The 57,373-nt window shown below is 71.3% G+C and carries 45 protein-coding genes, 4 tRNA genes and 1 riboswitch (1 of these 50 running past the window's edge); of the genes, 25 read left to right on the top strand and 24 right to left on the bottom strand.

All coding sequences use genetic code 11. From position 1 onward, the window contains the following. The 3 genes in view from MYF83_RS26630 to MYF83_RS26620 are tightly spaced (at most 27 nt apart) and all read right to left on the bottom strand, a layout consistent with a single transcriptional unit that may run on beyond the window. Nucleotides 1-669, bottom strand: partial view of a carbohydrate ABC transporter permease gene (locus MYF83_RS26630; RefSeq protein ID WP_248963446.1) — the 5' portion only. It extends 168 nt beyond the left edge of the window; the window shows 669 of its 837 coding nt (coding positions 1-669); its start codon is at nucleotides 667-669; the stop codon falls past the left edge of the window. Beyond that, nucleotides 663-1,550: a carbohydrate ABC transporter permease gene (locus tag MYF83_RS26625; RefSeq protein ID WP_248963445.1), complete on the bottom strand. Its 888-nt coding sequence runs from the start codon at nucleotides 1,548-1,550 to the stop codon at nucleotides 663-665. The genes MYF83_RS26630 and MYF83_RS26625 overlap by 7 nt, the downstream gene beginning before the upstream one ends. A gap of 27 nt (nucleotides 1,551-1,577) precedes the next feature. Beyond that, a complete protein-coding gene (locus tag MYF83_RS26620) occupies nucleotides 1,578-2,903 on the bottom strand; it encodes an ABC transporter substrate-binding protein (protein WP_248963444.1) in 1,326 nt (441 codons plus the stop codon). Nucleotides 2,904-3,228: 325 nt separating this feature from the next. Here MYF83_RS26620 and MYF83_RS26615 point away from each other — a divergent pair, with 325 nt between their 5' ends. The 3 genes from MYF83_RS26615 (at nucleotide 3,229) to MYF83_RS26605 (ending at nucleotide 6,360) form a co-directional block, all read left to right on the top strand. Continuing rightward, entirely contained in the window at nucleotides 3,229-4,230 is a 1,002-nt protein-coding gene (locus MYF83_RS26615; protein WP_248963443.1) for an SIS domain-containing protein, read from the top strand. 111 nt (nucleotides 4,231-4,341) lie between these two features. Next, complete coding sequence (locus MYF83_RS26610) at nucleotides 4,342-5,253, top strand: PfkB family carbohydrate kinase (protein WP_248963442.1); 912 nt, start codon at nucleotides 4,342-4,344, stop codon at nucleotides 5,251-5,253. Nucleotides 5,254-5,265: 12 nt separating this feature from the next. After that, entirely contained in the window at nucleotides 5,266-6,360 is a 1,095-nt protein-coding gene (locus tag MYF83_RS26605; protein ID WP_248963441.1) for a LacI family DNA-binding transcriptional regulator, read from the top strand. Nucleotides 6,361-6,370: 10 nt separating this feature from the next. On the opposite strand, the gene MYF83_RS26600 is transcribed toward MYF83_RS26605, so the two are convergent. Next, entirely contained in the window at nucleotides 6,371-7,939 is a 1,569-nt protein-coding gene (locus MYF83_RS26600) for an aromatic amino acid ammonia-lyase (RefSeq protein ID WP_248963440.1), read from the bottom strand. Nucleotides 7,940-8,100: 161 nt separating this feature from the next. Here MYF83_RS26600 and MYF83_RS26595 point away from each other — a divergent pair, with 161 nt between their 5' ends. The 5 genes from MYF83_RS26595 to hutI all read left to right on the top strand — a co-directional run bounded on the left by MYF83_RS26595 (nucleotide 8,101) and on the right by hutI (nucleotide 14,931). Further along, a complete protein-coding gene (locus MYF83_RS26595; RefSeq protein ID WP_248963439.1) occupies nucleotides 8,101-8,988 on the top strand; it encodes a MurR/RpiR family transcriptional regulator in 888 nt (295 codons plus the stop codon). 84 nt (nucleotides 8,989-9,072) lie between these two features. Beyond that, nucleotides 9,073-10,743, top strand: a complete 1,671-nt coding sequence (gene hutU, locus MYF83_RS26590; RefSeq protein WP_248963438.1) for a urocanate hydratase — start codon at nucleotides 9,073-9,075, stop codon at nucleotides 10,741-10,743. A gap of 179 nt (nucleotides 10,744-10,922) precedes the next feature. Then, on the top strand, nucleotides 10,923-12,092 hold the full coding sequence (locus tag MYF83_RS26585) for an allantoate amidohydrolase (RefSeq protein WP_248963467.1): 1,170 nt from the start codon (nucleotides 10,923-10,925) through the stop codon (nucleotides 12,090-12,092). 172 nt (nucleotides 12,093-12,264) lie between these two features. Beyond that, on the top strand, nucleotides 12,265-13,596 hold the full coding sequence (locus MYF83_RS26580; RefSeq protein ID WP_248963437.1) for a formimidoylglutamate deiminase: 1,332 nt from the start codon (nucleotides 12,265-12,267) through the stop codon (nucleotides 13,594-13,596). Nucleotides 13,597-13,746: 150 nt separating this feature from the next. After that, the gene (gene hutI / locus MYF83_RS26575) at nucleotides 13,747-14,931 is read left to right on the top strand and encodes an imidazolonepropionase (RefSeq protein ID WP_248963436.1); all 1,185 of its coding nucleotides are present in this window, start codon (nucleotides 13,747-13,749) and stop codon (nucleotides 14,929-14,931) included. Nucleotides 14,932-14,977: 46 nt separating this feature from the next. Here the strand turns inward: hutI and MYF83_RS26570 are convergent, their stop codons facing one another. The 6 genes from MYF83_RS26570 to MYF83_RS26545 form a co-directional block, all read right to left on the bottom strand. Further along, nucleotides 14,978-15,997 (bottom strand): 3-oxoacyl-ACP synthase, encoded by a 1,020-nt coding sequence (locus tag MYF83_RS26570; RefSeq protein ID WP_248963435.1) that lies wholly within the window; start codon nucleotides 15,995-15,997, stop codon nucleotides 14,978-14,980. Beyond that, a complete protein-coding gene (locus MYF83_RS26565; protein ID WP_248963466.1) occupies nucleotides 15,994-17,523 on the bottom strand; it encodes an AMP-binding protein in 1,530 nt (509 codons plus the stop codon). Before MYF83_RS26565 ends, MYF83_RS26570 begins: the two co-directional genes overlap by 4 nt. A 2-nt stretch (nucleotides 17,524-17,525) precedes the next feature. Further along, entirely contained in the window at nucleotides 17,526-18,248 is a 723-nt protein-coding gene (locus MYF83_RS26560) for a TetR/AcrR family transcriptional regulator (protein ID WP_248963434.1), read from the bottom strand. 22 nt (nucleotides 18,249-18,270) lie between these two features. Beyond that, on the bottom strand, nucleotides 18,271-19,299 hold the full coding sequence (locus MYF83_RS26555; RefSeq protein ID WP_248963433.1) for an alpha/beta fold hydrolase: 1,029 nt from the start codon (nucleotides 19,297-19,299) through the stop codon (nucleotides 18,271-18,273). Nucleotides 19,300-19,754: 455 nt separating this feature from the next. Next, a tRNA-Val gene (locus MYF83_RS26550) sits at nucleotides 19,755-19,829 on the bottom strand. Between the two features lie 41 nt (nucleotides 19,830-19,870). Continuing rightward, nucleotides 19,871-19,943: transfer RNA gene (locus MYF83_RS26545), tRNA-Gly, on the bottom strand. 282 nt (nucleotides 19,944-20,225) lie between these two features. Between MYF83_RS26545 and MYF83_RS26540 the strand changes: the two genes are divergently transcribed. Beyond that, the gene (locus MYF83_RS26540; RefSeq protein WP_248963432.1) at nucleotides 20,226-21,326 is read left to right on the top strand and encodes a class I adenylate-forming enzyme family protein; all 1,101 of its coding nucleotides are present in this window, start codon (nucleotides 20,226-20,228) and stop codon (nucleotides 21,324-21,326) included. Beyond that, a complete protein-coding gene (locus tag MYF83_RS26535) occupies nucleotides 21,326-22,777 on the top strand; it encodes an aldehyde dehydrogenase family protein (RefSeq protein ID WP_248963431.1) in 1,452 nt (483 codons plus the stop codon). The genes MYF83_RS26540 and MYF83_RS26535 overlap by 1 nt, the downstream gene beginning before the upstream one ends. A 112-nt stretch (nucleotides 22,778-22,889) precedes the next feature. Here MYF83_RS26535 and MYF83_RS26530 read toward each other — a convergent pair. Both MYF83_RS26530 and MYF83_RS26525 read right to left on the bottom strand, forming a co-directional pair. Then, a tRNA-Cys gene (locus MYF83_RS26530) sits at nucleotides 22,890-22,960 on the bottom strand. 13 nt (nucleotides 22,961-22,973) lie between these two features. After that, nucleotides 22,974-23,046, bottom strand: a tRNA-Gly gene (locus tag MYF83_RS26525). 230 nt (nucleotides 23,047-23,276) lie between these two features. Here MYF83_RS26525 and MYF83_RS26520 point away from each other — a divergent pair. From MYF83_RS26520 to MYF83_RS26510, 3 genes are all read left to right on the top strand, one after another. Then, nucleotides 23,277-23,555, top strand: a complete 279-nt coding sequence (locus tag MYF83_RS26520; protein ID WP_248963430.1) for a hypothetical protein — start codon at nucleotides 23,277-23,279, stop codon at nucleotides 23,553-23,555. Nucleotides 23,556-23,572: 17 nt separating this feature from the next. Next, nucleotides 23,573-25,393, top strand: a complete 1,821-nt coding sequence (gene glmS / locus MYF83_RS26515; RefSeq protein ID WP_248963429.1) for a glutamine--fructose-6-phosphate transaminase (isomerizing) — start codon at nucleotides 23,573-23,575, stop codon at nucleotides 25,391-25,393. A 185-nt stretch (nucleotides 25,394-25,578) separates the two neighbouring features. Beyond that, nucleotides 25,579-26,535, top strand: coding sequence for a pirin family protein (locus MYF83_RS26510; RefSeq protein ID WP_248963428.1), 957 nt, complete (start codon nucleotides 25,579-25,581; stop codon nucleotides 26,533-26,535). Between the two features lie 153 nt (nucleotides 26,536-26,688). Here MYF83_RS26510 and MYF83_RS26505 read toward each other — a convergent pair whose 3' ends face one another. Continuing rightward, nucleotides 26,689-27,183, bottom strand: a complete 495-nt coding sequence (locus tag MYF83_RS26505) for a TetR-like C-terminal domain-containing protein (protein ID WP_248963427.1) — start codon at nucleotides 27,181-27,183, stop codon at nucleotides 26,689-26,691. Between the two features lie 178 nt (nucleotides 27,184-27,361). On the opposite strand from MYF83_RS26505, the gene MYF83_RS26500 reads away from it, so the two are divergent. Next, nucleotides 27,362-28,708 carry a sensor histidine kinase gene (locus MYF83_RS26500; protein ID WP_248963426.1) on the top strand — a complete coding sequence of 449 codons (1,347 nt, stop codon included), beginning with the start codon at nucleotides 27,362-27,364 and terminating at the stop codon, nucleotides 28,706-28,708. Next, complete coding sequence (locus MYF83_RS26495; RefSeq protein WP_248963425.1) at nucleotides 28,705-29,370, top strand: response regulator transcription factor; 666 nt, start codon at nucleotides 28,705-28,707, stop codon at nucleotides 29,368-29,370. The genes MYF83_RS26500 and MYF83_RS26495 overlap by 4 nt, the downstream gene beginning before the upstream one ends. A gap of 182 nt (nucleotides 29,371-29,552) precedes the next feature. On the opposite strand, the gene MYF83_RS26490 is transcribed toward MYF83_RS26495, so the two are convergent. Both MYF83_RS26490 and MYF83_RS26485 read right to left on the bottom strand, forming a co-directional pair. Next, nucleotides 29,553-30,728 carry a polyprenyl synthetase family protein gene (locus tag MYF83_RS26490; RefSeq protein ID WP_248963424.1) on the bottom strand — a complete coding sequence of 392 codons (1,176 nt, stop codon included), beginning with the start codon at nucleotides 30,726-30,728 and terminating at the stop codon, nucleotides 29,553-29,555. Nucleotides 30,729-30,735: 7 nt separating this feature from the next. Beyond that, nucleotides 30,736-31,977, bottom strand: a complete 1,242-nt coding sequence (locus tag MYF83_RS26485; RefSeq protein WP_248963423.1) for a hypothetical protein — start codon at nucleotides 31,975-31,977, stop codon at nucleotides 30,736-30,738. A 472-nt stretch (nucleotides 31,978-32,449) separates the two neighbouring features. Here MYF83_RS26485 and MYF83_RS26480 point away from each other — a divergent pair, with 472 nt between their 5' ends. Next, nucleotides 32,450-33,676 carry an MFS transporter gene (locus tag MYF83_RS26480; protein ID WP_248963422.1) on the top strand — a complete coding sequence of 409 codons (1,227 nt, stop codon included), beginning with the start codon at nucleotides 32,450-32,452 and terminating at the stop codon, nucleotides 33,674-33,676. Here the strand turns inward: MYF83_RS26480 and MYF83_RS26475 are convergent. The 3 genes from MYF83_RS26475 to MYF83_RS26465 form a co-directional block, all read right to left on the bottom strand. After that, nucleotides 33,657-35,666, bottom strand: coding sequence for a tetratricopeptide repeat protein (locus tag MYF83_RS26475; RefSeq protein WP_248963421.1), 2,010 nt, complete (start codon nucleotides 35,664-35,666; stop codon nucleotides 33,657-33,659). The genes MYF83_RS26480 and MYF83_RS26475 overlap by 20 nt on opposite strands. Further along, nucleotides 35,663-36,553, bottom strand: coding sequence for an SIR2 family NAD-dependent protein deacylase (locus tag MYF83_RS26470; RefSeq protein ID WP_248963420.1), 891 nt, complete (start codon nucleotides 36,551-36,553; stop codon nucleotides 35,663-35,665). Before MYF83_RS26470 ends, MYF83_RS26475 begins: the two co-directional genes overlap by 4 nt. A gap of 144 nt (nucleotides 36,554-36,697) precedes the next feature. Further along, nucleotides 36,698-36,862, bottom strand: a complete 165-nt coding sequence (locus MYF83_RS26465) for an FxSxx-COOH-like cyclophane-containing RiPP peptide (RefSeq protein ID WP_248963419.1) — start codon at nucleotides 36,860-36,862, stop codon at nucleotides 36,698-36,700. A gap of 231 nt (nucleotides 36,863-37,093) precedes the next feature. Between MYF83_RS26465 and fxsT the strand changes: the two genes are divergently transcribed. Beyond that, entirely contained in the window at nucleotides 37,094-39,625 is a 2,532-nt protein-coding gene (fxsT, locus tag MYF83_RS26460) for an FxSxx-COOH system tetratricopeptide repeat protein (protein WP_248963418.1), read from the top strand. Here the strand turns inward: fxsT and MYF83_RS26455 are convergent. After that, on the bottom strand, nucleotides 39,622-40,935 hold the full coding sequence (locus tag MYF83_RS26455) for an HEXXH motif domain-containing protein (protein ID WP_248963417.1): 1,314 nt from the start codon (nucleotides 40,933-40,935) through the stop codon (nucleotides 39,622-39,624). The genes fxsT and MYF83_RS26455 overlap by 4 nt on opposite strands. Beyond that, nucleotides 40,932-42,155 (bottom strand): FxsB family cyclophane-forming radical SAM/SPASM peptide maturase, encoded by a 1,224-nt coding sequence (locus MYF83_RS26450; RefSeq protein ID WP_248963416.1) that lies wholly within the window; start codon nucleotides 42,153-42,155, stop codon nucleotides 40,932-40,934. Before MYF83_RS26450 ends, MYF83_RS26455 begins: the two co-directional genes overlap by 4 nt. A gap of 343 nt (nucleotides 42,156-42,498) precedes the next feature. Here MYF83_RS26450 and MYF83_RS26445 point away from each other — a divergent pair, with 343 nt between their 5' ends. The 4 genes from MYF83_RS26445 to MYF83_RS26430 all read left to right on the top strand — a co-directional run bounded on the left by MYF83_RS26445 (nucleotide 42,499) and on the right by MYF83_RS26430 (nucleotide 48,572). After that, nucleotides 42,499-43,461 (top strand): tripartite tricarboxylate transporter substrate-binding protein, encoded by a 963-nt coding sequence (locus MYF83_RS26445; RefSeq protein WP_248963415.1) that lies wholly within the window; start codon nucleotides 42,499-42,501, stop codon nucleotides 43,459-43,461. Nucleotides 43,462-43,540: 79 nt separating this feature from the next. Further along, a riboswitch (cobalamin riboswitch) is annotated at nucleotides 43,541-43,739 on the top strand. Between the two features lie 122 nt (nucleotides 43,740-43,861). Next, a complete protein-coding gene (locus MYF83_RS26440; protein ID WP_248963414.1) occupies nucleotides 43,862-46,240 on the top strand; it encodes a ribonucleoside-diphosphate reductase subunit alpha in 2,379 nt (792 codons plus the stop codon). After that, nucleotides 46,240-47,235, top strand: coding sequence for a ribonucleotide-diphosphate reductase subunit beta (locus MYF83_RS26435; RefSeq protein WP_248963413.1), 996 nt, complete (start codon nucleotides 46,240-46,242; stop codon nucleotides 47,233-47,235). Before MYF83_RS26440 ends, MYF83_RS26435 begins: the two co-directional genes overlap by 1 nt. A 128-nt stretch (nucleotides 47,236-47,363) precedes the next feature. Next, nucleotides 47,364-48,572: a mechanosensitive ion channel family protein gene (locus MYF83_RS26430; RefSeq protein ID WP_248963412.1), complete on the top strand. Its 1,209-nt coding sequence runs from the start codon at nucleotides 47,364-47,366 to the stop codon at nucleotides 48,570-48,572. On the opposite strand, the gene MYF83_RS26425 is transcribed toward MYF83_RS26430, so the two are convergent. Next, on the bottom strand, nucleotides 48,504-50,072 hold the full coding sequence (locus tag MYF83_RS26425; RefSeq protein WP_248963411.1) for a hypothetical protein: 1,569 nt from the start codon (nucleotides 50,070-50,072) through the stop codon (nucleotides 48,504-48,506). The two genes, MYF83_RS26430 and MYF83_RS26425, sit on opposite strands and share 69 nt — an antisense overlap. 261 nt (nucleotides 50,073-50,333) lie before the next feature. Here MYF83_RS26425 and MYF83_RS26420 point away from each other — a divergent pair, with 261 nt between their 5' ends. Beyond that, nucleotides 50,334-50,483: a multicopper oxidase domain-containing protein gene (locus MYF83_RS26420; RefSeq protein ID WP_308201507.1), complete on the top strand. Its 150-nt coding sequence runs from the start codon at nucleotides 50,334-50,336 to the stop codon at nucleotides 50,481-50,483. Nucleotides 50,484-50,540: 57 nt separating this feature from the next. On the opposite strand, the gene MYF83_RS26415 is transcribed toward MYF83_RS26420, so the two are convergent. Next, nucleotides 50,541-50,855 carry a DUF5709 domain-containing protein gene (locus MYF83_RS26415; protein ID WP_248963410.1) on the bottom strand — a complete coding sequence of 105 codons (315 nt, stop codon included), beginning with the start codon at nucleotides 50,853-50,855 and terminating at the stop codon, nucleotides 50,541-50,543. A gap of 129 nt (nucleotides 50,856-50,984) precedes the next feature. Then, complete coding sequence (gene glgC, locus MYF83_RS26410) at nucleotides 50,985-52,220, bottom strand: glucose-1-phosphate adenylyltransferase (protein ID WP_248963409.1); 1,236 nt, start codon at nucleotides 52,218-52,220, stop codon at nucleotides 50,985-50,987. A 67-nt stretch (nucleotides 52,221-52,287) separates the two neighbouring features. Between glgC and glgA the strand changes: the two genes are divergently transcribed. Next, the gene (gene glgA, locus MYF83_RS26405; protein WP_248963408.1) at nucleotides 52,288-53,463 is read left to right on the top strand and encodes a glycogen synthase; all 1,176 of its coding nucleotides are present in this window, start codon (nucleotides 52,288-52,290) and stop codon (nucleotides 53,461-53,463) included. Between the two features lie 89 nt (nucleotides 53,464-53,552). Here the strand turns inward: glgA and MYF83_RS26400 are convergent, their stop codons facing one another. After that, the gene (locus MYF83_RS26400; RefSeq protein ID WP_248963407.1) at nucleotides 53,553-54,359 is read right to left on the bottom strand and encodes a hypothetical protein; all 807 of its coding nucleotides are present in this window, start codon (nucleotides 54,357-54,359) and stop codon (nucleotides 53,553-53,555) included. A gap of 310 nt (nucleotides 54,360-54,669) precedes the next feature. Between MYF83_RS26400 and MYF83_RS26395 the strand changes: the two genes are divergently transcribed. Together MYF83_RS26395 and MYF83_RS26390 are read left to right on the top strand one after the other, a co-directional pair. Next, nucleotides 54,670-56,400 (top strand): AbeC-like domain-containing protein, encoded by a 1,731-nt coding sequence (locus MYF83_RS26395; protein WP_248963406.1) that lies wholly within the window; start codon nucleotides 54,670-54,672, stop codon nucleotides 56,398-56,400. Nucleotides 56,401-56,623: 223 nt separating this feature from the next. Further along, a complete protein-coding gene (locus tag MYF83_RS26390; RefSeq protein WP_248963405.1) occupies nucleotides 56,624-57,130 on the top strand; it encodes a DUF4232 domain-containing protein in 507 nt (168 codons plus the stop codon). The last annotated feature ends 243 nt before the right edge of the window (nucleotides 57,131-57,373 follow it).

Below are 57,373 nucleotides of genomic sequence, written 5' to 3'. Positions count from 1 at the left end.
GCTGCCGCTGGTGAAGACCATCGCGAAGAGGTACTCGTTCCAGGCGAACAGGATGTGCAGCAGGACCGTCGAGGTGATGATCGGCTTGCACATCGGCAGGATGATCTGCCAGAACGCCGTCCAGCGGCCGCAGCCGTCCACCTCGGCGGCCTCGTCGACCTCACGCGGCAGGTCGAGCATGTAGGCGCGGATGAGGAAGGTGGTGAAGGGGACGCGGAAGGCGGTGTACAGGATGAGCAGCGCCCAGAAGCTGTTGTACAGGCCCATCGCCTGGAACATCTTCACCAGGGGTACGAGTGCCACGGTGGGGGCGAGCATGAGCCCGCCGAGGATGGTCCCGGTGATCAGCTTGTTGAACGGGATGTCGACGCGGGTGAGGCCGTAGGCGGCCCAGGCGCTGACGAACACGGTGGCGATCGTCGAGGTCACCGTGACCAGCACGCTGGTGGTGAGGTAGTTGCTCACCCCGCGGTTCCACGCCTTCTGGTAGTTCTCGAAGCTCCAGTCGACGGGCAAGGCGAACGGGTCGCCGAAGAGCTGGGCGTTGGTCTTGAACCCGTTGAGCACCATCCACAGCAGCGGGTAGAGCACGACCACCGCGAGGCCGAGGAGGAAGACCCACACGAACACCCGTGCGATCACGCCGAGGAAGCCGAGGCGGCTCACCATTCCACCCTTCTCCTGCGGGTGACCCACAGCTGCGCCATGGCGATGCCGAGCGTGATCACGAAGAGCACTGTCGCGATCGCGGCGGCGTAGCCGAAGTTGTTGCGGACGAAACCGCTGCGGTACAGCCAGGTGCCGAGCACCTGGCTCGAGTTGTCGGGCCCGCCGCTGGTCATCACCATCACCTCGTTGAAGACCTGAAACGCGCCCGAGATGGTGACCATCATCATCAGCCCGGTCATCTCGCGCACCAGAGGGACCGTCACGTGGAGGAAGCGGCGGATCGGCCCGGTGCCGTCGAGAGCCGCCGCGTGGTAGATCTCCGAGGGGATGCGCTGGACCGCCACCGCGAACAGCAGGGTGGAGTACCCGAAGCCCTGCCACTGGCTCATCGCGATGATCGCCGGCATGGCCGTGGTCTCCTGGCCGAGCCAGGAATGGTCGAACCGTCCGAGCCCCACCGCCTGCAGCACGTGGTTGAGCGGGCCCAGGTTGGGCTCGTAGATGAAATAGAAGAGCAGGCCGGCGACGGTCATCGAGATCGCGGAAGGGATGAAGTAGATCGCCCGGAGCCTGCGCTGCCACCGCTCGCTGCGAATGCTCTCCACGAGAGCGGCCAGCACGAGCGCACCGAACACCTGGAAGGCGATCGAGACCACCGCGTACAGCACGTTGTTGCCGAAGGACGACCAGAAGACCGGGTCGTCGATGAGGTCGCGGTAGTTCTCGAGCCCGACGTACTCCTGGCTTCCGCTGTAGATGTCCCACTTGAGGGTGCTGAACCCGAGGTTCTCCACGAGCGGGAAGTAGACGAACACCCCGACGAGCACGAGGGCGGGCATGACCCACGCGAGCCCGAGTGCCCGTTTGGAAATGGTGCGCACCGGCATGCTCTCCTTACGCCGAGCGGGTCACTTGGCCGACGCCGAGGCCTGGCGCACGCTGTCCAGCACCTGCTCGGGCGTCTTGCCACCGGTGATCAGCGCCTCGCCGCCGGCCAGCCACGCATCGGCGACCTCGGGCACGGTCACGGTGTCGAGCCAGGCGGCCAGCCGCGGTGCCCGGTTGACCAGGCCGATGCCCTCGTACACGGCCTTGCTGGAGGTCTCCGGGGTGACGGCGCCGATGACCGTGCTGGGCTGGCCGTATGGAGGTGCGGAGAGCGTCTTGGCGTTCTTCGTGTCCGTCACGAACTTCATGAAGTCGATGGCGAGCGCCGCACGCGGTGAGGCCGCGTTGACCAGGTACCCCTCCGGCGCACCTTCGAGCACCTCGGGGGCGCCCGCGCCGCCCTGCGGGACCGGCAGCGGGAAGATGCCGAAGTCCTCTTCGGAGAGCCTGTGGCCGGCGGTGGCGTTGTCGAACTCGAGGACCTCCTGGTAGTACATCGCCGCCTTGCCGTCGGCGAACGCCTCCTGCGCGGAGGTGTAGAGCACGCCGTTGGTGCCGGTCTTGGTGTCGGTGCAGGTGTCGACCAGCGTCTTGAACTGCTTGAGCGCGGTGAGGTAGCCCGGGTCGTCGAGCTTGGCCGTAGCAGGCTTGAAGTCGGCCTGCAGGGTGGCGCTCGGCACGTTGTAGGCGAAGAGCTGCTGCAGATAGTGCAGGGCGGGCCAGCCGTCCTTGTTGCCGAAGGCGATCGGCTCGTACCCCGCCTTGCGCAGCGCGCCGCAGCCGCCGATCAGCTCCTCGAAGCTGCTGGGCACCTTGATCCCGGCCTTGGCGAAGGCGGCCTTGTCATAGCCCATGAACTTGCCGTTGTTGTACAGCGGGATCCCGTAGTACTTGCCGTCGTAGGCGAAGGCGGACAGCGACCCCTGGCTGAAGGTCTTGCCCCAGTCGGTGCCGGGTCCGATCACCTTGGTGAGGTCGGCCGCGCGGCCGCCGCGGACGAAGTTCTCCGCCCAGTTGCCGGTCCAGGTGAAGTAGATGTCGGGCAGGGCGTTCGAGGCCGTCAGGGTCTTGGTCTTGTCCTTGATGCTCTGGTCGGTCTCCTGGATGAGCTCGACCTTCACCCCGGGATGCGCCTGCCGGTATTCGGCGGCGAGCTTCTGGAAGTAGGGCTCGAGAGGTTCACCGGCGAACTTGGTGAGAATGCTCAAGGTGCCCGAGTAGTCCGGTGCGGCGGTGAGGTCGGCCGCCGGGGCCTTCGCGGCCGGCGTGCCGCCGGTGCAGCCGGCGAGGGTGAGCACCGAGGTCCCGGCGATGACCGCGAACGTCGTCAGTGCGCGAGGGCGCATGGGCTTCCTTTCTCTCGGGAGGAGACCGCCGGTGCCGGGGCACCTCGATCCGCCGTGGGCCGCTGTGACGTGACCCGATTGGTGTGGGCCGACTGTACAGAGACTCTGATACCGGTACCAGACCCAAAGCGGAAAATTTTATCGTCCCCCGCCGGCGGGATGCCGCGGCGCCCGCAGGGCTGCAGAACCTGCAGGCAGACATCTGCAGCACTGCTCGCGATGTTGACGCCGCGCGACTCCTGTGCCAGCGTGACTCCCGCGTGATACCGGTATCAGACCGCAAAGCGCGGCGCCCGGTCGCAGGCATTCCCGAAAGGACGCGAAGATGCTCGGATTCAACGAGCCGGAATTCCTCTCGCAGATGGCGAGCGCGGTGGCGTTGCGCCCTCAGATAGAGGAACTCGTCGATCGGCTCGTGGACGAGGGGTTCGACAACCTCCTCCTGGTCGGCGCCGGTGGCACGTACGCCCAGATGTGGCCGTACGAGCACCTGGCCCGGCGCGGCTCCACCCTCGATGTGCGCGCCGTGATCGCGGCGGAGCTGGTGGCCTCGGGCGACGCCACCCTCGGCGGACGCTCGGTCGCGATCTTCACCTCGGTCTCCGGCACGACCGACGACAGCATCCGCGCCATCGACCACTGCAAGTCCAAAGGCGCCTACACGATCGGCTTCACCGGCCACCCCGAGTCGCCCGTAGCCCTCAACGTCGACGTCGCTCTCATCTCAGAACCCAAGACCTGGCCTTTCGACATGCAAATGCTGCTCTTCATGGGCCGGCTGCTCGCGCGGCGCGGAGAGTTCGGCGGCTACGAGAAGTTCGCCGGTGAGTTCGCCGGGATCCCGAAGATCATGCTCGACGTGGCCCGGCAGGCCGAGCCGGTGGCGGCCGCCTTCGCCGAGGCGCACAAGGACACCGACTACCACTTCCTCATCGGCGGCGGGAACCTGTGGGGCTTCACCTACCTGTACTCGATGTGCATTCTGGAGGAGATGCAGTGGCTGCGCACCACCAGAGTGCACAGCGCCGAGTTCTTCCACGGTTCGCTCGAACTGCTGGAAGAGAACACGAGTGTGATCATCTTCCAAGGTGAGGACGAGACGCGCTCCCTGACCGATCGGGCCGAGGTCTTCGCCAGACGCGTCTCGAAGGACGTCACCGTCTTCGACACGCGCGAGTACCCCCTTGAGGGCATCAGCCCGGAATTCCGCGGCCTGCTCGCGCCGCTCGTCCTCGACACCGTGATGAGCCGCGTCAGCAAGCACCTGGAGCGGGTGCGCGACCACTCCCTCGACCTGCGCCGCTACTACCGCGTCATGGAGTACTGAGCCGGCGACGCCCCCGCCCGCCGGAACGCACGGGCGGGGCGTACGAACGAGACGTCCGTCCGCGTGCGCCGGTGCCCCACCGGCGCACGCGGCCCGCGCACGGGAGAATTCATGAGAGTCCTCGGCTTCGGCGACAACATCGTCGACCGGTTCGTCGACCGCGGCGTCGACTATCCCGGCGGCAACAGCGTGAACGTCGCCGTCTACGCCCGCCGCCTCGGCCTCGAAGCGGCCTACTTGGGAGTCTTCGGCGACGACGAGCTCGGTCGCTTCCTGGCCGGCTCGATCGCCGCCCAGCAGGTCGCCGTCGACCGCTGTGCCGTCCGAGCCGGAGAGACCGGCATCTCCTACCTGCGGGTCGACGATGGCGACCGCCGCTTCCTCGGCTGGAACGGCGGAGGGGTCACGGTGCGCGCGCCGCTGGCGCTCGACGACGAACTGCTCCGGTACGTGTCGTCGTTCGACCTCGTCCACTCCAGCGTGTACTCCCGCAGCGAGAGCGAACTGCCGAAGCTGGCCCGGCTCGCCACGCTGGTGAGCTTCGACCTCTCCAGCGAGGACGAGTTCCGCACCCCCTCCTACCTCGACCGCGTCTGCCCGTACGCCGACCTGGTGCTGCTGTCGTGTTCTCACCTCGACGAGGCCGCCACCCGCGCGGTCCTGTCCGAGGTCGTGCGGCGCGGCGCGCGGCTCGCGGTCGGCACCCGGGGCGTGGAAGGCGCGATCGTGCACGACGGCCGCGTCACCGTGGCGAACCCGGCGCGCCCCGTGGAGGACCCGCGCGACATCATCGACACGATGGGGTGCGGTGACGCGTTCCTCGCCGGGTTCGCGGTCGCGCTGCTGCGCGGCGGCTGGTCCGCGGACGCCCGCCCGCGATGCCGCATTCTCGAGCGCGCGCTGCGTAAGGGCGCGGAGTCGGCCTACCGGCAGTGCTTCGTCGAAGGCGCGTTCCGCCACGGCAGGCCCGCCCCGCAGCCGGCCGTGGTTAGCATGAGGCCAATCTTCCGACCCGAGAAATGAGGAACGCGATCCATGCCAGCTGACCGGGGCCAGGCGGGACCACCGACGATCTCCGAGGTGGCCGCCGAGGCCGGTGTCGGCCGCGCGACCGCGGCGCGCACGCTGGGCGGGTATGGGTACGTCAGCCCCGAGCTGCGCGAGCGGGTGCTCGCGGCGGCCGAGAAGCTCGGCTACCGCGCGAACGCGCTCGCGCGCAGCATGTCGACAGGTGTCAGCCACACGCTCGGCGTGATCGTCGCCGACATCGCGAATCCGTTCTTCGCCGGCGTGGTGCGCGGGATCTCCGACACCTCCCGGGCCCGCGGCTTCGACACGATCGTGCTGAGCACGTACGAGGACCTCGACGAGGAGGTCGCGGCGACGAACGTGCTCATCGACAAACGCGTCGACGGCGTGATCATCGCCTCGGCCGCGGTGGACCGCCGCGAGGTCGCCCACATCAAAGGGGCCACGGACCGGGGCATCCCCGTGGTGCTCGTCGACCGCGCGGTCGCGTCGCTCGATCTGGACACGGTCGTCATCGACAACCGCGACGCGGCGCGCGGGGCGGTCGAGACGCTCATCGCGGCCGGGCACCGCCGCATCGGGTTCGTGTGGGGACCTCCCATGCCGGAGTCGCCCGCGACCCGGCGCGGGCTGCTGGCGGAGGCGTCCCGCAACCTGTGGACGGACGGAGAGCGCCTGCGCGGGTACCTGGACGCGCTCGACGACGCGCGCATCCCCTTCGACCCCGAGCTGGTGATGGTCGGGCGCAAGACCGAGGAGCGGGTGACCGAGGACGTCGCCCGCATGCTCGCCCTCCCTGACCGCATGACCGCGCTGTTCTGCACCGAGACCGACGGGGTGACCGGTTCCCTGCGGGCCCTGCGTGCCGCGGGGCTGTCCTACCCCCGCGACGTCGCACTGATCGGTTTCGACGACAGCGCGTGGGCGGCGGTCATGGAACCGCCGCTGACGATGATCGAACAGCCCGTGCACCAACTCGGCGCGAAGGCGGCACAGGTGCTCCTCGACACGCTCGAAGGGGCCGGGCCCGCAAGGGAGACCCACGTGCTCCGCTCGCGCCTCATCGTGCGCTCCTCCGTCGCCCCGCCGCCGCGCTCCTGAGCCCCTCGCCTCAGATGGCGGCGAGGGCGTCGAGGAGGGTGGTGGCGGTTTCGACGTCGGCGGTCAGGGGGCGGTCCTCGTCGCCGCGCTCGAGCCGGGCGGCGGCCTGCGCGAAGGCCGCGCCCACGGGAGCGGTGAGGTCGGGGGGAAGGGTCCGCTGGCGCAGCGCTCGTACGGCCGCCACCAGCTCGCAGGCCACCACCAGGCGGTAGGACCCGGCCGCCTGCAGGGTCTGGCGCGCCGACTGGGAGGCGAAGCTCGCGTGCTCCTCGACGCCGCGGGACAGGACGGCGTGGCCGAGCGCGGCCGGGTGGGCCGCGTTGCGTAGCCCGGCCAGCGCGGAGTTCGCGGCGTACTCCAGGATCATCACGCCCGAGCTGCCGGCGGGTCCCTCGGCGAGGAAGGGGCGCAGGCCGGTGAACGCGGGCTCCACCAGGGTGCCCAGCCGGGCGGTGGACAGTTGCGCGGTGTGCAGGAGCGCCAGCCGCAGGTGGTCGAGGGCGAGCCCGAGCGGCGCCTGGTGGAAACCCCCGTGGTGGTGGACGGTGCCGTCGGCGGCGGCGATCAGCGGGTTCTCCGCCGCCGCGTTGATCTCGATGTCGAGGACGCGTTCGAGCGCCTGCGCGGCCTCGACGGCCGGGCCGTGCACCTGGGGGAAGCACCGGTAGCCGAAGGGGTCCTGGATCCGGGTCGTGATGGCCGGCATGGCCTGCTGGGAGATGGGCGCGGGAAGGCGTTCGCCGAGGAGGCGGCGCATCTCGGCGGCCACCGCGAGGCCGCCGGGGTGGGGGCGCCCGGCGTGCACCTGCTCGTCGTACGGCTCGGTGCCGCCGTCGACGGCCAGCAGGGACAGGGCGGCGATCACCTGGGTGGCGCGCAGCAGAGTGGTGATCTCCGACCAGGCGAGCGCCGCCTGGCCGATCGTCAGGGCGCTGCTGCTGCAGAAGGCGAGCGCGTCGCCGGTCTCCAACGTGATCGGTTCGGGCGGCGCCTCTCGGCTGCCGGTCTGCGGGGCGACGGGTTCGGGGGGCGCTTTCCGGTCGCCCGTGTCCGGCCTGATCGGGGCGGGTCGCCTGCCGCCGCCGGTGGTCCAGGGGCGTTCGCCGATGAGGGTGAGGCCGGTCTCGGCCAGGGCGGTCAGGTCCCCGGTGCCGATCGCGCCGATCTCGTGGACCTCGGGCAGGTGCCCGGTGTCGAGGGCATGGGCGAGGGCCTCGGCGAAGGCGGGTTGCAGCCCTGCGCCGCCGGCGAGGATCTGGTTGGCGCGGACGGCCATCATGGCGCGCGTCTGGTCGGCGGGGACGAGCGGGCCGATGCCGCCGGCGTGGCTGCGCAGCAGCCGGAGCCCGTGGGTGTCGCCGTCGGCCGAGGTGACGTCCTCGGTGCGGTTGGCGCCGACCCCGGTGGTGCGGCCGTAGACGGGCCTGCGGCGCGCGATCTCGGCGGCGGCCTTGTAGGAGGCGGCGGCGCGGTCGAGTCCTTCGGGGGCAAGGGTGACCGGGGCATCGGCGCGTGCGATGTCCGTGATGTCGGCCGGACGGGTTCGGGTCCCGTCCAGGATGATCGTCCGTAAAGCCATCAAAAGAGCCCCTCAGCTGGCACATTACCTGAATTTTCCGGCTACCCCCTTGACGCGCCGACATGCGTCGACAATCGTGCATGAAAGTATGCATTCGCGGCAAGGGGTGTAAGTCGGCTAAGTGCCGCTCCGAGCCGCGGCGGACGGAGAGGTGGGGACGGATGAGCCAGCCGGCGAACGCGGCGGCCGTGGCGGCCGAGGACGCCTCGCGGGTCGCGGCACGGCTCAGGAAGATCATCGAGGGGCACCGGCTGTCGCCCTCGCAGCGGCGGATCGCGCGCTACCTGCTGGAACGCCCGGCGGAGGCGGTCTTCCTCACCGGCAACGACATCGCCGAGGCGGTCGGCATCAGCCAGCCCTCGGTGACGCGCTTCGCCTTCGCTCTCGGCTTCACCGGCTTCCCGGAGTTCCGCGACCATCTGCGCGCCGCCCTGCGCGACGGCCAGGACGCCGCCGCCGAACCCACCGAGCTCAACGCCGTCCAGGCGATGATCGACTCCGAGCTGCGTAACCTGGAACTGTTGCGGGACGGCCTCGCCGACCCCGGCCGGCTGCTGGAGGTCGCCGCCGCCCTGGCGGCGTCCCGGCCGCTCCCGGTCATCGGGCTGCGGGTCTCGGCGCCGCTCGCGCACCTGTTCGGCTACCTGGCCGCCAAGGCGCACCCCGACGTCCGGGTCATCGACGCGCCGGGGTCGGCCATGGAGGACCGGCTGAGCAGGGCCGCCGACGCCGGGGCCGCGTGGGCGCTCGCTTTCGGCCTGCCTCGCTACCCGCGCGAACTGCGCGACGGGCTCGTGTGGGCCAGGCGGGCGGGCCTGCGGGTCGCGCTGGTCACCGACCACTCGGTCGGCGCGCTGGCCGAGCACGCCGACGTGGTGCTGGAGGCGCCGGTCAGCTCGCAGTTCGCCTTCGACTCACAGGCCGCGCCCAGCGTGCTGTGCGCCGCGCTGGTCCACGCGATGTTGGAGGCGCTGCCCACCAGGGAACAGGCGTCCATCGAGGAGTTCGAGAACAGCGCCGCGGAACGCCGGCTGTTCCTGCCCGACTGACCGCCGGGCGACCAGGCGTCCCGGCCGGCGTACGGCCGGGACCGAGAACGTACAGGCCGAGCAAGGACAAGGAGAAGACGAGCGATGAGTGACGGCGCGCGGCGGGTGATCCGCTCTCCCCGGGGCACGGACCTCTCCTGCCAGGGCTGGCAGCAAGAGGCCGCCTTCCGGATGCTGCACAACAACCTCGACCCGGAGGTGGCCGAACACCCCGACGAGCTGGTCGTGTACGGCGGCACGGGCAAGGCGGCGCGCGACTGGCCGTCGTTCGACGCGATCGCCCGCACACTCCAGGGGCTGAAGCAGGACGAGACGCTGCTCGTCCAGTCCGGCCGCCCGGTCGGCGTCATGCGCACCCACGAGTGGGCGCCCCGCGTGCTGCTCGCCAACTCGAACCTCGTCGGCGACTGGGCCAACTGGGAGGAGTTCCGCCGCCTGGAGGCGCTGGGCCTGACCATGTACGGCCAGATGACGGCCGGCTCGTGGATCTACATCGGCACGCAGGGCATCCTGCAGGGCACCTACGAGACCTTCTCCGCCGTGGCCGCCAAGCGGTTCGGCGGCACGCTGGCCGGGACGATCACGCTCACCGCCGGCCTCGGCGGGATGGGCGGCGCCCAGCCGCTCGCCGTCACGATGAACGGCGGGGTCGCGATCTGCGTCGACTGCGACCCCTCGCGCATCGCCCGCCGCATCGAGCACCGCTACCTGGACGTCGAGGCGGGCAGCCTGGAGGAGGCACTGCGCCTGGCCACCGAGGCCCGCGACGCGCGCCGCCCGCTGTCGATCGGCCTGCTCGGCAACGCGGCCGAGGTGCTGCCGCGGATGCTCGCCATGGACGCGCCGATCGACATCGTCACCGACCAGACCTCCGCCCACGACCCGCTGGCGTACCTGCCGCTCGGCATGGCGTTCGAGGACATGCGCGAGCAGGCGGCCAAGGATCCGGCGGCCTTCACGCTGCGCGCCCGCGAGTCGATGGCCAGGCACGTCGAGGCGATGGTCGGCTTCATGGACCGGGGCGCCGAGGTCTTCGACTACGGCAACTCCATCCGAGGCGAGGCCAAGCTGGCCGGGTACGCGCGGGCGTTCGACTTCCCCGGCTTCGTCCCCGCCTACATCCGGCCGCTGTTCTGCGAGGGCAAGGGGCCGTTCCGCTGGGCCGCGCTGTCGGGCGACCCGCGGGACATCGCCGCCACCGACAAGGCCATCCTCGAGCTGTTCCCCGAGAACGAGTCGCTGGCCCGCTGGATCAAGCTCGCCGGGGAGCGGGTCGCCTTCCAGGGGCTGCCCGCACGGATCTGCTGGCTGGGGTACGGCGAGCGGGACAAGGCGGGCCTCCGGTTCAACGAGATGGTCGCCTCCGGGGAACTGCGCGCCCCGGTGGTCATCGGCCGCGACCACCTCGACTGCGGGTCGGTCGCCTCGCCGTACCGCGAGACCGAGGGGATGCTCGACGGCTCCGACGCCATCGCCGACTGGCCGCTGCTCAACGCGATGGTCAACGTCGCCTCGGGCGCGTCCTGGGTGTCGATCCACCACGGCGGCGGGGTCGGCATCGGCCGCTCGATCCACGCGGGCCAGGTGGCCGTCGCCGACGGCACGGCCCTCGCGGCGCAGAAACTGGAGCGGGTGCTGACCAACGATCCCGGTATGGGCGTCATCCGGCACGTCGACGCCGGGTACGAGAAGGCGGCCGAGATCGCCGGGGAGCGCGGCGTGCGGATCCCGATGGCGGAGGGGGAAGCGCGGTGACCAGGCCCGGCCCGGGGAAGCACCCCGATCGGGACGGCCCTGTTCCCCTTGATCCTTTCCAGGACGGCCCGGTTTCCGATGATCCTCTGAAGGACGGCCTGTTTCGCGAGGGTCCACTCACGAATGATCGGGTCGGCGGAGGCGCGCTTCTCGACCGTTTCGAGCAGACCTGGAGTGCTCTGTCCCGAGTCGGCGACGAGGGCGCCCGAGGGTACCGGCGGTTCGCGTGGACGCCGGTGGACCTCGCGCTGCGCACGTGGTTCCGGGAGCAGGCCGAGGCGCGCGGCATGGACTGCGAGCAGGACCGCAACGGCAACCTGTGGGCCTGGTGGGGAACCCCCGGGCCCGGGGCGGTCGTCACCGGCAGCCACCTGGACAGCGTCCCCGGCGGCGGGGCCTTCGACGGCCCGCTCGGCGTGGTCTCGGCGTTCCTCGCCGTCGACCTGCTGCGCGAGCGGGGCGTCGTGCCGGAGCGTCCCATCGCCGTGGTGAACTTCGCCGACGAGGAGGGCGCCCGCTTCGGCGTCGCCTGCGTCGGCAGCCGCCTGCTCGCCGGGGTCCTCGCCCCGGACGCCGCCCGCGCGCTGCGCGACGCCGACGGGGTGACGCTGGCCGAGGCCATGCGCGCCGCCGGCGCCGACCCCGGGGCGCTCGGCCGGGACGAGGAGGCTCTCGCCCGCATCGGCGCCTTCGTGGAGCTGCACATCGAGCAGGGGCGCGGGCTCGCCGGCCTGGACGCGCCGGTCGGGGTGGCGAGCGCGATCTGGCCGCACGGCCGGTGGCGCTGCACCTTCCACGGCGAGGGCAACCACGCCGGCACCACGCTCCTGGCCGACCGGCGCGACCCCATGCTGCCGTTCGCCTCCGCGGTGCTCGCCACCAGGCAGGCCGCCGAGCGGCTCGGCGCGGTGGCGACGTTCGGCAAGGTCCTGGTCGACCCGAACGGGACCAACGCGATCGCCTCCAGGGTCGACGCCTGGCTCGACGGGCGCGCTCCCGACTCGGCGACGGTGCGCAAGATGGTGGAGGAGATCACCGGCGCCGCCGAGGCGGCGGGTGCCGGGCACGGGGTGCGGGTCGAGGTGGTGGAGGAGTCCTGGACTCCGGTCGTGGAGTTCGGCGGCGAGCTGCGCGACCGCGTCGCCGCCACCCTCGGCGGGGTACCGGCCCTGCCCACGGGAGCGGGCCACGACGCGGGCATCCTGTCGGCGTACGTGCCGAGCGCGATGCTGTTCGTCCGTAACCCGACCGGGACCAGCCACAGCCCGGCCGAGCACGCCGAGCCCGCGGACTGCGTCGCCGGAATCCTCGCCCTGACCGCCGCACTGGAGGATCTCGCATGCGGGTGAGCCCTCTCCGCCCCGCCCGCCCGACGCGGCAAGATGGGAACGTCCATCCTGCCGGCCAGGTGTGGCCAGGTGGGAGCGTCCACCCTGCCGGCCAGGTGTCGCCAGGTGGGAGCGTCCGCCCCGCCGGCCGGGTGTGGCCGGGCGGGAGCGTCGCGTGGGAGGGCGTGTACCCATGAGCGTCTTCTACGCCGATCACGCGTGGCTGGGCGGCGAGGCCACGGTCGCCGGCGTCGCCATCGAGGTCGCCGGCGGGCGGGTCGCGGCCGTACGCCAGGGGGTCGCCGGGCCGCCGCCCGGCGCCGTCCACCTGCGCGGGGTCACCGTTCCCGGGCTCGCCAACGCCCACTCGCACGCCTTCCACCGGGCGCTGCGCGGGCGCACCCAGCGCGGGCGCGGCACCTTCTGGACCTGGCGCGAGCAGATGTACCGCGTCGCCGCCCGCCTCACCCCCGACGGGTACCACGCCCTGGCCAGGGCGGTCTACGCGGAGATGGCACTCGCCGGGATCACCTGCGTCGGCGAGTTCCACTACGTCCACCACGACACCGGGGGACGCCCCTACGCCTCGCCGAACGCGATGGGAGAGGCACTGATCGCCGCCGCGGACGACGCCGGCATCCGCATCACGCTGCTGGACACCTGCTACCTGCGCGGCGGCTTCGGCATGCCGCCGGAGGGGCCGCAGCTCCGCTTCACCGACGGGGACGCGACCACCTGGTCGGAACGGGTCTCGGGCCTCAAGGCCGGCCCGCACGCCCGCGTCGGCGCGGCGATCCACTCGGTGCGCGCCGTGCCGCCCGAGGAGATCGGCGTGGTGAGCGGCTGGGCGCGTGAGGGGGGCGTGCCGCTGCACTTCCACCTGTCCGAGCAGGTCGCCGAGAACGAGGCGTGCCTGTCCGCCTACGGCCGGACCCCGGCGGAGCTGCTGGCCGATGGCGGCGCGCTCGGCGCGCTCTCCACGGCGGTGCACGCGACGCACCTCACCCCGGGGGACATCGCGCTGCTCGGGGAGTCCGGCACGGGCGTCTGCATGTGCCCGACCACCGAACGCGACCTCGCCGACGGCATCGGCCCGGCGCGGGCACTGGCGGACGCCGGCTCGCCCATCTCCCTCGGCAGCGACAGCAACGCCGTCGTCGACCTGCTGGAGGAGGCGCGCGGCGTCGAGCTGGACGAGCGCCTGGCCACCCGGCGGCGGGGACACTGGCTCGCCGCCGACCTGTTGCGCGCGGCCACGAGCGGCGGGCACGCCTCGCTCGGCTGGCCCGAGGCGGGCCGCATCGAGGCGGGAGCCTCGGCGGACCTGGTCACGATCGCCCTCGACTCCGTGCGGACGGCGGGCTGGGCGGCGGACTGCCTGGTGGAGACGCTGGTGTTCGCCGCCACGGCGGCCGACGTCCGCGAGGTGATCGTGGCCGGCCGGCGCATCGTCACCGCCGGCCGCCACCTGGCGGTCGGCGACGTCCCCACCACCCTCGCCACCGCCATCGCCGACCTGACCTGACACCACCTCTCCGCCGGTATGTGTCCTTCCGGCGCCGGGCCGGCGGGGGTGGTGCGGTGAGGCCGGCGCCGTTGTGCGGCAGGTGACGCGGCTGAGGCGGCGGGGGAGAAGATCATGAGGTTCGGAATGGGCGCGGGAGGCAGGGTGGGCGTGAGTTCTCTTCTCATCGACGGCATCGGGTCGCTGGTCACCAACGACCCGGCGGTCGGGCGGGGCCCGCTCGGGCTGGTCGAGGACGCCGCGCTGGTCGTCGAGGACGGGCGCGTGGCCTGGGCGGGCCCGCGGTCGCGGGTCCCCGAGGGGGCGGCGCGGGAGCGGTTCGACGCCGGAGGCCGGGCGGTCATCCCGGGGTTCGTGGACAGCCACGCGCACCTGGTGTTCGCCGGCGACCGCACGGCGGAGTTCGAGGCCCGGATGTCCGGCCTCCCCTACAGCGCCGGCGGCATCCGCACCACGGTGGCGGCCACCCGCGCGGCGACCGACGAGGCGCTGCGCGCCAACGTGCGGCGCCTGGTCGGCGAGGCGCTCCGCTCGGGCACGACCACCATCGAGTGCAAGTCCGGGTACGGCCTGACGGTGGAGGACGAGGCGCGGAGCCTGCGGCTGGCCGCCGAGCAGACCGGCGAGGTGACCTACCTCGGCGCCCATGTGGTGCCGCCGGAGTTCGCCGGCGACCCGGACGCCTACGTGGACCTGGTCGCCGGCGCGATGCTCGACGCGTGCGCGCCGCACGCCAGGTGGATCGACGTCTTCTGCGACCGGGGCGCCTTCGACGGCGACCAGACCCGGGCGATCCTCTCGGCCGGCAAGGAGCGAGGCCTGGTGCCGAGGGTCCATGCCGGGCAGCTCGAGCAAGGTCCCGGTGTGCGGGTCGCGGTCGAGCTGGGGGCGGCCTCCGCCGACCACCTGACGCATCTGAGCGACGCCGACGTGGAGGCGCTGGCCGGCGGCGACACGGTGGCGACGCTCCTGCCCGGCGCGGAGTTCTCCACGCGCTCGCCCTACCCGGACGCGCGCCGCCTGATCGACGCCGGGGCCACGGTGGCGCTCGCCGCCGACTGCAACCCCGGGTCCAGCTACACGACCAGCATCCCCTTCTGCGTCGCCCTCGCCGTGCGCGACATGCGGATGACCCCCGGCGAGGCGGTGTGGGCGGCCACCATGGGCGGCGCGCGAGCGCTGCGCCGGAGCGATGTCGGCCACCTGGCGCCCGGCGCCCGCGCCGACATCGTCCTGCTGGACGCCCCCTCGCACGTCCACCTGTCCTACCGCCCCGGCGTCCCCCTCATCGCCGGAGTCTGGAAGGGGGGCCAGCCGGTCGTACCGGCCGGATGACGGGGGCCGGCCCCGGAGGAACGGGGAGGGCGCGGCCGGGGGCGGGTCACCAGCGGATGACGCTCGCGGCCCAGGTGTAGCCGGTGCCCGCCGCGAGGAGCAGGACGAGGTCGCCGGGGGCGAGCAGCCCCGCCCGGTCCGCCCGGTCCAGGGCGAACAGCGGATCTACGCCGCTCATGTGCCCGGTGTCGTCGAGGTACATCGCCCGGTCGGCGGGCAGGCCGAGCTCTTTGACCAAGGCGTCGTGCAGCGAGCGCTTGACGTGGATGCCGCACAGGTACGACACGTCGCGCCGGCGGGCGCCCGAGCGCCGCAGCGCCCCGTCCGCCGCCGCGAGGAAGTTCGGCAGCGTGACCGGGTCCAGCCGTTCCTTCATCCCGGCGGGGTCGGGGACGTCCAGCAGGTGCCGCCGGGCGCGCACGGTGTCGTGGCTGGCCGGTTCGGCGCTGCCGCCCGCCGGGACCATCACGTCGCGCGAGAACGACCCGTCCGTGATCATGTGGCAGCCCAGCACCTCCCGGGCGACCCGCCCGCCGTCCCCGGTCTCCTTGACGAACAGCGCCGCCACCGCGCCGTCCCCGAAGTCGTAGGCGAACCGGGTCCTCGGGTTGCCGTAGTCGATCAGGGACGACTCGCGGGACGCGGCCACGGCCAGCACCGTGCGCAGCTCGTCCTCGGCCCGCAGCAGGTCGCGGCACACCCGCACGGCCACCGGCGATCCGCAGGAAACGTAGGACAGCTCCAGGACGGCCGCCCGGTCGCAGCCGGTCAGGTGGGCGACGCGCGGCGCGGCGTGCCACACCTCGTAGTCCTTCCACGTTGAGCCGAAGTACACCAGCGCGTCGACCTCGCTCGGCTCCATGCCGCGCTCGGCCAGCAGCCTCCGCGCCACCGTGGCCGCCATGTCGCTGACGTGCTCGCCCGGGGCGGCGATGTGCTTGCCGCGCAGCCCGAACTTGCCGGCGAGCACCTGTTCGGGGATGCCCGACAGCGCGGAGATCTCGGCCGCGCCCATCCACCGCTCGGGAAGGTACGACGCCGTCGCGGCCAGCCGCACCCGGGTCACCCGCCCGCCTCCCACGTGCCGCGCAGTTCGTTCTTCAGCAGCTTGCCGACCGCCGAGCGGGGCAGCCGGCCGACCAGCCTGACGTGCCTCGGCACCTTGAAGCCGGCGAGCATGCCCCGGCAGTAGGCGACCAGGTCGTCGACGGCGGGCGCGGCCCCGGGCGCCGGCACGACGAACGCGCACCCCACCTCGCCCCAGCGGTCGTCCGGCACCCCGACTACCGCCGCCTCGGCGACGTCCGGATGCCCTTGCAGCACGGACTCCACCTCGGCGGGATAGACGTTCTCTCCACCGGAGACGTACATGTCCTTGGCCCGGTCGCGGATGCGGTAGAAGCCGCTCGCGTCGCGCTCGGCGACGTCTCCGGTGCGCAGCCAGCCGTCGGCCATGACCGCCGCCGTCGCCGCCGGGTCGTGCCAGTATCCGGCGAACACGTTCGGCCCCCGCACGAGCAGTTCCCCAGCCGCCGGGCCGTCGAGCAGCCGGCCGGTGGCGGCGTCGCGCAGCGCCACGTCGACGTGGGGATAGGGAGTGCCGGCCCAGCCGACCCGGCCGGCGACCTCCTCCGCGGGCAGGCACAGCACGTTCGGCGCGGCCTCGGTCAGCCCGTAGCCCTGCACGATGGACACGCCCCTGTCCAGCCAGACGCGCAGCAGCGGCTCCGGCATGGGAGCCCCGCCCACGACGACGCGCCGCAGGCCGGACAGGTCGGCCGAGGCGAAGGCGGGGTGCGTCGCCATGAACAGGTAGGTCGCCGGGACCCCCATCATGGTGGTCACGCCCCGCTCGGCGATCAGGCGCAGCGCCCGCCCGGCGTCGAAGGACGCCTCCAGCACCACGGTCGCGCCCTTCCACCAGGCGAGCAGCGGCTGGACGTTCCACCCGCCGACGTGGAACTGGGGGAGCACCTGGAGCACCACGTCGTCCTCGCGAAGCTCGCAGCCGCGGTCGAGGGACAGATTGGTCCAGAAGCAGTTGGCGTGGGTCAGCAGGGCGCCCTTCGGCCGCCCGGTGGTGCCGGAGGTGTAGACGAGCAGCAGCCCGGCGTCGTCCGGCGGGTCCCCGGGAAGACCGTCCGGCCTCGCGGCCGGGTCACCGGCCAGTGGCGCCCGCGTGCCCAGCGAGTCGAGGCCCTGCCGCGTGAGCTCCACGATCGGGCACGCGTGCCCGGACACGACGCGGGCCTGCTCCGCCAGCGGCAGCAACTCGGGCGAGGCCAGCAGGATCGACGGCTCGGCGTCGGAGAGCTGGTAGGCGACCTCCGGCGCGGTCAGCCGCACGTTGACCGGGGTGAGGATCAGCCCGGCCTTGGCGCAGGCGAAGAACACCTCCACGTGCTCCGGGCGGTTGCCGGTCAGGGTGGCCACCCGGTCGCCGGGCCGCAGCCCGCCGGCGAGCAGCGCCGCCGCCAGCCGCTCCGACCGGGCGTCCAGCGTCGCGTAGGAGGTCTCGGCGCCGTCGAAGACGATCGCCGTGCGGCGGGGCGTGGCGCGTGCCCTGTCGCGCGGCCACCGGCCCAGCGCCATCGTCACCGGCCCTCCCGGTCACGTTCGCGTGCCTCCGCACCCGCCGACCGAGACGCACCCGCCGCCGGAGGCACGCCGTCAGACGGAGAGGCGGCGGCACCGAGGCCGCGCAGGACGAAGGCGTACATCTCCTCGAAGACCTGGTCGGGCACCGTGCCGGGAGCGTCCTGCCACAGGATCCACCGCATCCCGACCAGCTCGCCGACGCCCATCAGGGCCCAGGCCAGCACCTCGGGGTCGGCTTCCGCGATCTCGCCCGCGGCCATCGCCGCGCGCAGCCCGCCGATGTAGCCGTCGGCGATCGTCCGGTAGTGCCGCTGGAGCATGCCGGGGGAGGCGAACTCGGCCTGCCGGATGATCCGGTACAGCGCCGGGTGCTCGGCGGTGAAGCGGAAGAACCCCTTGAAGCCCAGCCTCTCGGCCTCGGCCCGGCTCCGCCCCTGGCGCGCGCCGTCCGACATCGCCCGGCGGACCCGCCGGTTGAGGTCGGTCACCAGCTCGTCGAAGATCTGCTGCTTGCCCTCGAAGTAGATGTAGAACGTCCCCTGCGAGCAGCCGGCCGCTTCAGTGATCTTGACGATGGAGGCCTCGTGGTAGCCCAGCCCGGCGAACACCTCCTCCGCCGCGTCGAGCAGCCGGCGCCGGGTGCGCTCACCCTTCGGGGAGAGCGGCCGCCCCCGGGTGCTGGTGGGCGGCGGCTCGTCCTCGACCTGCCATGCCTGCATGCGTCTTCCCCCGATCACGTGGTCAGGCCGTGGGCACCCGCGACAGGTGGGCGTGCAGGAGCGCGGCGAACTCCTCGGGCCGCTGGGTGTACGGGAAGTGCCCGGTGCCTTTCATGAGGTGCTCGGTGTAGTCGCCGTACCGGTCGAGGACGTCCCTGGTCTGCTGCACCATCGGCTGTGCGGGGAACGCCTCCGCGCCGGGCCAGCCCGGGACGTACCCGCTCGCCCCGAGGTGGCCGAGGTCGGTCATCGAGGTGTCGGAGACGATGGCGTCGAGGTCGCCGTACACCCAAAGGACCGGCGCGCGGCAGCCGGAGCCGGGCAGGGAGCTCCAGTGGAAGTACTTCGGCGATATCGCGTTGAGCACGCCGCGGCTCCCGGGCGCCACGCCCGGCCAGTTGGGTGAGGGCAGGGAGGTCCCCGGGTAGTTGTCGTCGCCGACCCGTGCGGCCAAGATGCCCTTGAGCAGGGCCTCCTCGTCGCGGACCGCCTCGGGGCCGGGGAAGTAGAGGGTGCGCACGACGTTGCGGGGGGACAGCGGGCTGCCGTCGGACTCGTCGCCCTCGGCGATGAGCCTCACCAGTTCGGGGTTGGCGGTGCCGCCGCCGGAGCCCGCGTAGTCGGGGGCGCAGGGCGTGCCGTCGCGCCGGGTCCCGCCATAGCCGTACGGCGGGACGGGCGCCACCGGCGTGAGCGTGAGCACCCGGCCGGGGTGGTGGACGGCGAAATCGAGGACGATGCCGCCGCCCAGGGAGTGGCCGACCAGATGGACGGCGTCCAGGCCCAGCGCGTCCAGCAGTGCGACCAGGTCGTCGCGGAAGTCGCCGACGCCCCGGGTGGCGTCCACGGGCGCCGCCTCGGCGGCGCCGAAGCCCCGCAGGTCGGGGGCGATGCCTCGGAAGCCGGAGGGCAGCAAGGAGAGCTGTTCGTCCCAGACGGAGCCGTCGGACAGGTTGCCGTGGACGAAGAGGATCGGGACGCCGTCGCCCGCCTCTCGGATGTGGGTCGCCAGGCGCGCGGTGCGCACCGTGCGAGAGCGGGCTGCGTTCATCGCCATCCCTTGCAGAACCGGATCGTGGCCGTCAAATTAACACATGAATCACCTCTCATAAAAGAGCGATGGCAAACCACGGCGGCGCCGGCGAACACGGCGGATCAAGGCCCGTTTCAGCGGATGGGGCAGCCGGGGGAGCCTGATCGCCCTCACTCGCCCGCGCCGGCCGACGGCACCGGGGACGGGCCGGTCCTGATCGGCTCGTCCTGCCGGCGGCTCAGCTCGTAGGCGACGCGCAGCTGCATGGGGCATGTCCCCTGCCGAGAGGGCCGTGCTACGGGCCGCGACTGCATCCGGATGACTCGTGACAGAGGTCAGCACAACGTCAGCACCGGTGCTGACAAAGACGGCGAATGACCCGAAGCGACAAGAAGCCCCAGACTCACGATCAAGGCCGGAGCTGGGGCTTTGGCTCCTGTTTGACCAGGTCAGAACTGGCGTGCTGTGGAGCGTGGTGGGCGATACTGGGATTGAACCAGTGGCCTCTACCGTGTCAAGGTAGCGCTCTCCCACTGAGCTAATCGCCCTCGATGAGCACCCCAAGGGGGAGGCCTCGACGAGAAATCAGAGCGGACGACGGGATTCGAACCCGCGACCCTCACCTTGGCAAGGTGATGCTCTACCAGCTGAGCCACGTCCGCGTGATCACCTGAGGCGCTGCCTCGATGACGCGTATCTCACCTTACCGGATCCCGGGCGTGCGAGATCCCTCCGGGACCCGAAGACGCGAGCGGAAACCTCGCCTTCTCGGAGCCGCCCACCGGGGTCTTGCCGGCCGCCCGACTGAGGCGCTCCACCGGAACGGAGCCCGGCGGTGAACCACCGCCCAGGATTCTCCTTGCGCGACGAAGATTACCGCGCAGCCCAAGGTGGTCATGACCTGCGGTGATAGCGTGAAAGCGTTGCCAACGGGGGGAGGCGGCATGTCAAACCACGCAGATCCGGTCCTCGACTGCCCGGTGGATCAGACCCCGGACCCTCGGGAGCTGATCGAGGCGGCCATGCAGTGGCACTTCGACCCGGAGACCGGCTCGCCGTTCTGGCTGGAGCGCGCCAAGACCCTGGACTTCGATCCGTGCCAGGACGTGCACAGCTTCGCCGATCTGCGGATGTTCCCCAACGTGGTCGACGACCTGCGGGACGTGCGCGTGGAGGATCTCATCCCCAAGGGCTACGGACCGCACCCCGAGGTCGCCGGCGTGTTCGAGAGCGGTGGCACCACCGGGCCCCCCAAGCGCGTGATCATGCTCAAGGACTGGATGGACCGCCTGATGGCGTTCACCATGCGCGACATGGACTCCCGGGGCGACCCGCGAGACGTCAACTGGCTCTCGCTCGGGCCGAGCGGGCCGCACCTGTTCGGCGCGCTTGCCTCCTGGGAGTCGCGGCTGCGCGGAGGCGTGAAGTTCGCCGTCGACCTGGACCCGCGCTGGGTCAAGAAGTGCATCCGCGACGGCCGGATCGACGAGGCCGACCGCTACGCCGAGCACCTGATCGACCAGAGCGCCTTCCTGCTGGAGACCCAGGACATCGGGATCATGATCACCACGCCGCCGCTGCTCGAGCGCATCGCGCGCAGGGACCGGCTCGTCGAGCTGATCAACCGGAAGGTCCGGGTGCTGTTCTGGGCGGGCGCCCACATGGACGCCGACACCCGGCACCTGCTGCGCACCGAGGTGTTCCCGGACGTCGACCTGCGCGGCACGTACGCCAGCACCATGGTCATGGGCGGCACGGTCGAGCGCCCCGGCCTGACCGACGGCGACCCGTGGGTCTTCGACCCGTTCTCGCCCTACATCTCCTTCGCGGTCGTCGATCCGGAGACCGGCGTGGAGGTGGCCTACGGCGAGCGGGGGCAGGTCGTGATGAACCATGTCAGCAAGAACATGCTGCTGCCGAACAACCTCGAACGGGACCTCGCGACCCGGATCAAGCCCCTGCCGGGAACCATGGGCGACTCGGTCGCCGACGTCAGCCCGGTCCCGGTGTTCGACAACGAGACCGTCATCGAGGGGGTCTACTGATGAGTGAGCTCATCCAACTCGACGCCCTCGGGCCGAAGGGGCCCTACCGGACCGCCAACCGGCGGACCGTCACCGACGTCAGCGGCGTGCCCGTCGCCGAGCTCAGCCTGGTGCCGAAGCTGTACGTCGAGCGCAGCGTGGCCGCACTGCACAAGGCGCGGGTCATGCCGCCAGAGGAGCGCGCCGCCGCCCTGGAGCGGGCCGGGCGCGCGTTCGCCAACGAGACCATCAACGGGCTGTCCGTCGAGGACTACCAGCACGCGGTGAGCCGGGTCGCGGGGATGCCGATCTCGGTGGTGCGCGCCGCGACCAGGTCCATCGAGCGAGCCGCCCGGGAGGCCTTCCGGGGGACGCAGCGCGCCCGTCCGGAAGGAGCGGTCAGCGACTGGCACGATCCCGCGACCGAGCACGGTCACGCGGTCTGGACCCGGCGCGGTGACGTGTTCGCCGTGCTCGCCCCTGGCAACGAGCCGGAGGTGCATGCGCTGTGGCTGGAGGTCCTGGCGCTCGGGTACCGCGTCGCCGTCCGTCCCTCCCAGCGGGAGCCGCTCACCCCGCACCGGCTGGTGACCGCGCTGCGCGAGGCCGACTTCGGCGCGGACCAGGTGGTGTTCCTGCCCACCGACCACGCCGTGGCCGACGAGATCATCCGCGACGCGGACCTGGCGATGGTGTACGGCGGCGACAGCGTGATGCGGAAGTACAGCCAGGACGCGCGGGTGCTGCCGCAGGGCCCGGGACGCTCCAAGATCCTGCTGTCCGGTGACGACGATTGGTCCTCGCACGTGAACACCATCGTCGACTCCGTCAGCCACTACGGCGGGATGGCCTGCGTCAACACCACCGCGGTGTTCGTCGAGGGCGACCCCACCCCGGTGGCCGAGGCCATCGCCGAGCGGCTGTCCGCGATCCCGAGCCTGCCGCCCGAGGACGCCGAGGCCGTGCTGCCCGTGCAGCCTCTGGACAAGGCGGAGGTCATGGAGAGGTTCCTGCTGGATCACGCGCGCGGCACGACGGCCCGGCTCGGCGGCGACGGCATCGTCGACGATCTGGGCGACGGCAGCGCGGTCCTGCGGCCGGCGGTGTTCCAGGTGGACCGTCCGGACGCGCCGCAGACCGCCATCGAACTGGGCTTCCCCTGCGTCTGGGTGGCGCCCTGGTCGCGGGACGACGGTGTCGAGCCGCTGAAGAACAGCCTCGTCGTGACCGCGATCACCCGTGACGAGGCGCTGATCGACGGGCTGGTCAACGAACCCACGATCAGCAACGTCTACCTGGGGGACACCCCGACCTACTGGATGCGGCCGGGCATTCCGCACGACAGCTACCTCGCGGACTTCCTCATGCGCTCCAAGGCGATGATCCGGGACGGGCGCGGGTCCGGTCGCGAGGGAGACGGGGACCAGGCCGGAGATCTCTACCCCGACGCCGTGGGGCCGATCACACGTTGACGATCACCCGCTGACGGCGATCACGCCGGGAACGCGGGCCGGTGGCACCGCCCGAGGCGGTGTCCCGCTGACCGGCTACATCCTTGACCCCTGAGGTGCGGAGGTCTCGTTGAGGTGGAGACGGGATTTGAACCCGTGTACGCGGCTTTGCAGGCCGCTGCCTCGCCTCTCGGCCACTCCACCAGGGATCTTTCCGAGCGGACGACGGGATTCGAACCCGCGACCCTCACCTTGGCAAGGTGATGCTCTACCAGCTGAGCCACGTCCGCATGAACCCGGGAGGAGACTCTCCGGGTACGCACAGACTCTAGCGCGTCCATGGGGCCTTCGTGCACAGTCCACGCGGAACAGGGGTGCGTACGGGTTACCGGTTTCAGCCCGATACCTGAGGGCATCGGCTGGAGATGGTGGTGGATCGAGGGGATCAAGTACGTATCGTTGCCCGAATTCGGGCAGGATTCTTGGCGTGCCGTCGCTTTCCTGCGTAAAGTCCTGCCCTGTGTCAACGGCACGGCAGTATTCCCACGAAGATCTGATCACGCATCTGACCCGCACCACCCCGCTCGGGCCTGGAGAGGCCGCGCGGGTGGTCGCCGAGGTCGTCGCGTACTTCTCCGAGCCCATCGAGGAGTTCGTCCGGCGACGCCACGGCGAGATGAAATCGCGCGGGGGCACCAACGAGCAGATCTTCCCCGCCATCGCCGCCGAGCTCTCCGCCCGCCCCGTCGCGGCACCGGAGCTGTCGTTGCGCCAACTGCGCCGCATCGTTTACGGCTAGCGCCAAGGAGATCGAATATGTGTGGAATCGTCGCTTATATCGGCCCGAAGGACGCGGCGCCGATCCTGCTCGAGGGCCTGCAGCGCCTGGAATACCGTGGCTACGACTCGGCCGGTCTCGTGGTGAGCAACAAAGGCCTGAAGATGCGCAAGGTCAAAGGCAGGGTCGCCGACCTCGCGGCGGCCGTACCGGCGAGGTTCAAGGGCGGCCTGGGCATCGGGCACACCCGCTGGGCCACCCACGGCGTCCCCAACGACGTCAACGCCCACCCCCACCTGGACACCTCCGAGCGCATCGCGGTCGTGCACAACGGCATCATCGAGAACGCCGACGAGCTACGCGCGAAGCTCGTCGCCGACGGCGCCGTCTTCGCCTCCGAGACCGACACCGAGGTGCTCGCCCACCTCATCGCCCGCACCGTCGAGGACACCGACTCCCTGGAGGAGGCGGTCAGGAAGGCCCTGAAGAGCATCGTCGGCACCTACGGCATCGCCGTGGTCGACGCCCAGCGCACCGGCGAGATCGTCGTCGCCCGCAACGGCAGCCCCATCGTCATCGGCATCGGCGAGAAGGAGATGTTCTGCGCCTCCGACGTGGCCGCGCTGGTCCGCTACACGCGGCAGGTCGTCCACCTGGAGGACGGCGAGCTGGCCGTGCTGCGCGCCGACGGGTTCCGCACCTTCACCATGGACGCCCGCGCCACCTCCAAGGAGCCGCTGACCGTCGACTGGGACGCCGGGCACTACGACACCGGCGGCTACGAGCACTACCTGCTCAAGGAGATCTCCGACCAGCCCGAGTCGGTGGCCCGCACGCTGCGCGGCCGCCTGGACGGCCGGTTCAACATCGCCCACCTCGGCGGCCTCAACCTCGACGCCCGCGAGACCCGCGCGTTCCGCCGCGTCAAGATCATCGGCTGTGGTTCGGCGTACTACGCGGGACAGATCGGCGCCCAGCTCATCGAGGAACTCGCCCGCATTCCCGCCGACGCCGAGCCGGCTTCGGAGTTCCGTTACCGCAGCCCCGTCGTCGAGCACGACACGCTGTACGTCGCCGTCAGCCAGTCGGGGGAGACCTACGACACCCTGGCCGCCGTGCAGGAGCTCAAGCGCAAGGGCGGCCGGGTGCTCGGCGTGGTCAACGCGGTCGGCAGCGCCATCGCCCGCGAGGTGGACGGCGGCGTCTACCTGCACGCCGGGCCCGAGGTCTCCGTGGCCTCCACCAAGGCATTCACCTCCACGGCCGTGGCCTTCGCCCTGATCGCCCTGCACTTCGGCCGGGTCCACGACCTCTCGCCCGCCGACGGGCGGCGCATCGTCGAGGGACTGAAGAGGCTCCCCGAGCAGATCGAGGAGATCCTCAAGCAGGGCGACGCCATCGAGGCCCTCGCCCGCAAGTACGCCCCCCACCCCAGCATGATGTTCGTCGGCCGGGTGCGCGGCTACCCGGTCGCCCGCGAGGGCGCCCAGAAGCTCAAGGAGGTCTCCTACGTCCACGCCGAGGCCTACCCGGCGAGCGAGCTGAAGCACGGGCCCCTGGCGCTCATCGGCCCCGAGATGCCGACCGTCGCGATCGTCCCCGACGACGAGCTGCTCGACAAGAACCTCACCACACTCGGCGAGATCCGCGCCCGCGGCGGCAAGGTCCTCATGGTGGGCCACCGCGTGCCCGACGCCAAGCTCGCCGAGGACGTCATCGTCGTCCCGAAGAACGAGGTCGAGCTGGACCCCATCCTGCTCGGCATCCCCCTGCAGCTTCTCGCCTACCACGCCGCCGTCGCCCTCGAACGCGACGTCGACAAGCCCCGCAACCTCGCCAAGAGCGTCACCGTCGAGTGACCCCTGGTGCCCTGCGGCTCACGCCCGGAGGACGGGCGCGAGGCGCAGGGCATACCGCAGGGAAGCCCGGCTCCGGGCGCGAACCGTGGCTGCGCGCCCACCCCCGGCCTACCGTAGAGGTGGCGCTGTAGCGCCTCCGGAGGCGAGGGCGGATCGTCCGATCGGGGGAGTCGTACAGTGTCCAGGTGAGCAACCTGGAGAGGGATCCTCAGGAGACGGTGTGCGGCGGTCCGGACGTGGCCGCGGAAGGGCCGGTGCGCGAGCTGCTCACCGGCCGCGACGTGGTCCTCGGCGGTCCTCGGGGCATGACGGTGACCAGAACCCTGCCGAACCGCGAACGCCGGATGGTCGGCGCGTGGTGCTTCGTGGACCACTACGGTCCCGAGCCGGCGACCATGCGGGTGGCGCCGCACCCGCACACCGGGCTGCAGACGGTGAGCTGGCTGCTCCAGGGCACGGTGCTGCACCGCGACAGCCTCGGCAGCGAGCAGCTCATCAGCCCCGGCCGGCTGAATTTGATGACCGCCGGCCGGGCGATCTCCCACTCCGAGGAGTCCGTGGAGCGGGACGCCGTGCTGCACGGGGTGCAGCTGTGGGTGGCGCTCCCCGAGGGGGCCCGCCACGCGGCCCCCGCCTTCGACCACCATCCGGCCCTTCCCGTGCTCACCGCGCCCGGGGTCACGGTGACCGTCATCGCCGGAGAGCTCGCCGGCCGCACCTCGCCGGCGCGGATCCACACCCCTCTGGTCGGCGCGGAGCTGGCCTTCGACGAGGCGGCGGGCTTCAGCATCCCCCTCCGGCCGGACTTCGAGTACGCGGTGATGGCCCTCACCGGCGCCGTCGAGGCCGACGGCGTCCTCCTGGCCCCCGGGCCCCTGCTGTACCTCGGCTGCGGCCGCTCGGAGCTGGTCCTTCAGGCCCGCGAGGCCGGTCGGGTCCTCCTGCTCGGCGGCGAGCCGTTCGGGGAGGAGATCGTCATGTGGTGGAACTTCGTCGGCCGCAGCCACGAGGAGATCGACCGGTTCCGCAAGGAATGGGAAGAGGGCACCGAGTTCGGCATCGTCGAGGCCTTCGACGGCACCCCGATCCCCGCCCCCGCCCTCCCCACCACCCGCCTGAAGCCCCGCGGCCGCCGGAGATAGCCGCCTGAGGCGAAGATCCTCGCTCGGCTTCTAGGACAGGGGGATGGCCCACCCGGCACCCATGCCGGTAGTGGCCCGTGTGAACCCACCACGGCATCGACCGTTCCAGCACGGGCAAGGTAGCGCGCCACCCGAACGGGGGGCGGTGGCGGCTCACGGCATCGGCGCCCGGAAAACCCCGGCGCGGGCGGCCGCGAGGGCGGCGTCGGCGGCACGGTTCGCCACCGCCTCGTCGATCGGCTCACCGGTGATGAACAGCCGGTAGTAGAGCGGGGCGACCGCGACCCTGACGACCTCGGCGGCGTCGGTGCCCTCCGGCAGCTCGCCACGTGCGATGGCGCGGGTCACGAGCGCCCCCGACTGCGCGTGGCGGGCCGCGAAGAACGCGTGCAGCGCCGTCGCGGTCGCGGGGTTGCGTACGGCCGCCGCGATGAACGCCGTGGACACCGGCCCGGTCTCCGGATCGGTGAAGCCGGTGACCACCAGGCGGGCGAGGGCCCGCAGGTCGCCCTCGATCGTGCCGGTGTCGGGGACCGGCCACGGCTCGCCGCTCGCCAGATCGAGCGCGTCGGCCGCCAGCCCCTCCACGCCGCCCCAGCGCCGGTAGACTGGCGGGCCGACGTCGGCGGGCAGCACACTCTGACCCACCGGGTCCTCGCCCTTCATGGGCCCGGCGCGTCCCTGCGCCCCGCGTCGGCGGCCACGGTGTCGTCCATGCGCTGTCATCCGTGAGGCCCTCAAAGATGAGACCCTCGGACCTGAGTGTCTTGTCGCTGGTCGCCTGGGCCGGGTCAGAGGCTTGGAGGGTTGCGGGAGAATGGCGGGCGTGAGGGTCGGCGCCGTTGTGCGGCCGCTGGTGAGCGGGGCGACCTATCGGCGGGGGGTCCACCTGCTGCTCGGTGGCGTGCTGCTGCTGCCGTACGTCCTGGTGGCGGTCCTGTTCGCGGGGATGTTCACCGTGCCGGACGCGCCGTACGGGCTGCTCGTGCTCGTGCTCGCGCTCGTGGTCGTGATCGGCGTGGTGCCGCCGTTCCTGCGCGGGACGAGGGCGCTGGAGATCGTGGCCGCGCGTGCCCTGCTCGGCGTCCCGCTTCCGGATCCACCCGTGACGGCGGAGTCCGGACGGGAGGCGCGGGAGACCCGCGTGCGGGCGGCCCTGTGGTTCGCCGTCCACCTGGTCGCGGGCGGGGTCGTCGCGCTGCTGATCCTCATCCCCCTGGTGATGGGCGTGACGTTCGTCGTCCAGTGGTTCGGCATCGCCGGAGGCGCGCTGGACGGGCTGCGGATCGGGCCGCTGGACGAGCACGACACCGGGTGGCTGTCGCTGCTCGGCGTCGTCACGCTCGCCGGGGTCCTGTACGCCGTGGCGGGGCTCGGGGCGCTGGCGGCCGTCATGGCGCCCGTGCTGCTCGGGCCCTCGCCGGCCGAGCGCATCGCGGCCCTGGAGGCGCGGGCGGCCCGCCTCGCCGAACGCAACCGGCTGGCCCGCGAACTGCACGACTCCATCGGGCACGCGCTGACCGTGACGATGCTGCAGGCGTCCGCCGCGTTGCACCTGCTGGACACCGATCCGGAGTTCGCCCGCGGCGCGCTCCAGGCGATCGAGGAGACCGGGCGGGCCGCGACCGAGGACCTCGACCGGGTGCTCGGCATGCTGCGCGAACGCGACCGAGCCGACGAGCCGGCCGGTCAGCGAGCCGATGGGCGGGCCGGTCAGCGAGCCGATGGGCGGGCCGGTCAGCGGGCCGACGAGCGGGCCGGTGCGGGGGGCGGCGGGGCGCCGCCGCACGGGCTTGGGGACCTGGACAGGCTGGTGGCGCATTCGCGCGGAACCGGCGTCGAGGTGGACACCGAGATCGAGGGCTCGGTGGACGACCTGCCCGCCCCGGTGTCCCGGGAGGGATACCGCATCATCCAGGAGAGCCTGACGAACGTGCTCCGGCACGCGGGACCGGTTCCGGTCGCGCTGCGCGTCGCCGTGGACGGGCCTACGCTGACGATCGAGGTGTCCAACCCCGTAACCGCCGCCCGTCCACGGCGCGAGGGCGGGCGCGGGCTGGTGGGCATGCGCGAACGCGTCACACTGCTCGGCGGAACGATGACGGCCGGCCCGGACGGCGCCCACTGGCGCGTCTCGGTTCACCTGCCGGCACTGGAGGGAGAGGCACCGTGACGATTCGGGTGGCGATCGTCGACGACGAGGAACTGGTCCGGGTGGGGCTCCGGGTGATCATCGACGCGCAGTCCGACCTGGAGGTCGTCGGGGAGGCCGCCGACGGTGCCGAGGTGATGGCGATGGTGGCCCGCACCCGGCCCGACGTGCTCCTCATGGACGTGCGGATGCCCGCGATCGACGGCATCGAGGCGACGCGCCGGCTCCTCGCCGCGTCGAGCGAGCCGCCGCGGGTGCTGATGATCACCACCTTCGAGAACGACGACCACGTGTACGAGGCGCTGCGCGCGGGCGCCGGCGGGTTCATCCTCAAGCGCACCCGGCCACCCGAGGTCGTGGAGGCGGTACGGGTGGTGGCGCGCGGGGAGTCCCTGGTGTTCCCGGCGGCGATCCGCCGCCTGGCCGGCGCGTACGGCCGCGGCGGGGTCGACGGGCCGGCCGCCGACCGGCTCCGCCGTGCCCGCCTGACCGAACGCGAGGAGGAGGTCCTGCGCCTGATGGCCACCGGCCTGTCCAACGCGGAGATCGCCGCGCGGCTGGTGGTGGGGGCCGAGACGGTCAAGACCCACGTCGGCAACGTCCTCGCCAAGCTCGGAGCCCGCGACCGCACCCAGGCCGTGATCGCCGCCTACGAGTCCGGCTTCGTCAACCCGACCCGCTGACCACCATTCCGAACCTGCGTGGCCCCGGCCCCAGTGACCGAGAAGCCAGAGCCGACCGGTCGAGACCGCCGAGCACTCCGCCGCCGCCGCCGCCGTGACCCGGCCGACGGTTCCGTGAGTGCTTCTGGGCGCCCGTCCCCGTGGGGTGCCCAGGAGCAGAGGATGCGGGGGCGTGGCCGGCGTCAGGCGGAGGATGGCGCCGCGCGGGAGACGACGTCGTCGCACAGCGCGTGGAGGGCGTCGCGGGCGGGGCCGGCAGGTAGGGCGAGCAGTGCCTGCTGGGCCTGGCATGCGTAGCGTTCCACCTCGGCCCGGGTCTGCGCGAAGCCGGGCGACCGCCGCACCAGCCGCGCGACGGTCGCCAGTTCACGCGCGTCCGTGATGGGGCCGGCGGCGAGCATCCTCCGCAGTCGCGCCGAGTCCCGGCCGCCCCCGGCCCGGTTCCGGCCACGGATCCGGCCCGCGCTCCAGCCACGGATCCGGCTCACGCTCAGACCCCGGATCTGGGTCGCGTCCTGGCCGCGGGGCCGGTCCGTGTCCAGGCCGCGCGTCCGGTCCGTGTCCTGGCCGCGGGTCCGGTCCGCCCCGAAGCCGCGGATCCGCGGCCGGATGGCCCGCAGTACCGGCAGTGTCGCCACGCCCTCGCGCAGGTCGGCGTTCGCGGGCTTGCCCGTACGGGCGGTCGGCTCGGCGAGGTCGAGCAGGTCGTCGGAGAGCTGGAACGCGATGCCGAGCGCCTCCCCATAGGCGCCGAGGGCCGTGGCCGTGCCGGCGGGCGCGCCCGAGGCTCGCGCGCCGAGCCGGGTCGCGAGCGTGAACAGCGCGGCCGTCTTGTCGGCGATCACGCTCATGTAGTACCGCTCGGGGTCGGGGTGGCGGCCGGCCTCCACGGTCTCGCGGAGCTGGCCGGTGACCAGCCGGGTCAGCATGCGCGCCTGCTCTTCCACGGCGTCCGCTCCGAGCGGGGCCGCCAGCTCGGACGCCCTGGCCACCAGGTAGTCACCGGCGAGGATCGCGACGCGGTTGCTCCAGCGGGCGTTGACGCTGGGCACTCCGCGTCGCGTCGGCGCCTCGTCCATGACGTCGTCGTGGTACAGCGAGGCGACGTGCATGAGTTCCACGGCCGCCGCCGCGCGTACGACGTGCGGATGGTCGTGGTCGCCGAACCGCGCCGCGAGCAGGACGAGCGCGGGGCGCAGCCGCTTGCCGCCGGCGGCGAGGAGGTGCGTGGCCACGGTGGTGAGGAACGGGTCGCCCGGGCTGTGCAGCGTGGAGCGCAGCAGGTCGTCGACGTCGGCGAGCGACCGCCGCGTCCACGCCGCGAGCGTGTCGTCGGAGATGGACCACATGGTCGGCATGGCCCGCTCAGCCCTGACTTCCGCAGGTGCCGCACGCGCCGCGCCGCCGCACGTGGTACCCGTAGGTGGCGATGGCGAGCGCGACGCCCCACAGTGGCCACAGCGCGTGCGTGGCGACCAGGATCGGGCTGTAGTCCCCCGTGAGATGTTCGATCTCGGGGGCGAAGATGATCCCGAGGCCCCCGGAGATCACGATGGGGACCACGTACGCCGCCGGGATCACCGCGAGCTTGATCGGGACGCGGCGGCCGGCCAGGCCGATCATCCAGCGGGGGAAGACCTCGCCCCAGCGCTGGACGAGCCCGAGGGTGAGGATCGCGCCTACGACCGCGAACGTCGCGAGACCGGCGCCGGCCCACACGCCGCCGCTGTCCCACAGGTCGGTCAGCATCTCGTCGCTGATGCCGAGAGGTACGCCCGCCAGCCAGGCGTAGCGGCTCACGGAGTAGAGCAGGGGGATGAGGACGGCGACGATGGTGGCCCGGCCGCCCCACATGGCGATCCGCAGGCGGTCGGCGCCCGAGAAGTCACGGTCGCGGCCGCAGCGGGCACAGGCGCCCCGGCTGCGGCGCTGCCAGGAGAGCACGGCGAACGCGACGAGGAACCCGCCCAGCATGCTCCACACCTGGTTGCCCAGCGACCAGGTGAACACGTTCCCGTAGTCGACATCCCCAGGCCAGCCGAAGGGGGCGCCGAGGATGAGCATGGGCGCGTACCCGGTGAGGGCGAGGACGTTCACGGTCGGCACGAGGACCAGCAGGGCGATGGCGACGGCCCAGCCGAAGCCCAGCAGAACGGCCCGGCCCGCCCGCGACGGCCGTACCGCGTGCGGCCCTGCCATGGCGAGGCAGGCGACCGCGGCGGAGAGCAGGACCGCCGCGAAGATGGGCGCGCCGACCTCGGGCGTCAGGTCCCGCAGCGGTCCCGACCGGCCTTGCGGGTCATCGCGCCCGAACGGGAACCCGCTGCCGGTGATGGTCCACACGAGCGCGACGACACCGTAGACGGCGGCCCAGATCGCCGCGGCGTAGCCGACCCACCCCGAACCCGTGCCCGGTGCGGAGACCGGCGATCCGCCGGTGGCCGAGGTCTCGCCGCTGGAGGGGAGTGCGGCGCCGGCAAAGGACGGCTCGGCCATGGAGGGGGACGCGGTGGTGGCTGAGGGCGGGGCGGTGGTGGCCTGGTGTCGCGTTGGGGCCGCCGGGTCTCCTGCGGGCCGGCCGGCCGGGGTGAGGGATGAGGATGACAAGGTGCCCCCTTGGTGGGAAGTGCGTGGAATCTCGCACTCACCACGGTCGTCCCGGCCGCCGCCGGACGACTCCCCCCGCGATGGGAACCCCGTCCCCCACACGGGGGAACCGCCGGCCCGGCGAACGCCTGCCCCCACGCGCCGGGCGCCGATGACGCGATGGCCATCGCGGCCCGTTCTGTTGTCCGCATAGCGGGGGCATCCGGCCCGGGACTTGGCTATTGTTTCCAAAGTTGTTCAAGTTACTGACGGGGCTCGGCGGAAGTGCCGAGCCTCTGTTTCGTTTTGGAGTGCCTAAACCTCTCCCATGGTTCATCCGTTAACGGCGAGTGCCGACGCCAAGCCACACCCTCCTGCCGTTGACTGTGATCCGGCAGTCCACACGGGGGTAGAGGACACGCGGCCATTGGGACCAGCACCGGACGCCGGGCCGGCGCCGGTTTTCGACGGCGGCCGGGGTTCTGGCAAGCGGATGACTCAGCCCGCCTTCCCGGCGGTGAACGATTTCCGGCGCGTCTGGGGAGCGTCGGCTCTGTCCATGGTCGCGTTCCGCATGCTGGGCGTGATCTACCCGCTGCTCGCCCTCGGAGTCACGGGATCCCCAGCGGTGGCGGGTTGGGTGGGTTTCGCGTGGACCGTGCCCGGGGTCGTGCTTTATATCCCTGCCGGTGTCCTGGTGGACCGGTGGACTCCGCGCGCCATCATGCTGTGCAGCGAGACGGTCCGCGCGGTCACGGCCGCCACTTTGTGCGTGCTGCTGGCGACGGGTTCGGTCCCCCTGTGGCTGATCGGCCTGGCCGCCCTCATCGAGGGCACGTCCTGGGTCTTCCACGCCACGGCGGAGACGGCGTTGGTGCCCTCCTTGGTCGATCGCTCCCAGCTCAACGGCGCCTACGCTCGCACCGAGACCAGCGCTCACCTCGCGGTGGTCGTGGGCAGGTCACTCGCGGGCGTGCTGCTTGCCATAGGACACGCGTGGCCGCTCGGGGTCAACGCCGTGCTGTTCGTCCTGTCCTTGGGCATGCTCCGGCGGGTGGACGGAGGGACGCGCCGGCGGGCGGAGCGGGTGAGCTTCGTCGCCGAGATGGTCAGCGGGGTCAGGGAACTCACGGACCATCCATTCCTGCGTGACGCCATGGTCATGACCATGATCACCAATTTGGTGGTCAACACGCTGATCATGGTGTACCTCACCGGCTCGGCGGGATCCCCTCTTCAGGTCGGTCTCGTCGTCGCCGCGGGCGGGGTCGGCGGAGCCGTCGGATCGAGTCTCACCATCCGCTACGCCCATGACGCCATCACTCTGTTCAGGCAGATGTGGGTCCTGGTGCTTGCGATCCTCGTAGCGCTTCTAGGACATCCGACGTTCTTCGCCCTCGCGACCTTCATGATCGGATATGTCGGGGCGCTCAGCAACATCGCGGTCCGGACCTTCGAAGCCAGCCACATCGCTCCCGGCAACCTCGCCAAGGTCGCGGGGGTCTCCAGGTTCGCCGCGCGCTGCGCCGTCTGCGCGGCCGGCCCCATCGGAGGCGCACTCGTGGCCGTGGCCGGGTTCGCCGGTGCCGTTCGCCTCCTGGCCGGGGTGGTCGTGGGCATCGCCGTCGTCGCCGCGTTCACCCCGTGGGGCAAGCGCTTGAAGACCACCTTGTCCGAGCGGGCCCCGGGCCGTCAGGCCGTCATTCGGCCGACTGGATGAGCCGTCCGGCCTCCCCGGCCAGATGGGCGGGCAGCTTGGGATCCATGGCGGCCTTCGCCCTCGCGGCCAGTGCCGCGGCTCCCGCGAGGTCGCCTGCGATCTCCCTGACGCGGGCCGCGTAGAACAGGATCGGCCCATGGCCGCCCGCGTCGCCCAGCACCTCGGCGATCTCCTTCTCGGCCTCCTCCAGGCGGTCCTGAGATGCCAGCGCGAGAGCCCGAGCCGCCCGCGCGGAGGGCCACTGCAGTGGTTTGACGCGGTTCAGATCCTTCAAGGCGGCCTCGGACCGGCCGAGACCGGCCAGGATCTCGCCACGTGCCTGGAGGGCGGCCGTGGCGTTGCCCTCCCGGGTGAGCACGTCGTTGAGCACGTCCCGGGCGGCGTCGGGGTGCCCGTCGTACCACAGCGCCCAGGCGAGCTCCGTCTGGATCTCGGCGTCGTCCGGCACCCTGCGCACGGCGGTCAGCAGTTCCCGGACGGCCTCGGACGGCCGCCCCTGGGCGAGCCTGAGACGCCCGATGCCGGCCAGCAGACGCCCCACGGCCGCGGTGGCGCCGAGCGTGTCGAACAGCAGCGCCGCGGTCCTGTAGTGCACCACGGCCTTCTCGAGGTCCTCCCGCTCGTCGGCGACGTTGCCCAGGAAGGACTCGATCTCCGCTCGAAGCCGGGTGTTGTCGCCGCTGCGCTCGAGGGCCTGTTCGCCGAGCTTCGTCGCCATGACGAAGTCACCGTCCCTCAGGGACAGCTCCGCGGCGCGAAGGTAGTCGTCGGGAGCGGCGAGGCTGTTGCGTTGCCCCTGGACGTTGCCGCCCTGTGTGATGGGCTGGATGAGCCGGTCATGTGACAGCTCGCACCACCGGGCGCCCGCCCTGACGTCGACACGCAGGATGTGCCGGTCGACCAGCGCTTTCACGACGACGTTCTCGACTCCCGCCGTCATCGTCTCACCTTGGTAGGCGACGCCTCGCGTGCCGAGTTCGGTGATGAAGTTCTGCTGGAGCCAGCGGCGGAGCCGGGCGGTGTCTCCGTCGAAGTGCCGGCGTGCCACCTCGCCGATCATCCGTTCGCAGAAGTCCGCGAGAGATCTGTCGGCGTTCGCGAAGCGGCGCACGTGGTCCCGGGTGATGACGCGGACGTCGTCCGGCAGGGAATCCCACATCGTGGAGCAGACCACCTGGAGCTGGACGGGCTCCACGGCCTTGGTGTCGACCTCCACCTCCTCGCCCAGCGCCCTGCCGACGCGGATCTTGCGGAGATCGTCCACCAGGATCTGGGCGGCGCCCTCCTCGAACGTCCGCCCGGTCCCGTGGAGCGGGCCCTCGGTCGCCTGAACCGCGGCGGTGGTGTCCAGGGCGATCAGCGGGAACCGGCCTCTGGCCATGCCCGCCAGTTCGGGCTCGTGGGGCAGAAGCGAGGCGAGGTAGTCGTCCCGGATGGAGATGAGCAACCGCAGGTGGAGGTTGTCGCGCAGTGCCTGGGCAAGCTGGCTCATGAACCAGACGCGATAGGGACGGCGGTGCGCGAAGTCGCTGAACAGCTCTTCCGCCTGGTCGATCGCCACAAGGGTGAGGACCGGGTCCCCGTACGGGTCGACGCGCGCGTGCTGGCCGCGGAGGAAGGCGGGGATGGTCATGCCGGCCAGCCGCGTCGGGCTCTCCAGGGGCGACCATGACGACAGCAGCGCGAAGACATGCGGGTTGTGGTGGGGCATCTTGGCGGTGGGGTATGCGGAGCCGTGGGACACGCGGCCGAGCGGGAGGACGTCGGTCTTGGCCGGGTCGAGCAAGGGCAGGACGCCCGCCTGGATGAGGGAGGTCTTGCCGACCCCGGAGGGCCCGTACAGGACGGTCAGCCTGTTCGCCTGCCAGAGGTCGCACACCTCTTGCGATTCGCGCGGACGTCCGAAGAACCGGCCGCCGTCCTCCTTGCGGAAGGCTCGCAACCCGACATAGGGCTCATATATCGCCGGCCCGGCGGCTCCGGAAATCACGCGTCCAACTCCATCCGTTGCCGCAGTTCATCGCAGAATTCCTGTGCCGACCCCCAGAAGATGGAAATCTGCCATTTCTCGAAGTACCTGGACCAGTACAGCCTGGCGTTCCGCTCGGCGTCGCGGCGCTTTCCATCACCGTTGGGGATCAGCTGGACGCTCACGTTGCTACGGCGGTTGATCCCCGGGACCGCGCGGAGCAGCCCGTTGAAGAGCACCCGGAACGTCCAGTCGCGGAGGCTGTATCCGATGAAGAGCAGAGAGCGCGTTGTCAGGGCCCTCAGGATCGAGGGAGGGAGGATGCGCTTGTCGTCGGCGATCCGCGCGATGGCGAGGTTGGTGACGAATTCCAGGTAGTCGTCCTCGGTGAGAACGACGGACGTCGGATACTCGAGCCGCCCGTGCAGGTGGTAGACGAGCGGGGCCTCCGGCTGTGGATTCCATCCGGCCGCGTCGAGGAACAACTGCTCGGAGTACTCCACGTCGGGATACCACGGACACATGGCGACGTTGGGCGCTTTACCTGCGGCCTTCAACGACTGGACGATGAAGTCGTCGTAGTTGGTGGTGACGTAGACCGGCAACGGGAATCGCGCCAGAAGCGCATGAGGTTCGAGGGTGTTGAAGTCGGGCGGGCGGATTCCCCTGAGTTCTCGGCAGAGGCGGCTTTTGACATACACCGGATCGCGCATCTTGAGTGCGGCGAACTGCGTCACCCGTGCCAGATCGTGGTCGTCCTCGAACGGGTAGTCGTACCTGTCGGCCCATTTCCCGGCGAGATCCCCGCCCGCCGGCAGCGCGCTCACACTGGCCCCGGCACCGAGGAACGGTGTGCAGTCCCCGTTCCGCAGTTGATCGATCAAGCGGTTCCACTCGTCGTCGTCCAATCCCGACCTCCCATCGCGGATCGAAGATCCCGCACAGACACCGGCCGGGAGCCGCGCTCGCCGCGCCGGACCAGGGGACAGGACGGGAGAATGCGTCACATCCACCTTTCTGTCGTGTCCGGCCGTGATCGGCAAGCCGTCTGGTCAGATCGAACTGTCGAAGCCCGCCGTCGGCGGCGCGTCCGCCGGGTCGAGGAGCAGCGCCCGCAGGATCTTCCGCACCACCACGTTGTCGGTTCGCGCGAGGTCCTTCAGGGTGATTCCGGTGACGTCGATGAGATCGGTTGAGGTGGGCACCTCGTTACTCATGGGGCTCCTTCTGTCGCGATACGCGGGTGGCAAGGCGCTGTCGTGCCGCCGCGTCCGTCGCCTCGAATTTCGGTCTTCCCATTCGTCGTTCGGGGCCGTTCCCGAAGACCGGAACCGTCACCACTCCTTCGTGCTCGCGAAAGATTCCGGTTATACGATTCTGTGATGTCCGAGGTGGCGAATCAACCTCTAGGATGATATCCAGGGGTGATCTACAGACGGAGGCGGCTGATGGCAGAGCTTTCGCAGGCCGCGCACACGGTGCCGGACCGCAGGCCCGAGATCTGGGAAAGAGTGCCGCCCCGGAACAGGAACTTCACCGGTCGCGATGATCTCCTGCTCGCACTCAGAAAAGGAATCAACACGGTCACCGCCGTCGTCCCGCAACCACGCGCACTTCACGGCCTGGGCGGTGTCGGGAAGACCCAGCTCGCCATTGAATACGCACACCGTTACCGGTCGCATTACGATCTCGTATGGTGGATCTCCGCCGACCAGCGCGTGCTGCTGCCTTCCTCGCTGGCGGCGATGGCTCCGAGCCTCGGGTTGCCGCCCGCGTCGGCCACCGGAGTCGACGACGCCGCCGAGGCGGTGCGCAGGGCCCTTGAGGAGGGTGCGCCCTACCGGCGCTGGTTGCTCGTCTTCGACAACGCGGAGGATCCCGAGCACATCCAGGGCTTTCTGCCCCAGGGGCCCGGCCATGTGCTGATCACCTCTCGCAATCCCCGCTGGGAGAACCACGTCGAGACCCTCCGCGTCAACGTCTTCGACCGCGATGAGAGCATCGCCTTCCTCGAGAAGCGTCTCCGCGGGCAGTTCGATCGTGACGAGGCGAACCGGCTCGCGGAGAAGCTGGGGGACCTGCCCCTCGCGCTGGAGCAGGCGGGCGCCTTGCAGTACGAGACGGGGATGACGGTCGACGAATACATCGAGCAGCTCGATGCGCAGGCGAGCCGCCTGCTCAATGCCAACAAGGCCTCTGACTACCCGCTCTCGATGACCGCGGCGTGGAAGGTGTCGGTGTCCCTGCTCGAAGACCGGCTCCCCGAGGCGGTGGAGGTTCTGCGCTGCTGCGCGTTCTTCGGCCCGGAGCCCATTCCCCGCGACGTGTTCCGCCGGGGAAAGAGCGCCCGGGCGCCGCGGCTCGGCCCGATCCTCTCCGACCCCATCCTGCTCAGCAAGGCATTGCTGGAGCTCGGACGGTTCGCCCTCGCGAGGATCGACTCCTCCACTCGCACGGTGCAGGTTCACCGGCTCATCCAGGTCCTGCTCCGGGACGAGCTGACGGACGAGGCCAAGGACGAGCTCAGCCACGAGGTGCACCTGCTGCTCGCGGGCAGCGCGCCGCCGGATCCCGACAAGATCGACAGGTGGCGCGAGTTCGAGGAGCTGGTGACCCACATCGGGCCGTCGAGACTGGCCGGCTGCGAGGACCCCGGTGTGCGTGCCTTCGCGCTCAACATCGTCCGCTATCTCTACCAGGCGGGGAACTACCGGTCGGCCCTCTCCTTCGTCACCGGCTTCATCGAGCAATGGACCGAGATCAGCGGACCCGGCCACATGGACGTGCTCGTCGCGCAGAAGCATCTCGGCAACATCCTGCGCAGGCTCGGTGAGTACGCCGAGGCGTACAAGGTCGACCACGCGACGCGCGAGAGGATGCTCCAGGTGCTCGGGGCCGACCACAGCGAGACGCTGTGGATCACCAACGGCTACGGCGCCGACCTGCGCGCGCGAGGGCAGTTCCTGCAGGCGCGCGAGCTCGACCTGAGGTCGAGGGAGGCGCACACGCGGCTCTTCGGCGCGATCGCGCCGAGCACCCTGCGCGTGATGAACAGCCTCGCCCTCGACTACGCCCTGACCAGCGACTACACCAGGGCGCGGGAACTCCACCAGGAGACCTACGTCGAGCAGCGCGACGCGGAGGAGGGGGTCGGAAAGACCTCGGTGCTCATGTCGTGGAACGGGCTGGCCCGCGCCGTCCGGTTGTGCGGTGACTACGCGGAGGCCTGCGACCTCGGGGAGGAGGTCTACGCGTTCGGGATGCGCGAGCTGTCCCTTGATCACCCCTCCACCCTGCTGGCCGCCAAGGACCTCTCCATCGCCAGGCGGAGACGAGGCATGCTCACCGAGGCCCTCGAACTGGCCCGCGAGACCCACGGCCGGTTCATGCGCCTGTTCGGTCCCGGCAATCCGGACACGATGGCGGCCGCCATCGATCTGTCCAACACCCTGCGCACCTGCGGGCGGCTGGAGGAGGCGCTGGAGCTCGCCGAGGAGACGGTTCCCCGTTATCCCAAGGTCTTCGGCGACCACCATCCCTATGTCTACGGGTGCAACGTGAACCTCGCGCTCCTGTATCGGCTGACCGGGGACGCCGCGGCGGCGCGGGCGCTCAACGAGAAGGCCTTGGAGGGGCTGGCGGACACGGTCAGCCGGAACCACGACTACAGCCTCACCTGCGCGGTCAACCTCGCCACCGACCTCGCGGCCCTGGGGGAGGTGGGGGAGGCGCGGAGGCTCGGCGAGGACAGCCTGGCACGGCTCACCCGCCTCTTCGGTGAGGGCCATTTCATGACGATGGCCTGCCGGTCCAACCTCGCGCTCGACCTGATCGCCGATGGCGCCGTCGAGGAGGGGGAGGCTCTGCGGAGGCTGACGCTCGAGCGGTACGGCGAGGACCTGCGACTCGGCCATCCCGATGCCGAGCTGGCGTCCGCGGGAAGGCGCATCGACTTCGACTTCGACCCGCCGCCGATCTAGACGAACCCGGGGTTGCGCCGCTCCCAGGCCTCCCGATGCCGTTCGGCCTCCTGGCGCGCCCGTGCCGCCGCGCCGGCCGGCACGGGTTCGGCGCGCCAGTGTTCGAGCGTCGCCCGCATGCCGGTCACGAAGTCGTGGCCGCGTTCGGTCAGCCCACCGCTGCGCAGCAGGGTGCCGGTGACAAGGTGGGCGCCGTCCCTCCAGCGGGCGAACTGCGCGTCGGCGTACGAGTCGTCCGTCCCGTCCACGGCCTGCCGCCGGCGGCGCCAGAATCCGGCCACGCCGAGGAAGGCGTAGGCCCCCTGGAGCAGGCCGTAGACCGGCCGGGGATCGTCTCTCCACGGGGCGTAGCCGGCGAACCGGTGACCCGGGCGCGTCAGCGGGACGACGTCCAGCAGAGCGGTGAGCTTGGCGTGCTGGATCTCGTGCGCGAAGGTCGCGGCCAGCGTCAGACCTCCCACGGGTCTGGACAGGGCGACGGTGCCGAACGTCTCCCGCGCCGAGCCGCTGTTCTGGCCGTGCGCCGGGGAGGCGAGCGGTGTGAGCACCGAGACGGCGCTCGCAACCTCGGCGGCCACGGTGCGGTGGTCGCTCGCCAGGATGCGCCAGGCTTCCCGCAGGCAGGAGGCCCAGTGCTCTCGCTCGCCGCCGGGGAGGCGAGGCCGGGCGGCGCCCGTCTCCGGCCACCGGTATCCGTCGAGATCGTCGAGGACGAGGTCAACGCCGGGCACGGGGGAGACGCGGTGCAGCACCTTCCACCCCGGCCGGTCCTCGGCGAGGTCGACCTCGACGGCCGACCGTCCGATGCCGAGCCGGGCTCCGAGTGGGCCGGGATGGACTTCGACGTCGACGGGCCCCTCGACGCCGGAGGGGAGCACGACCCGTCCGAGGCCGGGGAGCATGAACGTGCCCCGGCGTGCGGGGATCCGGAGCCGGCACGGCGTGCGCGACCTGATCGCCACCGCCGCCGCGACCGCCCCGAGCCGGCCGGGTTCGGCTCCCGCCGGATCACCGCCGGCCAGCGAGGCGTAGCAGCGGAGTGCCCACGCTCCGACCGCCGGGTACCGGAAGGCCCGGCGCACCTCCTTTGGCGCCGACGGCTCGATGTCCGCGAGCAAGGCGTAGGCATCGGCGGCGAGGCGGCCCTGTTCGTGCCGGAGCCGCGCCGCCTCCTGCACGATTCCGCTGACCAGGAGCCGGTTCCTGCTCTCCTGCACGGCGCACAGCTCCTGTGCGATGTCGGCTCCGCCGCCGCCTGCCGCGAGGCGGGAGAGCATCTCGTCGGTGATCCGGTCGCCGGCCCGTCTCATCGGCCGCCCTTCAGCAGGGCGACGTCCCGGGCGAACCTGTCGTGGATGTGCGTGATCAGGCGGTAGAGATCCGGGCAGTACACGGAGGGACCCGAGAACCCGGCGGTGTCGCTGTAACGGTGGGCGTACATCCCTCCTCCGCAGATCGTGTGGATGTCACAGGCGGTACAGGCCGGCCCGAGCGCCGGCTCCCCGATCTGCCTGGCGACGACGGACGGATGGAGCAGGGCCTCTTCGAAGGTGTCACGAAGGACGTGGAGCCGGGTCGCGCCCGCGCCGGGGTAGCTCGACTTGAGGATGTCGGACTGCTCGATGCTGCCGTCGGTCTCGATGACGAGCATGCGGGCGGGGGACAGCCCGATGGCCTCGGTGCGGGATGACCGGCCCGCCATCAACCGCATGATCTCCTGGAAGAACCGCACCTCCGTCTCGTCCTTGGCGGCGCCGTACCACCGGTCGAAGATGGGGATGAGCCAGTCGGCGTACGGCGTGGTGCCCGATCCGGGCTCGCGGAACGGCGGGGGCGCCGACCAGTTCCCGTGGGGCAGCAGGAAGTCGATCGCCGGCGGGTCGAACTCGAGGAGCGCCTCGTAGGTCGCGATCGGATCGTTGCGCACGTCGATGGTGCAGAGAAGGCCGCTGAACAGGTGGTGGAACGGCCCGTGCGCCAGCCGCCGGAGCGACGCCGCCACGGCCGCGTGGCTGCCCCGGCCGTTGGCGAACGTGCGGTGCCGGTCGTGGGCCTGCTCGTCACCGTCGAGGCTGACGCCGATCCGGACGCCGAGGCCGTCGAACAGTTCCAGGTAGCCGTCGTCCAGGCGCACGCCGTTCGTCTGCACGCCGACGTGCACCAGGGTGCCCGTGTCGGCGGCTCCTCTGATCGTCTGGACGGCGTAGGAGATCAGCTCGGGGCCGGCCAGCAGCGGCTCTCCTCCGTGGAGGACCACCTCGACCTCGGCGAGGTCGTGCCGCCGCGCGTGCTCGGCGATGCGCTCGGCCGCGTGGTCGACGACCGTTCTGGACATCCGGCGTGGTTGGGAACGCCAGCTCTGGTCGGCCATCTCGTAGACGTAGCAGTGCCGGCAGGCGAGGTCGCACCTGCTGTGGATCTTCAGGATGAACTGCCGGAAGGGAAAGGGCCGCCATCCCGACGCCAGTACGGCCTGGACGTCCAGGGACGCCGGGAAAAAAGAGGATTCCGGGTCAGGGTTTCCTGGCAAATGCGACAACCTCTAAGGTGATCAGGGTCTCCTCCGTCATGCCGTCCGGAACCTCGCTTTTCATCGAGTTTGCGAAGTCTGCCGTGTTGCCTCCTATCTGGCACGACTTTCCGGCCGAAGTCAACATCCATGGTTGTGAGATGACTTTCAGGTGTTCGGTGGAATCTTCCCTTTACCTGAAAGCGGACTCGCCGGTGTACGTGGTTCGTGGGTGGCGGTCCGCCGTTCCGGTTCTCTCTCCTTTCACGGAACGGGGCTGCTGCGCGCCCGTCCGGCCGGTGTCCCGTGTGGCGGTGTCGTGAAATGGGCATTTAGTCGGATAACGGGGGAAAGGGCGTGAAGCATGCGTCGTCGGCAGGTGCTCGCGCTCGGGGTGGGGCTGGTCGCGCTGACCGCCGGGTGCGGGGACGGACCGGCGAGGAGCAGGCTCGCCTCGGCGACGCTGCCGATGATGGTGCCCGGGCCGGCCGGCGGCGACTGCGACCGGGTCGCCCAAGCCCTCAAAGCGGTCGCCGAGCGGAACGCCCTGGTAGGCGGCGTCCAGGTGCTGAACCGGCCGGCGCACGCGGTCCTGACGGAGTTCACCCGCGCGCGGCACCTGAAGCAGGTGCTGATGGCCGAGCCCCAACTGGTCGGCACCGTGCGCACCGTCCGGCAGGAGGGCGCCTTCGCCGGCACCACGCCGCTCGCCCGGCTCTGCGGCGAGTGGGAGGTGCTGGTGGTCCCGGTCACCTCCCGCCTCAAGTCGTTCGCGGCGTTCGCCGACGCCATGCGGCGCGACCCGGCCAAGCTGGCGGTGGCGGGCAGGGGCGAGGGCGGGGTGGACCACGTGCTTTACGGCATGCTCGCCCAGAGCCTCGGCGTGGACGCGCGGACGCTGCGCTACGTCGGCTACCCCACCACCCAGGAGGCGGTCGCCGCGCTCGCGGACGGGCGGGTGGTGGCGGCGCTGGCGAGCCACACCGGAGTGCGGGACCGCATACGCGCCGGTCAGCTGCACGTGCTCGCGGTGTCCTCGCCCGATCGCATCACGGGGGTGGAGGCGCCGACCCTCCTGGAGTGCGACGTGCATCTGTACTGTGCCGACTGGCGCGGGCTCATCGGGCCGGGCGGCCTGGGCGACGACGACCGGGCGGCACTCATCGGCCTGTGCCACGAGGTCGCCGAGTCCGGGCGGTGGCGGGAGCTGTGCGCGCGCAACGGCTGGACGCCGCTGTACCTGGAGGGCGAGGACTTCCGGCAGTGGCTCCGCGTCGAGTCCGCCCGGCTGAGCAGAGCGCTCGGCGAGCTCGGCCTGCGCGTGTGACCGTGCGTCGCCGATGGCGACGAGTAAAGGGTGTGAGACACAAGTTCTAGGGGTTGTTGTGCCAGTGGCCACTAGATGTAGGATTCTGCTCGTCGCTGGTTCGCCCCTCGGGGCGAGGCAACAGGGAACCCGGTGCGATTCCGGGGCTGCCCCGCAGCGGTAAGCGGGAACGACCGCCGTCACATGAGCACTGGGCCGATGGGCCTGGGAAGCGACGGCCGGTAGGCATGGGAAAGGCGCCCGCGAGCCCGAAGACCTGCCGGTGATGCTGCTGTCGTCCAAGGCCTCGAGGGTGGGCCACGTGACGGGGTCATCCGGCGTGCCCGTGCATCGCTGCTCACCGGTCGTGCTCCGACGCGTGCCCTCGCACGGGGATTCGAGCGCACGAATGGGAGAGCACGTGACCGTGACACGCGATGTGCCGCCGCCGTATCCGGGGGAAGCGCTGGACGGAGGCGGGCCGCTCGCGGTGGCGGAGGCCGCCGGAGAGCGGGCGGCCGGCGGGCGCCCGGCGGCCGGGAACGCCGCCGAGGAGAAGAGGGCCGCCAGACGGCTGGCGATCGAGGAGGCGGCCGCGCGGGTCATCGCCGACCCGGCGAACTCCCGCATCGCGGCCCGGCTGCTCGCCGAGGAGATAGCCGAGGATGCGGCGGCGCACGGGGTGCGCTCGTTCTCCGCCTCGATCGCCGCCACGCATGAGGCGGGGCTGATCCAGGACGGCCTGGCGAGGTTCGTGCGGGCCAACGCGGCCGCGCTGGACGCGATGGTCGACCCCGAGGGGGACGCCCGGTTCGAGTACTTCGGGCTGCGCACCGTGTACGACCGCTACCTGCTGCGCCACCCCGTCACCCGAGGCGCGCTTGAGGCGCCGCAGCACTTCTTCCTGCGCGTGGCCTGCGGGCTGGCGGACACCGTCGCGGAGGCCGGCGAGCTCTACCGACTGATCTCGACGCTGTCGTACCTGCCCAGCTCGCCGACGCTGTTCAACTCCGGTGCGCGGCGGCCGCAGCTGTCGTCGTGCTTCCTGCTCGACTCCCCGCGCGACGAGCTCGAGGCGATCTACGAGCGGTACGGCCAGGTGGCGCGGCTGTCGAAGTACGCCGGCGGCATCGGGATCTCCTGGACGCGGGTGCGGGCGCGCGGCTCGCTCATCCGGGGCACCAACGGGCACTCCAACGGCATCGTGCCGTGGCTGCGGACGCTGGACGCGAGCGTCGCGGCCGTGAACCAGGGCGGCCGGCGCAAGGGCGCCGCCTGCGTGTACCTCGAGCCGTGGCACGCCGACGTCGAGGAGTTCCTCGAGCTGCGCGACAACACCGGTGAGGACGCCCGCCGCACGCACAACCTGAACCTGGCCAACTGGGTCCCCGACGAGTTCATGCGCCGCGTCGAGGCGGACGAGATGTGGTCGCTGTTCGACCCCAAGGAGGTCCCCGAGCTGGTGGACCTGTGGGGTGAGGAGTTCGACCGGGCGTACCGCGAGGCGGAGGCGGCCGGCAGGTACGTCAGGCGGCTGCCCGCGCGGGCGCTGTACGGCCGGATGATGCGCACGCTCGCCCAGACGGGCAACGGGTGGATGACGTTCAAGGACGCCGCCAACCGCGCCTCCAACCAGACGGCGCGGCCGGAGAACGTCATCCACCTGTCGAACCTGTGCACCGAGATCCTGGAGGTGACCAGCGACGCCGAGACCGCCGTGTGCAACCTCGGCTCGGTCAACCTCGCCGCACACGTCGTGGACGGGCGGGTCGACTGGGCGCGGCTGCGCGCGACGGTGGCGACGGCCGTCCGCTTCCTCGACAGGTCCATCGACCGGGGGTTCTACCCGACGCCGGAGGCGGAGGCGGCCAACAAGCGCTGGCGTCCGGTCGGTCTCGGCGTCATGGGCCTGGCCGACGTCCTCTTCGCGGCGCGGCTGCCGTTCGACTCCCCGGAGGCGCTCGCGCTGTCCACGCGGATCGCCGAGGAGATGGCGCTGGCGGCCTACGGCGCGTCCGCCGGCCTCGCCGAGGAGTTCGGCGCGCACCCGTCGTACGCCGACACGCGCGCCGCCGGAGGCGTGCTGCACCTGGACCACTTCCCAGGCGCCGCCCCGGCGCATCCGGGCGAGTGGGCGGCGCTGCGCGAGCGGATCGCGGCCGGCGGCCTGCGCAACTCCCTGCTGCTCGCGGTCGCCCCCACCGCGACCATCGCCTCGATCGCCGGGTGTTACGAGTGCGTCGAGCCGCAGGTGTCCAACGTGTTCAAGCGCGAGACCCTGTCGGGGGAGTTCCTGCAGGTCAACCGCTACCTGGTGCGGGACCTGCAGGACCGCGGGCTGTGGACCCCGGAGGTCAGGGACGCGATCAAGCGCGCCGACGGGTCGGTGCAGGAGATCACCTCGATCCCCGAGGACCTCAGGCGGCTGTACCGCACGGCCTGGGAGCTGCCGCAGAAGGCGCTGATCGACCTGGCCGCCGCGCGCCAGCCGTACATCGACCAGTCGCAGTCCCTGAACCTGTTCATGGCGACTCCGACCATCGGCAAGCTCTCCTCGATGTACGCCTACGCCTGGCGGGCCGGGCTGAAGACCACCTACTACCTGCGCTCGCGGCCGGCCACGCGGATCGCGCAGACGACCGTGGCCGCCGGGGCCGTGCCGGCGAGCCCGCCGGGACCGGTCCCCGCGCCCGGATCCGTACCCGCGTCCGGGGCCGTTCACGTGCGCGCACCCCTGCCCGATCCCGACGCCGTGGCCTGCTCCCTTGAGAACCCCGAGATCTGCGAGGCCTGCCAGTGATGCTGCTCGATCCTGGAATGGACCTGACCCTGCGGCCGATGCGGTATCCGGAGTTCTACGAGCGGTACCGGGCCGCCATCCGCAACACCTGGACGGTCGAGGAGGTGGACCTGCAGTCCGATCTCGCCGATCTGGCCAGGCTGAGCGCGGGGGAGCGGCACCTGATCAACAGGCTGGTGGCGTTCTTCGCGACCGGCGACTCGATCGTGGCGAACAACCTCGTGCTCAACCTCTACCAGCACATCAACGCGCCCGAGGCGCGGCTGTACCTCTCGCGGCAGCTGTTCGAGGAGGCCGTGCACGTGCAGTTCTACCTGACGCTGCTGGACACCTACCTGCCCGACCACGACGAGCGGGCGAAGGCGTTCGCCGCGGTCGAGCACATCCCGTCCATTCGCGACAAGGCGGACTTCTGCTTCCGGTGGATCGACTCGATCAACGCCCTCAGCCACCTGTCGGGCCGGGAGGACCGCCGGGCGTTCCTGCTCAACCTGATCTGCTTCGCCGCCTGCATCGAGGGCCTCTTCTTCTACGGAGCCTTCGCCTACGTGTACTGGCTGCGCTCGCGCGGCCTGCTGGGCGGGCTGGCCACCGGGACGAACTGGGTGTTCCGCGACGAGTCCATGCACATGGAGTTCGCCTTCTCGGTGGTCGACACCGTACGGGCGGAGGAGCCGGACCTGTTCGACGACGAGCTGGGCGTCCAGGTCACCCGCATGATCGAGGAGGCGGTCGCCGCCGAGCTGGCCTTCGCGGAAGACCTGTGCGGCGACGGGCTGGCCGGAATGAGCGCGGACCAGATGCGGGAGTATCTGGAATACGTCGCCGACCGCCGCCTGGCGCGCCTCGGCCTGCCGGAGCGGTACGGCACGGCCAACCCGTTCGCCTTCATGGAGTTCCAGGACGTGCAGGAGCTGGCGAACTTCTTCGAGCGCCGGGTGTCGGCCTACCAGGTGGCGGTGGAGGGCAGCGTGAGCCTGGACGAGGCCTTCTGACGCGTCGCGGCGTCCCCGTAACGCTCCTCCAACCGGCACTGTGAGGGAAATCACCGGCCCGCGGGTGGTTTTTCGGGCAAAGCGTGGTTAAGGATGCGCCCGAGCCGGTTTAAGGTCCTGATCCTGGTATGACCAGCGATGTCCTGGACCGGCTCGCCGGCGTCCAGCCGGTGCAAGCGGGGAAGACGACAAAGGGGACACCGTCCGTGTCATCGGCAGTGCAATGGATCATCCTGGTGATCGCCGTCCTGGCGGCGATCGTGACCGTCGAGCTGCTCAGGCGTCTGCTCAGATCCCGGCGGGTCAACGGCCGGTTCTCGCTGGCGGGGCCGATCGTCGAACGGTGCACCTGGCCCGGCTTCGCCACCGCGGTCGTCGTCGCGTTCAACGCGCTGTACACGCCGGGCATGTCCGGAACGTCGGCCTACTTCGCGGTGGAGCAGACGGTCACCGTGCTGCTGATCGCCTGCGTCTCCTGGCTGGTCATCCAGGCCGCGTACGCGGTGACGGACGTGGTGCTGGCCAGGCTCACCCACATCGAGGGCGAGGGCAACCGCAGGGCCCGCCGCATCCGCACGCAGATCACGCTCGTCCGCCGCGTGGCCGCCGCCGTCATCATCGTCGTCTCCGCCGGCGCGATGCTGTTCAGCTTCCCCGCGGTGCGGGCGCTCGGCGCGGGGCTGCTGGCCTCGGCGGGCATCGCCGGCGTGGTGGCCGGCATCGCGGCGCAGTCCACGCTGAGCAACCTGATCGCCGGACTGCAGCTGGCCTTCAGCGACGCCATCCGGCTCGACGACGCCGTGGTCGTCGACGGGGAGTGGGGCCGCATAGAGGAGCTGACCCTGACCTACGTCGTCGTGCGGCTCTGGGACGAGCGGCGGCTCATCCTGCCGGTGTCGTTCTTCACGACCACGCCGTTCGAGAACTGGACCCGTTACGAGAGCCGCGTCATCGGGCACGTCATGCTCTACGTCGACTGGTCGGTGCCGGTCGAGGAACTGCGGACGGAGCTGTACCGCCGCCTGCGCGAGCACCCGCTCTGGGACCAGAAGGACTGGATCCTCCAGGTGACCGACGTCGGGCCCAACGGCGTGGTGGAGCTGCGCGCGCTCATGAGCGCCGCCGACGCGCCGAGCGTGTGGGACCTGAAGTGCGACATGCGCGAGCACCTGATCGGCTACATCCGCGAGAACCACCCCCAGGCCATGCCGCGCCTTCGCGTGGAGGACGTGCCCCCGGGCCCTGAGCGGCCGGGCGGGCGGGGCATGTCAGTTGCTGGACGGGCGCAGGACGCGGGTGCCGCCCGCGATCAGCGCCGTGGCGAGGATCCAGCCTGAGGCGATGAGGATGTTGGCCAGCCACTGCGTCCAGCCCACCGGTTCCCAGGCGGCGCGCTGCTCGAAGACGCTCACCGGCACCAGCAGGTCCAGCGTGTAGGGGAAGGGGTGGAAGATCCGCCGCTCGTCCAGGCCGACCTGGGCGGGCGGATGGGTGGCGAAGACCGCCGTCCCGGCGGCGAGCAGGACGGCGAACCACACCCCGGCGAGCCACGGCCGGTGCCCGTACCCCACGACCACGTCGAGAAGGTGGCCCGCCAGCCGGCCCGGCAGGCGCATCGTGGAGCGGCGGGCCCGCTGCTTGGCGAGCAGGACCCGGCGCGCGTCCTGGTCGTGACCGATCCTGCGGTACCACGCGGCCAGGTGCTCGTAGGGCAGCGGCCGGTAGCCGTCGGGGTCGCGGCTCACCCAGGACAGGCGGTCGGCGAGCGAGGTGTACCCGCGCAGCGACTCGAAGGTGAACCCGTTGAGGCGCACGTGCTCGGGATAGGCGTCCGGCCTGTCGAGCAGGACGCCCACCCGCGAGTAGCCGAGGTTGATCTCGCCCTGGACGGCGGACGGGAGCAGGATGAGCTCGTCGACCTGCATGTGGCTCAGGTGCAGGGCAGGACCGTGGGCGCTCAGCGTGGCCTCGTCGAAGGAGAGCACGCCGGTGACCCGCGCGCCGCGCAGCCGCACCGTGCCCTCGGCGGTGAAGCCCCCGCTGAGCTCCACGCTGGAGGCCTGCAGGTGGTCGGCGTAGATGGCGTGGCCACCAGTGCCCTTGATCACCGCGCGCTGGAGGTAGAGGCCGCTGTTGAACCGCGCGCCGATCATCCGAATCCCCCCGACCGTGCGCAGGTCGCGGCAGAAGGCGCCGCCGTCCACGGTCAGGCCCCCCGCCCAGAGGGCCCAGTGGTCCTGCTCCCAGCCGCGCTCGCGTTTCTCCGCCTCGGTGAAGGGGCGGCGGGTGTCCTCCTTGTAGCTCTCGGAGGCGGCGGACGTCTTCTCCGGCGCGGTCAGCACGGCCCGGGCCAGCCTGAGCTGGCCGGTGATATGGGCGTTGTCGAGCCGTACTCCGGCGTGGACTTTGCACGAGTCGAGATCGAACAGCCCGTCGATCGTGCAGCGGGCCGCACGGATGCGGCGGATGTCGCAGCCGCGGAACCGCAGCCCCTTGGTGGTGGCGTCGGTCAAGGCGACCGTGTCCGGCAGGTGGCAGCTCAGCAGGTGGAGCTTGGTGTCGACCTTCGCGTCGGAGAGGTTGAGCATCCCGACGATCCGGGCGCCCGCGAGCCGGAGCCCGGCCACCTGCCCGGCCTTGGCGGGATGGGCGCCGAGCAGGAGCGCGGTGATCAGTGCGGCCCGGACGGTCCGCTCCGGCCCCCACTCCGCGCCCTTCGCCGGGTCGTCGCGGCCGGCGTCACCGGTCCGCAGGTCCACCCAGGCGCCGGAGGGATAGGCCTCCCATACTTGCCGTTCCGCCGGCGTCAGCCGCCAGAACGGCCGTGATCTCAGCACACCGGGGACTTTAGCGCGACATGGTCGACTACGACCGGTCTTGATCGCGAAAACCCGGTCCCGGAGAGTCCGCCGCTCCTCCAGCATGCGGCCGGCCGCAGCCGGGCAAGGAGCCCTATTCGCCGGGAGCGATGAACTTGCGCAGCAGGAGCCGTAGCTGCTCCTGCTCGTCGGCGTCCAGGTGTCCGAGCAACTCGCCCATCTGCATCTGGCGCCGTTCCAGGTCCTCTCCCGGGGAACTCCGGACCAGGGCCCTACGACCTGGGCTGGAAGGACACCCTCGACCTGCGGCCGGCCGAGCAGGCCACCATCATCGTCAGGTTCGACGGCTACACCGGGCGCTACGTCTTCCACTGCCACAACCTGGAGCACGAGGACATGGCGATGATGGGCAACCTCGTCGTGTTCTGAGCGCGATCCGCGTCGCGCGATCCGCCGGCGCAGTACGCGACCGGCTGGACGTACTGGTCAGTCGGGCTCGATGTGCATCGCCCGTTCCTCGGCGGAGAAGTCGCCGTCGTCCTGGCCGACCTCCGCCGCGTACTCCTCGGACTCCTCGTCGGGACGGGCGCCCTCGTCAGGGGCGACGAAGCGGTACTCCTCGCGCGGCACGTGGCCGCGTTCGGGCGCCTCCTGCCAGACCCGCCGGGAGATGCCGTCGCGGTCCTCGGGGTCCTCGGAGACGATCTCGTGGCCGATGGGCAGGTTGTCGGTCCACTCCTCGATCTCGGTCAACTGCTCGTCATCGCCCATGTCGTCGGGCCCGCGTCTCGATTCGGTCATACCGTTGCCCTACCCGTGTCCGGCAATGTATCGCTCACGCGAGGCCATGAAATCGATCGCCATACGCTAGATACTCGGGCATGCCCGATGGTCCGCGTGGTCACGGGGAGGGGTCCGAGCGGCCGTTCGCTACCTCTCGACGACCTCGTTCTTGCCGATCACGACCACGCCCTCGCGCGTCACGGCGAAGCGGGAGCGGTCGTAGTCGAGGTCCAGGCCGATGCGGGCGCCGTCGGGGATGACCACGTTCTTGTCGATGATGGCGCGCCGGATGATCGCCCCCCGGCCGACCTTGACGTGTCCCATGAGCACGGAGTCCTCGACCTGCGAGTGGGAGTGCAGCACCACGCCCGGCGACAGGATCGACCGCGAGGCGGTGCCCCCGGAGACGATCACGCCGGGCGACACCAGCGAGTCCACGGCGTGCCCGACGCGGTCGCCGTCGTTGTGCACGAACTTGGCCGGCGGCAGCGGGTCGTGACCGGTGTAGATGGGCCAGTGCTCGTTGTAGAGGTTGAACACCGGGTGCACCGACACCAGGTCCATGTGGGCCTCGTAGTAGGCGTCCAGGGTCCCGACGTCCCGCCAGTAGCCGCGGTCGCGCTCGGTGGAGCCGGGAAGGGCGTTGTGCGCGAAGTCGTAGACCTCGGCGCCCCCGGACTTCACGAACATCGGGATGATGTTGCCGCCCAGGTCGTGCTTGCTGCTGGGGTCGAGCGCGTCCTCCCTCAGCGCGTCGATCATCGCCTGGGTCTTGAAGACGTAGTTCCCCATCGAGGCGTAGACCTGGTCGGGGGCGTCCGGCAGGCCGATGGCGTCGGTGGGCTTCTCGCGGAACGCGACGATCCTGTGCCCGGCCGGGTCGGTCTCGATCACCCCGAACTGGTCGGCCAGCGCCACGGGCTGCCGGATGGCGGCGACGGTCACATCGGCTCCGGAGTCGATGTGCTGCTGGACCATCTGCCGGGGGTCCATGCGGTAGATGTGGTCGGCGCCGAAGACGATGCAGTGCTCGGGCAGCTCGTCGTAGATCAGGTTGAGGTTCTGGAAGAGCGCGTCCGCCGATCCGGCGAACCACCGGGGCCCGAGCCGCTGCTGGGCGGGCACCGGCGTGACGTAGTTGCCGAGCATGGTCGACATGCGCCAGGTCCGCGTGATGTGCCGGTCCAGGCTGTGGCTCTTGTACTGCGTCAAGACGACGATCTTGAGGTAGCCGCCGTTGGTCAGGTTCGACAGCACGAAGTCGACCAGCCGGTAGATGCCGCCGAAGGGAACCGCCGGCTTCGCCCGGTCGGCCGTGAGCGGCATCAGCCGCTTGCCCTCGCCACCGGCCAGCACGATCGCGAGGATTTTGGACGTCGTCATACGCTCGACGTTACCCGGCTTTACCCAGCTAAACCCGACGAAACACCCTGACCGTTAAGGTTTACGCATGCGCGTCGATCTGCTGAGCCGTGAGTACCCGCCCGAGGTGTACGGCGGGGCCGGTGTCCACGTCGAGTACCTCGCCCGCGAACTGAGGAGACTGGTCGACGTGCGGGTGCGCTGCTTCGGCGCCCGGCGGGACGAGCGCGGAGTGGACGCCTACCGCGTCCCCGGGGGTCTCGAGACCGCGAACCCGGCACTGCAGGTGCTCGGCGTCGACCTGGAGATGGCCTCGGCGTGCGAGGGCGCGGACCTCGTGCACAGCCACACCTGGTACGCCAACTTCGCCGGCCACGTCGCCAAGCTGCTGTACGGGGTGCCGCACGTGGTCACCACCCACAGCCTGGAGCCGTTGCGCCCCTGGAAGGCCGAGCAGCTCGGCGGCGGCTACACCCTGTCCGGTTTCGCCGAGCGCACGGCGCTGCTGGGCGCGGACGCGGTGATCGCGGTCTCGGAGGGCATGCGGCGTGACGTGCTGGCCTGCTACCCCGAGATCACGCCCGAGCGGGTGACCGTGATCCACAACGGCATCGACACCGAGGAGTACGCGCCCGACCACGACAGCGGCGTACTGCTCGAACACGGCATCGCCCCCGACAGGCCGTACGTCGTCTTCGTCGGGCGCATCACCCGGCAGAAGGGCCTGGCGCACCTGCTGCGCGCCGCCCGGTCCTTCCCGCCGGAGGCCCAGCTCGTGCTGTGCGCGGGCGCCCCGGACACGCCGGAGATCGCCGCGGAGATCACCGGGCTGGTCCAGGAACTGCGCGCCCGCAGGGCCGGCGTCGTCTGGATCTCCGAGATGCTGCCGAGGAGCCAGGTCATCCAGATCCTCACGCACGCCACCGTGTTCGTGTGCCCGTCGGTGTACGAGCCGATGGGCATCGTCAACCTGGAGGCCATGGCCTGCGAGACGGCCGTCGTGGCCACGGCGACCGGCGGCATCCCCGAGGTGGTCGCCGACGGCGAGACCGGGCTGCTCGTCCCCATCGACCAGGGCGCCGACGGCGAGCCGCTGGACCCGGAGGGGTTCGCGGCGGCCATCGCCGAGCGGGTCGGCGCGCTGCTCTCCGACCCGCCGCGCGCGGCGGCCATGGGGCGGGCGGGCCGGCGGCGGGCCGTCGAGCACTTCTCCTGGCCCGCCATCGCCGCCCGCACCCAGGACCTCTACAACCGGCTGAAGTAGGCCCGGCCGGTACGGCGCGTCCGGTACGGCGGCGTCCGGCGGGTCCGGCGGGACACCGGCTCTCGGACCTTGGACCCCGCCCTCGGCGGTCAGATCTCGCCGACCTTGCGCTCGGCGAGGCCGTACATGGCGGCGACCGGCCGCCACGCCTGGACGAACCGGAGCTTCGCCGCCTGGGCGTCCTCGGAGCGCGCCAAGCCGCGGACGTAGTCGGGGTCCTTGGCCATGGTCGCCCGGCAGCCGCCGCCCACGTGGCGCGACGCCCACGACCCGAAGGCGGCGTCGGCGCCGAGGGAGGCCTCCAGGGCGTCGACCAGGGCGTCCTTCAGCTCCGTTCCCCCCGCCAGGGCGTCCACCTCGAGCGCCCGCGCCTGGGCAAGTTGTTCGCGCCTGGACGCGGTGATCCTGCCGATGACCGCCGCCCCGCCGCGCTCGCACCGGCTGACCCGGGCGATCGCCTCGCCGAGACCCGCGCGGGCGTTGCCGCTGTCGGAGAGCAGGCGGTCGATCGTGCCGGCCTGCGCGGCGGCGCGGCCGGTGTCCCCGGTGGAGTCGGTGGCCGAGTCGCTCGTGGTCGCGGGACCGCCGGTCGCGGCCGGGTCGACCGTGGCCCCGGGGTCGGCCGCCTCCGCCGAGCCGGACCCGGGGAACGCGGAGGCGGTGCCGGCCGGGTTCACGGTGCTGCTCTCGGCGGGGGTGTCCCGGCCGGCGAAGGCCCACCACGCCGCCGCCAGGGCCACGCTCGCGCAGGCGAGGACGAGGAGGACCGTCCGGCGGGCGCGCCGGCCGCCCCGGTGCTGCGCGAGCCCCCGGGAGCCCGGCTGGAGGGCCGGTGAGGGAGTCTCCGGCGTCGCGGCGGCCGCTCCGCACCTCGGGCAGGTGGTGAGCCGGCCCATGTCGGCTCCGCAGCGGCCACAGAGAGAACCGGACCTCGATTCGTTCACCAAACCACTTCCCTTTCATAAATCATAAATCACCGCAAATCTCGAAAAGGCCCCGAGGTTGGACAATTGGCGCATGTTTCGCAAAGCGAATTCCAGGTCTCGGTGGTCCGGCGACGACCATATTCGAGTAATGACTGCCCAAGGGAATGCCGAACACCTAAACTCGCGGAGATGTCCCATTCGGCGGAGAGGGTGAACGGTCATCCATAACTCTGGAGCAGGTCAACGGCAGAGCGCGTCCTTCGAGGCAGGACGCTCGCGAATGAGCAACGTGACGCGTTATCTGTGCGCCGCGGCATACCTGGACGGTGCTTTCCGGGCGAAAGTCCTGACCGAATCCCTGCATGACGAGTTTCGCGCCGTCCCGCCCTCGTACGGCGGTTTCGACCTCGCTCCGGTCATCCACCATTGCCGGCGATCCAGGACCATCCTCCTGGTCCGCGACGTGCTGATCGTGCTGGTCCTCGCCGTCGGGTTCGGCACCGCGTTCTTCACCACGATCGCCTGGCTGACGACACTGACCCCCTTCGCGCTGCTCACCGCCGCGCGCGTCCGCCAAGGGCCCCTGCTCCTGCGCGGCCTGATCTGGGCGTGGGCCCTGTACTCCGCCTTCTTCTTCCTCCTCTCGGCCATGCTCCGGCCGTTCTTCGACCTGTTCACGCGGTCCGCTGGGCTCGGGGTTGCGGGTCTTGGAGGGACGGACGTCTACGGGCTGCCGAGTACGCCCTCCCCGCTCGTCGACGTCACCGGTTCCTTCCTCGGCACGCTGGCCGTGCCGCTCGCCACGCTCGGCGTCGCGGTCGGGTACCGCATCGCGACGTACATGACGCTCGCCGGCAGCCTCAAACCGGGCGCCGCCGAGCCCATGACCGAGGCGAGCCACCCCAAGGTCGCGCGCCGCCTCGACTACATCCGCAGGGCGCAGTGGGGCAACATCACGATGTACGCCAACGAGGACGCCTTCATGGGGGCCGGCACCATCCAGCGCGTGTGGTCCATCGCCGTCGAGCTCGACAGGGTGCGCGGCGCGGACGCGGCCGCCACGGGTCGCAGGCAGTCCAGGCCGGTCGACATAGACCCGCTGGAGCTGCACGGATTCGTGCGGGGCCGGCTCGTCGAGATGCGCGACGGCGTGCTGCGCGCCAACGAGAGCGTCGAGCGGCTCGACATCGGCGACCACGTCGTGAGCCGCGGGGCGTTCACCACGACCGACTGGCGGAGCGGGCGGCCCGCCCATCCCCTGATCGACCAGAGCGGCCTGCCGCGCCACCACGCCACCCCCGAGGAGATCGCGGCGATCATCCGCCACCCGCAGGGCGGGGTCCGGTACTACCAGCGGGTGACGATCAGCGGCGTCGGCCAGGAGATCCGCGACGCGTCCGGGAAGCTGGTGGCTCCGGCGGAGGACCAGGAGGCGCTCACCTCCGCCTTCATCCATCTGGCGGTCGAAGGGCGCATGCTGTACACGCAGTTCGTGGTCACGGTCCTGCCTCCCGCCGACGATCTGTACCACGTCGTCGACCGGCTTCCGGCCATGACCGTGCCCCGCATCGCCTGGGAGGCCGTCCGGGCGCTCAAGCTGCACCTGTTGCGCGACGTGCTCGCGGCGCCCGTGCGGCTGGTCCGCGCGGCCTGGCAGTCGGCGGTCCAGGGCATGACCGCGCCCAACCCCGCCGACCACCTCGTCTACCAGTACGGCGCCCACTTCAGCGCGCGGGAGCTCGGGGCGAGCCAGGGGCTGCAGACCCACATCCAGGCGCTGGACGCCGCCAAGTACACCAAGCTGATCGAGCAGCGGCTGACCGAGGCCGTCCTGGACTTCCTGGAGCAGCGCGGCGTGGACACCGGCGCCTACCGCCTGCAGGCCGCCGGGGTCACCATGCACACGGCGTACACGATGCACGTCGGCGACGGCGGCATCGTGAGCGGGCCCGTGAGCTTCGGCCCGAACGGGTCCGCGACCGTCAACAACCTGCTCCAGCCGACCGGCTGACGGGCGAAGGGGAGTGCCGTGGGTACGGAGTACGGCGGCGTCCATGTCGCGGTGGCGCGATCAACGGCCCGGTCGTGTTCGGCGACCACGCGAGCGCGACGGTCAACAACTTCGGCGCGCCGGCCGGGTCACGGGAGGCCGTCGCGGCGTGAGAAACACCGGCACGGCCGTGAACAAAAGACGGGGAGGGCTCGTCCAACCTGTCATGAAGCATGCCCGTAACGTGTGGCGAGTCCCCTTCCTGGCCATCGCGGCGGCATTGGCGGTGATGGCCTCGGCCGCCTGCGGCGCGCCCGCGTCCGCCGCCCAGGTGTCCGCCGGACGGTGCCGTACCGCGGCCCTCGCGGCGCGCGTCGGCGCGGTCGACCCCGGTGCGGGTCAGCGCTACGCCCCGCTGGTGCTCACGAACAGGTCCGCCCGCGCCTGCCGGCTGTACGGGTTCCCCGGTCTCATCATGATCGACGGCAGGGGCGATGTGCTGCGCACGAGAACGCGCAGGGACGCCGTCCGCCCGGTGGGTGTCACCCTGCGGCCCGGCGCCTCGGCGCACGCCAAGATGCACTGGACCGTGGTGCCGGCCGGAGGCGAGACCCGGTGCCCGCAGGCCGCCCGCCTCATCATCCTGCCGCCCGACGAGGTCGGCGCGCACCTGGAGATCCCGTTCACGGGGGCGCCCTGCGACGACGGGCGCATCGACGTCTCACCGATGGCGGCGGGCGCCCGTCTCTGACCGGCGCGGGTGAGGGGCCGGCCGTCGAGGATCAGCGATGGAAGACGCCCAGCATGAGGCAGATGAGGAGAAGCACACCTCCGGCGATGAGCAATGCGATGGGTAGTGGTGGCACGTCCACGTCTGTCCTGGCTCCCGGTTTTCCGACGGACCCTACTGGCAGGTAAAGATAAGCACAGGGCCGTAGGCGGTGAGGCGGAAATCGGGATCGATCGGCCCGCGAATCGATCTTGAGGAACTCCT

This window comes from Sphaerisporangium perillae (genome assembly GCF_023276435.1).
GTDB lineage: Bacteria > Actinomycetota > Actinomycetes > Streptosporangiales > Streptosporangiaceae > Sphaerisporangium > Sphaerisporangium perillae.
Note: the sequence above shows the minus strand (reverse complement) of the source record. Positions and strands in the feature narration are given on the sequence as shown.

What these genes read in the sequence shown, in the direction of transcription:
- MYF83_RS26605 (WP_248963441.1), top strand. Translation starts at nt 5,266, where the DNA reads ATGCCAGCTGACCGGGGCCAGGCGGGACCACCGACGATCTCCGAGGTG.
- MYF83_RS26395 (WP_248963406.1), top strand. Translation starts at nt 54,670, where the DNA reads ATGAGCAACGTGACGCGTTATCTGTGCGCCGCGGCATACCTGGACGGT.
- MYF83_RS26610 (WP_248963442.1), top strand. Translation starts at nt 4,342, where the DNA reads ATGAGAGTCCTCGGCTTCGGCGACAACATCGTCGACCGGTTCGTCGAC.
- hutU (WP_248963438.1), top strand. Translation starts at nt 9,073, where the DNA reads ATGAGTGACGGCGCGCGGCGGGTGATCCGCTCTCCCCGGGGCACGGAC.
- MYF83_RS26580 (WP_248963437.1), top strand. Translation starts at nt 12,265, where the DNA reads ATGAGCGTCTTCTACGCCGATCACGCGTGGCTGGGCGGCGAGGCCACG.
- MYF83_RS26565 (WP_248963466.1), bottom strand. Translation starts at nt 17,523, where the DNA reads ATGGCGCTGGGCCGGTGGCCGCGCGACAGGGCACGCGCCACGCCCCGC.
- MYF83_RS26455 (WP_248963417.1), bottom strand. Translation starts at nt 40,935, where the DNA reads ATGAGACGGGCCGGCGACCGGATCACCGACGAGATGCTCTCCCGCCTC.
- glmS (WP_248963429.1), top strand. Translation starts at nt 23,573, where the DNA reads ATGTGTGGAATCGTCGCTTATATCGGCCCGAAGGACGCGGCGCCGATC.
- MYF83_RS26535 (WP_248963431.1), top strand. Translation starts at nt 21,326, where the DNA reads ATGAGTGAGCTCATCCAACTCGACGCCCTCGGGCCGAAGGGGCCCTAC.
- glgA (WP_248963408.1), top strand. Translation starts at nt 52,288, where the DNA reads ATGCGCGTCGATCTGCTGAGCCGTGAGTACCCGCCCGAGGTGTACGGC.
- MYF83_RS26435 (WP_248963413.1), top strand. Translation starts at nt 46,240, where the DNA reads ATGCTGCTCGATCCTGGAATGGACCTGACCCTGCGGCCGATGCGGTAT.
- fxsT (WP_248963418.1), top strand. Translation starts at nt 37,094, where the DNA reads ATGGCAGAGCTTTCGCAGGCCGCGCACACGGTGCCGGACCGCAGGCCC.
- MYF83_RS26465 (WP_248963419.1), bottom strand. Translation starts at nt 36,862, where the DNA reads ATGAGTAACGAGGTGCCCACCTCAACCGATCTCATCGACGTCACCGGA.
- MYF83_RS26595 (WP_248963439.1), top strand. Translation starts at nt 8,101, where the DNA reads ATGAGCCAGCCGGCGAACGCGGCGGCCGTGGCGGCCGAGGACGCCTCG.
- MYF83_RS26400 (WP_248963407.1), bottom strand. Translation starts at nt 54,359, where the DNA reads ATGGGCCGGCTCACCACCTGCCCGAGGTGCGGAGCGGCCGCCGCGACG.
- MYF83_RS26490 (WP_248963424.1), bottom strand. Translation starts at nt 30,728, where the DNA reads ATGCCGACCATGTGGTCCATCTCCGACGACACGCTCGCGGCGTGGACG.
- MYF83_RS26620 (WP_248963444.1), bottom strand. Translation starts at nt 2,903, where the DNA reads ATGCGCCCTCGCGCACTGACGACGTTCGCGGTCATCGCCGGGACCTCG.
- MYF83_RS26555 (WP_248963433.1), bottom strand. Translation starts at nt 19,299, where the DNA reads ATGAACGCAGCCCGCTCTCGCACGGTGCGCACCGCGCGCCTGGCGACC.
- MYF83_RS26600 (WP_248963440.1), bottom strand. Translation starts at nt 7,939, where the DNA reads ATGGCTTTACGGACGATCATCCTGGACGGGACCCGAACCCGTCCGGCC.
- MYF83_RS26415 (WP_248963410.1), bottom strand. Translation starts at nt 50,855, where the DNA reads ATGACCGAATCGAGACGCGGGCCCGACGACATGGGCGATGACGAGCAG.
- MYF83_RS26445 (WP_248963415.1), top strand. Translation starts at nt 42,499, where the DNA reads ATGCGTCGTCGGCAGGTGCTCGCGCTCGGGGTGGGGCTGGTCGCGCTG.
- glgC (WP_248963409.1), bottom strand. Translation starts at nt 52,220, where the DNA reads ATGACGACGTCCAAAATCCTCGCGATCGTGCTGGCCGGTGGCGAGGGC.
- MYF83_RS26480 (WP_248963422.1), top strand. Translation starts at nt 32,450, where the DNA reads ATGACTCAGCCCGCCTTCCCGGCGGTGAACGATTTCCGGCGCGTCTGG.
- MYF83_RS26540 (WP_248963432.1), top strand. Translation starts at nt 20,226, where the DNA reads ATGTCAAACCACGCAGATCCGGTCCTCGACTGCCCGGTGGATCAGACC.
- MYF83_RS26615 (WP_248963443.1), top strand. Translation starts at nt 3,229, where the DNA reads ATGCTCGGATTCAACGAGCCGGAATTCCTCTCGCAGATGGCGAGCGCG.
- MYF83_RS26430 (WP_248963412.1), top strand. Translation starts at nt 47,364, where the DNA reads ATGACCAGCGATGTCCTGGACCGGCTCGCCGGCGTCCAGCCGGTGCAA.
- MYF83_RS26560 (WP_248963434.1), bottom strand. Translation starts at nt 18,248, where the DNA reads ATGCAGGCATGGCAGGTCGAGGACGAGCCGCCGCCCACCAGCACCCGG.